The organism is Cytophagales bacterium (assembly GCA_033344775.1).
GTDB lineage: Bacteria > Bacteroidota > Bacteroidia > Cytophagales > Cyclobacteriaceae > JAWPMT01.
Map to the genome: position 1 here is coordinate 1 of JAWPMT010000003.1, position 57,671 is coordinate 57,671.

Annotated in this window: 48 protein-coding genes (1 of these 48 running past the window's edge); 23 read left to right on the forward strand and 25 right to left on the reverse strand. The window is 43.7% G+C overall.

The genetic code is table 11. The annotated features are described in order from the left end of the window. Nucleotides 1-241 (reverse strand): XdhC family protein (locus tag R8G66_08475; GenBank protein MDW3192386.1); only part of this gene is annotated, 241 nt, incomplete at its 3' end. A 171-nt stretch (nucleotides 242-412) separates the two neighbouring features. Here R8G66_08475 and R8G66_08480 point away from each other — a divergent pair. The 9 genes from R8G66_08480 (at nucleotide 413) to R8G66_08520 (ending at nucleotide 8,926) form a co-directional block, all read left to right on the forward strand. Beyond that, the gene (locus tag R8G66_08480) at nucleotides 413-775 is read left to right on the forward strand and encodes a hypothetical protein (GenBank protein ID MDW3192387.1); all 363 of its coding nucleotides are present in this window, start codon (nucleotides 413-415) and stop codon (nucleotides 773-775) included. Nucleotides 776-807: 32 nt separating this feature from the next. Beyond that, nucleotides 808-1,677, forward strand: coding sequence for a xanthine dehydrogenase family protein subunit M (locus R8G66_08485; GenBank protein ID MDW3192388.1), 870 nt, complete (start codon nucleotides 808-810; stop codon nucleotides 1,675-1,677). After that, nucleotides 1,674-2,180 carry a (2Fe-2S)-binding protein gene (locus tag R8G66_08490; protein MDW3192389.1) on the forward strand — a complete coding sequence of 169 codons (507 nt, stop codon included), beginning with the start codon at nucleotides 1,674-1,676 and terminating at the stop codon, nucleotides 2,178-2,180. Before R8G66_08485 ends, R8G66_08490 begins: the two co-directional genes overlap by 4 nt. A 23-nt stretch (nucleotides 2,181-2,203) precedes the next feature. Next, complete coding sequence (locus R8G66_08495; protein ID MDW3192390.1) at nucleotides 2,204-4,588, forward strand: aerobic carbon-monoxide dehydrogenase large subunit; 2,385 nt, start codon at nucleotides 2,204-2,206, stop codon at nucleotides 4,586-4,588. A gap of 80 nt (nucleotides 4,589-4,668) precedes the next feature. Beyond that, entirely contained in the window at nucleotides 4,669-5,235 is a 567-nt protein-coding gene (locus R8G66_08500; GenBank protein MDW3192391.1) for an SRPBCC family protein, read from the forward strand. Then, the gene (locus R8G66_08505) at nucleotides 5,232-6,101 is read left to right on the forward strand and encodes a MoxR family ATPase (protein ID MDW3192392.1); all 870 of its coding nucleotides are present in this window, start codon (nucleotides 5,232-5,234) and stop codon (nucleotides 6,099-6,101) included. Before R8G66_08500 ends, R8G66_08505 begins: the two co-directional genes overlap by 4 nt. 175 nt (nucleotides 6,102-6,276) lie before the next feature. Next, on the forward strand, nucleotides 6,277-7,425 hold the full coding sequence (locus R8G66_08510; GenBank protein MDW3192393.1) for a VWA domain-containing protein: 1,149 nt from the start codon (nucleotides 6,277-6,279) through the stop codon (nucleotides 7,423-7,425). After that, on the forward strand, nucleotides 7,418-8,386 hold the full coding sequence (locus tag R8G66_08515) for an XdhC family protein (GenBank protein MDW3192394.1): 969 nt from the start codon (nucleotides 7,418-7,420) through the stop codon (nucleotides 8,384-8,386). Before R8G66_08510 ends, R8G66_08515 begins: the two co-directional genes overlap by 8 nt. A 99-nt stretch (nucleotides 8,387-8,485) precedes the next feature. Further along, nucleotides 8,486-8,926, forward strand: coding sequence for a RidA family protein (locus tag R8G66_08520; protein MDW3192395.1), 441 nt, complete (start codon nucleotides 8,486-8,488; stop codon nucleotides 8,924-8,926). Between the two features lies 1 nt (nucleotide 8,927). Here the strand turns inward: R8G66_08520 and R8G66_08525 are convergent, their stop codons facing one another. From R8G66_08525 to R8G66_08570, 10 genes are all read right to left on the reverse strand, one after another. Continuing rightward, nucleotides 8,928-10,127 carry a HEAT repeat domain-containing protein gene (locus R8G66_08525; protein MDW3192396.1) on the reverse strand — a complete coding sequence of 400 codons (1,200 nt, stop codon included), beginning with the start codon at nucleotides 10,125-10,127 and terminating at the stop codon, nucleotides 8,928-8,930. A 23-nt stretch (nucleotides 10,128-10,150) separates the two neighbouring features. Continuing rightward, nucleotides 10,151-11,953: an adenylate/guanylate cyclase domain-containing protein gene (locus R8G66_08530; protein ID MDW3192397.1), complete on the reverse strand. Its 1,803-nt coding sequence runs from the start codon at nucleotides 11,951-11,953 to the stop codon at nucleotides 10,151-10,153. Between the two features lie 49 nt (nucleotides 11,954-12,002). Continuing rightward, nucleotides 12,003-12,725, reverse strand: coding sequence for a toll/interleukin-1 receptor domain-containing protein (locus R8G66_08535; protein ID MDW3192398.1), 723 nt, complete (start codon nucleotides 12,723-12,725; stop codon nucleotides 12,003-12,005). Between the two features lie 36 nt (nucleotides 12,726-12,761). Beyond that, nucleotides 12,762-13,403, reverse strand: coding sequence for a hypothetical protein (locus tag R8G66_08540; protein MDW3192399.1), 642 nt, complete (start codon nucleotides 13,401-13,403; stop codon nucleotides 12,762-12,764). A 237-nt stretch (nucleotides 13,404-13,640) separates the two neighbouring features. Beyond that, on the reverse strand, nucleotides 13,641-17,300 hold the full coding sequence (locus R8G66_08545) for a cadherin domain-containing protein (GenBank protein ID MDW3192400.1): 3,660 nt from the start codon (nucleotides 17,298-17,300) through the stop codon (nucleotides 13,641-13,643). Between the two features lie 6 nt (nucleotides 17,301-17,306). Next, on the reverse strand, nucleotides 17,307-18,356 hold the full coding sequence (locus R8G66_08550; GenBank protein MDW3192401.1) for a hypothetical protein: 1,050 nt from the start codon (nucleotides 18,354-18,356) through the stop codon (nucleotides 17,307-17,309). A gap of 168 nt (nucleotides 18,357-18,524) precedes the next feature. After that, nucleotides 18,525-19,262, reverse strand: coding sequence for a response regulator (locus tag R8G66_08555; protein MDW3192402.1), 738 nt, complete (start codon nucleotides 19,260-19,262; stop codon nucleotides 18,525-18,527). A 39-nt stretch (nucleotides 19,263-19,301) separates the two neighbouring features. Next, a complete protein-coding gene (locus tag R8G66_08560) occupies nucleotides 19,302-20,894 on the reverse strand; it encodes a sensor histidine kinase (GenBank protein ID MDW3192403.1) in 1,593 nt (530 codons plus the stop codon). Further along, nucleotides 20,891-22,660 (reverse strand): histidine kinase dimerization/phosphoacceptor domain -containing protein, encoded by a 1,770-nt coding sequence (locus R8G66_08565; GenBank protein MDW3192404.1) that lies wholly within the window; start codon nucleotides 22,658-22,660, stop codon nucleotides 20,891-20,893. The genes R8G66_08560 and R8G66_08565 overlap by 4 nt, the downstream gene beginning before the upstream one ends. Before the next feature lie 78 nt (nucleotides 22,661-22,738). Next, on the reverse strand, nucleotides 22,739-22,915 hold the full coding sequence (locus tag R8G66_08570) for a hypothetical protein (protein ID MDW3192405.1): 177 nt from the start codon (nucleotides 22,913-22,915) through the stop codon (nucleotides 22,739-22,741). A gap of 172 nt (nucleotides 22,916-23,087) precedes the next feature. Between R8G66_08570 and R8G66_08575 the strand changes: the two genes are divergently transcribed. Beyond that, nucleotides 23,088-24,950: a hypothetical protein gene (locus R8G66_08575; protein MDW3192406.1), complete on the forward strand. Its 1,863-nt coding sequence runs from the start codon at nucleotides 23,088-23,090 to the stop codon at nucleotides 24,948-24,950. Nucleotides 24,951-25,023: 73 nt separating this feature from the next. Here R8G66_08575 and R8G66_08580 read toward each other — a convergent pair whose 3' ends face one another. Next, nucleotides 25,024-25,803 (reverse strand): DUF1295 domain-containing protein, encoded by a 780-nt coding sequence (locus R8G66_08580; protein MDW3192407.1) that lies wholly within the window; start codon nucleotides 25,801-25,803, stop codon nucleotides 25,024-25,026. Between the two features lie 78 nt (nucleotides 25,804-25,881). After that, nucleotides 25,882-27,183: an amidohydrolase gene (locus R8G66_08585; protein MDW3192408.1), complete on the reverse strand. Its 1,302-nt coding sequence runs from the start codon at nucleotides 27,181-27,183 to the stop codon at nucleotides 25,882-25,884. A gap of 211 nt (nucleotides 27,184-27,394) precedes the next feature. Here R8G66_08585 and R8G66_08590 point away from each other — a divergent pair, with 211 nt between their 5' ends. Then, nucleotides 27,395-28,012 carry a LysE family transporter gene (locus R8G66_08590; GenBank protein ID MDW3192409.1) on the forward strand — a complete coding sequence of 206 codons (618 nt, stop codon included), beginning with the start codon at nucleotides 27,395-27,397 and terminating at the stop codon, nucleotides 28,010-28,012. Between the two features lies 1 nt (nucleotide 28,013). Here the strand turns inward: R8G66_08590 and R8G66_08595 are convergent, their stop codons facing one another. The 3 genes from R8G66_08595 to R8G66_08605 all read right to left on the reverse strand — a co-directional run bounded on the left by R8G66_08595 (nucleotide 28,014) and on the right by R8G66_08605 (nucleotide 29,316). Beyond that, nucleotides 28,014-28,436, reverse strand: coding sequence for a hypothetical protein (locus R8G66_08595; protein ID MDW3192410.1), 423 nt, complete (start codon nucleotides 28,434-28,436; stop codon nucleotides 28,014-28,016). Nucleotides 28,437-28,535: 99 nt separating this feature from the next. Continuing rightward, on the reverse strand, nucleotides 28,536-28,925 hold the full coding sequence (locus R8G66_08600; protein ID MDW3192411.1) for a hypothetical protein: 390 nt from the start codon (nucleotides 28,923-28,925) through the stop codon (nucleotides 28,536-28,538). Between the two features lies 1 nt (nucleotide 28,926). Continuing rightward, nucleotides 28,927-29,316 carry a hypothetical protein gene (locus R8G66_08605; protein ID MDW3192412.1) on the reverse strand — a complete coding sequence of 130 codons (390 nt, stop codon included), beginning with the start codon at nucleotides 29,314-29,316 and terminating at the stop codon, nucleotides 28,927-28,929. Between the two features lie 184 nt (nucleotides 29,317-29,500). On the opposite strand from R8G66_08605, the gene R8G66_08610 reads away from it, so the two are divergent. Beyond that, nucleotides 29,501-29,683: a hypothetical protein gene (locus R8G66_08610; GenBank protein MDW3192413.1), complete on the forward strand. Its 183-nt coding sequence runs from the start codon at nucleotides 29,501-29,503 to the stop codon at nucleotides 29,681-29,683. On the opposite strand, the gene hutG is transcribed toward R8G66_08610, so the two are convergent. Genes hutG through hutH form a run of 4 tightly spaced genes read right to left on the reverse strand, consistent with a single transcriptional unit; the run spans nucleotide 29,680 to nucleotide 35,044 of the window. Beyond that, nucleotides 29,680-30,618, reverse strand: coding sequence for a formimidoylglutamase (gene hutG / locus R8G66_08615; GenBank protein ID MDW3192414.1), 939 nt, complete (start codon nucleotides 30,616-30,618; stop codon nucleotides 29,680-29,682). The two genes, R8G66_08610 and hutG, sit on opposite strands and share 4 nt — an antisense overlap. Beyond that, nucleotides 30,611-31,837 (reverse strand): imidazolonepropionase, encoded by a 1,227-nt coding sequence (hutI, locus tag R8G66_08620; GenBank protein ID MDW3192415.1) that lies wholly within the window; start codon nucleotides 31,835-31,837, stop codon nucleotides 30,611-30,613. Before hutI ends, hutG begins: the two co-directional genes overlap by 8 nt. Continuing rightward, the gene (hutU, locus tag R8G66_08625; protein MDW3192416.1) at nucleotides 31,834-33,504 is read right to left on the reverse strand and encodes a urocanate hydratase; all 1,671 of its coding nucleotides are present in this window, start codon (nucleotides 33,502-33,504) and stop codon (nucleotides 31,834-31,836) included. Before hutU ends, hutI begins: the two co-directional genes overlap by 4 nt. Then, nucleotides 33,482-35,044: a histidine ammonia-lyase gene (gene hutH / locus R8G66_08630; GenBank protein MDW3192417.1), complete on the reverse strand. Its 1,563-nt coding sequence runs from the start codon at nucleotides 35,042-35,044 to the stop codon at nucleotides 33,482-33,484. The genes hutU and hutH overlap by 23 nt, the downstream gene beginning before the upstream one ends. An 82-nt stretch (nucleotides 35,045-35,126) precedes the next feature. On the opposite strand from hutH, the gene R8G66_08635 reads away from it, so the two are divergent. The 5 genes from R8G66_08635 to R8G66_08655 all read left to right on the forward strand — a co-directional run bounded on the left by R8G66_08635 (nucleotide 35,127) and on the right by R8G66_08655 (nucleotide 42,565). Continuing rightward, nucleotides 35,127-36,011, forward strand: a complete 885-nt coding sequence (locus R8G66_08635) for a LysR family transcriptional regulator (protein ID MDW3192418.1) — start codon at nucleotides 35,127-35,129, stop codon at nucleotides 36,009-36,011. 244 nt (nucleotides 36,012-36,255) lie between these two features. Beyond that, entirely contained in the window at nucleotides 36,256-39,378 is a 3,123-nt protein-coding gene (locus R8G66_08640) for a SusC/RagA family TonB-linked outer membrane protein (protein MDW3192419.1), read from the forward strand. 21 nt (nucleotides 39,379-39,399) lie between these two features. Continuing rightward, nucleotides 39,400-41,049, forward strand: coding sequence for a RagB/SusD family nutrient uptake outer membrane protein (locus R8G66_08645; protein MDW3192420.1), 1,650 nt, complete (start codon nucleotides 39,400-39,402; stop codon nucleotides 41,047-41,049). A gap of 174 nt (nucleotides 41,050-41,223) precedes the next feature. Next, a complete protein-coding gene (locus tag R8G66_08650; protein MDW3192421.1) occupies nucleotides 41,224-41,691 on the forward strand; it encodes a DUF302 domain-containing protein in 468 nt (155 codons plus the stop codon). A 46-nt stretch (nucleotides 41,692-41,737) separates the two neighbouring features. Beyond that, complete coding sequence (locus R8G66_08655; GenBank protein ID MDW3192422.1) at nucleotides 41,738-42,565, forward strand: DNA alkylation repair protein; 828 nt, start codon at nucleotides 41,738-41,740, stop codon at nucleotides 42,563-42,565. A gap of 280 nt (nucleotides 42,566-42,845) precedes the next feature. Here the strand turns inward: R8G66_08655 and R8G66_08660 are convergent, their stop codons facing one another. Next, nucleotides 42,846-43,442, reverse strand: a complete 597-nt coding sequence (locus R8G66_08660; protein ID MDW3192423.1) for a hypothetical protein — start codon at nucleotides 43,440-43,442, stop codon at nucleotides 42,846-42,848. Between the two features lie 189 nt (nucleotides 43,443-43,631). Between R8G66_08660 and R8G66_08665 the strand changes: the two genes are divergently transcribed. From R8G66_08665 to R8G66_08675, 3 genes are all read left to right on the forward strand, one after another. Further along, on the forward strand, nucleotides 43,632-47,702 hold the full coding sequence (locus R8G66_08665) for a CHAT domain-containing tetratricopeptide repeat protein (GenBank protein MDW3192424.1): 4,071 nt from the start codon (nucleotides 43,632-43,634) through the stop codon (nucleotides 47,700-47,702). 10 nt (nucleotides 47,703-47,712) lie between these two features. Then, nucleotides 47,713-50,136 carry a family 16 glycoside hydrolase gene (locus R8G66_08670; protein ID MDW3192425.1) on the forward strand — a complete coding sequence of 808 codons (2,424 nt, stop codon included), beginning with the start codon at nucleotides 47,713-47,715 and terminating at the stop codon, nucleotides 50,134-50,136. 222 nt (nucleotides 50,137-50,358) lie between these two features. Beyond that, nucleotides 50,359-50,976, forward strand: a complete 618-nt coding sequence (locus tag R8G66_08675; protein ID MDW3192426.1) for a hypothetical protein — start codon at nucleotides 50,359-50,361, stop codon at nucleotides 50,974-50,976. A gap of 90 nt (nucleotides 50,977-51,066) precedes the next feature. On the opposite strand, the gene R8G66_08680 is transcribed toward R8G66_08675, so the two are convergent. Beyond that, nucleotides 51,067-51,399 (reverse strand): hypothetical protein, encoded by a 333-nt coding sequence (locus R8G66_08680; GenBank protein MDW3192427.1) that lies wholly within the window; start codon nucleotides 51,397-51,399, stop codon nucleotides 51,067-51,069. 324 nt (nucleotides 51,400-51,723) lie between these two features. Between R8G66_08680 and R8G66_08685 the strand changes: the two genes are divergently transcribed. Next, nucleotides 51,724-52,875, forward strand: coding sequence for an adenylate/guanylate cyclase domain-containing protein (locus R8G66_08685; protein ID MDW3192428.1), 1,152 nt, complete (start codon nucleotides 51,724-51,726; stop codon nucleotides 52,873-52,875). Here the strand turns inward: R8G66_08685 and R8G66_08690 are convergent. The 3 genes from R8G66_08690 to R8G66_08700 form a co-directional block, all read right to left on the reverse strand. Beyond that, entirely contained in the window at nucleotides 52,859-53,269 is a 411-nt protein-coding gene (locus R8G66_08690; GenBank protein MDW3192429.1) for a hypothetical protein, read from the reverse strand. The genes R8G66_08685 and R8G66_08690 overlap by 17 nt on opposite strands. An 83-nt stretch (nucleotides 53,270-53,352) precedes the next feature. After that, nucleotides 53,353-55,002 (reverse strand): hypothetical protein, encoded by a 1,650-nt coding sequence (locus R8G66_08695; GenBank protein ID MDW3192430.1) that lies wholly within the window; start codon nucleotides 55,000-55,002, stop codon nucleotides 53,353-53,355. Between the two features lie 39 nt (nucleotides 55,003-55,041). After that, nucleotides 55,042-55,248: a helix-turn-helix transcriptional regulator gene (locus R8G66_08700; protein MDW3192431.1), complete on the reverse strand. Its 207-nt coding sequence runs from the start codon at nucleotides 55,246-55,248 to the stop codon at nucleotides 55,042-55,044. Nucleotides 55,249-55,431: 183 nt separating this feature from the next. Here R8G66_08700 and R8G66_08705 point away from each other — a divergent pair, with 183 nt between their 5' ends. Together R8G66_08705 and R8G66_08710 are read left to right on the forward strand one after the other, a co-directional pair. Next, nucleotides 55,432-57,306 (forward strand): 7TM diverse intracellular signaling domain-containing protein, encoded by a 1,875-nt coding sequence (locus R8G66_08705; GenBank protein ID MDW3192432.1) that lies wholly within the window; start codon nucleotides 55,432-55,434, stop codon nucleotides 57,304-57,306. Further along, nucleotides 57,303-57,671, forward strand: partial view of a response regulator transcription factor gene (locus R8G66_08710; protein ID MDW3192433.1) — the 5' portion only. It continues 279 nt past the right edge of the window; the window shows 369 of its 648 coding nt (coding positions 1-369); the start codon lies at nucleotides 57,303-57,305; its stop codon lies off the right edge, out of view. Before R8G66_08705 ends, R8G66_08710 begins: the two co-directional genes overlap by 4 nt.

Here is a 57,671-nt window from a genome sequence, read left to right on the forward strand (position 1 = left end):
CCGACACCCCAAAAGTTAGCCTGCTAGCCGTGCCAGCATCTATGATTTCTAGTGACTTTTTTACCACTGATCCTTCAACACAACCGCCACTCACAGATCCGGCCATTTTACCATCCTCATTGACCAGCATCACAGAGCCTACCGGACGGGGAGAAGAGCCCCAGGTTTTGATCACTCTGGCAATAGCAACTCGGTTATTGTTACTTTGCCATTTTTTGATTTCTTCAAAATAATTCTGCATCTTTTAAACAATATCAGATTTTATCTGTTATACGGACCATAAATTGAAAAATTTTCAATGCCTAGTACCTGTAAGAAATGTAATACTAACAGAAAAGTTTACACTTTTCGAAACTCTTCTTTCTTCAGTGCTATTTTAATCATTCTCATCCCGAAATGCCCATTTTGTATCATGGCTTATTCTTCCGCAATTACGATTTGCGGAGGACAAGATATTTACATGAATTCAAATAACTGGGTTTCTTTCATTCCTTTGGTTTTATCGGTAGTAGTCCTGGGAATGATCTTTCTCAATCAACGAGGGATCAAAACATGGATTGCTTTATTAATTGCCTTATTAAGCGCTACACTGATTGTATTAAGTCATCAATTGATCGTTCCCTCAACTTTTTATAATGTAGGAGGAATAGGCCTATTAATGGCAGCCTGGCTGAATGGAAACCTTTGGTCATTCATTCATCAGGTGGTTCAAAAAATTCGAAACAGCAGGATTTTATACAAGAGACAAATAACCTATCCAATAGATCAAAAATAATTTCAACTCTATCACTTAAAAGTTAAACATGCATGATACCCTCTTCATTTAGTTATACTGCCCCATCTACCCTCGATGAGGCGCTCAAGGTGCTAAACGAGCTTGGGGATGAAGCGAAGATCCTGGCCGGTGGCCATAGCTTGATCCCCATGATGAAGCTTCGATTTGCGGAGCCAGAGCATTTAGTAGACCTCAATAACATCCCAGGATTGTCTTATATCAACATCGAAGACGGCACGCTCAATATCGGAGCAATGACCCGTGAAAGTGAGATGGAAGAATCCGGAGATGTGCAACAACACTTTCCCATTTTTTTGGATGCGGCCAAGTTGATTGCCGATCCTCAGGTAAGAAACTTCGGAACAATAGGAGGCAACATTGCTCATGGCGATGCAGCCAATGATCACCCAGCGGTGATGATCGCACTAGGAGCTGAAGTAGAGATTACCGGAACCGGCGGTAAAAGAACTGTCGGAATTGATGATTTCTTTTATGGATTCTATGCGACCGCTGTAGAAGACGGAGAGATCCTTACAGAGATCAGAGTACCTGTTCCATCAGGAAAATTTGGAAATGCTTACCACAAAACCGAGAGAAAAGTAGGGGATTATGCGACAGGTGGCGTGGCGGTTCAGATCGAATTAGATGACAGTGGTACTTGTACCAGGGCCGGAATTGGATTGACCAACGTGAATCCTACACCACTTAGAGCTACTCGATCAGAGGAAGCGCTCGTTGGTACTAAAGTTACGGCGGCTGAGATTGAGGCTGCAGGCCAAATGGCGGCAGAAGATTGTAATCCATCAGATGATTTGAGGGGAGATGCAGATTACAAGCGACGCGTCATCAAAGCCCTGACCAAACGAATGATCACCAAAGCATTAGAAAGAGCTAACTCATGAAAACACCAATAACCCTAAAAATAAATGGCGAGGAGCACTCCTTTGAAGTAGAGCCTCGTACCCTGCTGGTACACCTGATCCGTGAGCAGGCTAACATGACTGGAACACACATCGGATGTGATACGTCGAGTTGTGGCGCCTGCACCTTGTTGATTGACGGTAAATCAGCAAAATCATGTACCATTTTGGCAGTACAAGCCAATGGTAAGGAGATCACCACAGTGGAAGGTTTGGCAACCGCAGAGGGCGTGCACCCGATCCAGGAAGGTTTCAAAGAAAATCATGGTCTGCATTGTGGATTCTGTACGCCTGGTATGATGCTGCGAGCGATCGAATTATTGGAGAAAAATCCTGATCCTACTGAGGAAGAGATCCGATGGGGGATTTCAGGAAACCTTTGCCGATGCACAGGATACAATAACATCGTAAAAGCCATCCAGTATGCTGGTGCGAAAATGCGTGGTGACGAATTGCCATCCACCGAACCTGTATTTGTTGAATAACCCCATAAACCCTGATAAAGAAAATGATACAATGTAAAACTTCGAAAGAGATCGGCGGCATGGGGCATTCCATGAAGCGAAAAGAGGATGATCGCTTCGTACATGGAAAAGGCAACTACGTCGATGATGTGAAATTACCCGGCATGCTGTACATGGATATCGTAAGAAGTCCGTATGCTTATGCCAAGATCAAAAACATAGATGCTTCCGCAGCATTGGAAATTCCTGGTGTTGTGGCAGTAGTTACCGGAAAGGACCTTGAGCAGTACAACCTGCACTGGATGCCTACTTTGATGAGTGATACACAAATGGTTCTTCCAACCGATACGGTTATGTACCAGTCGCAGGAAGTGGCAGCAGTGATTGCTACAGAAAAGTACATTGCCAGAGACGGCCGTGAGGCAGTAAAAGTGGAATACGAGCCGATGAAAGCGCTGGTAGATCCCTACAAAGCCTTAGATGAAGATGCGCCATTGTTGCGTCCTGATAAAGAGGATCAAAAGGATAATCACATCTGGCATTGGGAAGCAGGCCAGAAAGAAGAGACCGACAAAATCTTCGAGAATGCGGAAGTGACTGTAAAAGAGCAGATGCACATTCCTAGAATTCACGTTTCTTCGATTGAAACATGTGGTTGTGTGGCAGACTACAATAAAGTAGACAATCACCTGACCATGTACATGACAACCCAGGCACCACACGCCATCCGCACGGTCATTGCGCTGGTTGCAGGTCACGTGGGTTTAACAGAGGAGAAAATTCGGGTGATCGCTCCGGATATTGGAGGTGGTTTTGGAGGTAAAGTACCGGTATATCCAGGTTACGTAATTGCCATAGCTGTATCATTCCTGGTCGGAAAGCCAGTAAAATGGATCGAAGACCGAAGTGAGAACCTTCAGGCGGATTCATTTGCTCGTGACTATCATATCACAGCAGAAATGGCCGGAACCAAGGATGGTAAGATCCTGGCGACTCGTATGAAAGTATTGGCCGATCATGGCTACACGGATGCGTCTGCAAATCCTTCCAAGTTCCCGACTGGAATGTTTTCGATCGGAACAGGATCCTATGACTATCCTAATGCCTTTATGGAAGCGGATGCGGTTTACACCAACAAGCCTCCGGGGGGAGTTGCTTACCGTTGTTCCTTCCGTGTGACAGAGGCTGTACATGCCATTGAGCGAATTACAGACCGATATGCACTAGAGATTGACAAGGATCCCGCACAAGTGCGCATGGATAACTTCATCAAAAAAGAGCAATTCCCTTACCAGTCTCCAACCGGTTGGGAGTATGACTCTGGAGATTACCACGCGGGTCTTGAATTGGCCATGAGAACGGTAGATTATGATGGTTTACGAAAGGAGCAAGCCGAAAAGCGTAAGAAAGGTGAATTGATGGGGATAGGCCTGTCTACGTTTACTGAGATTGTAGGAGCAGGTCCTTCTAAGGATTTCGACATTCTCGGTATCAAAATGTTCGACAGTGCGGAGATTCGGGTACACCCTACGGGTAAAGCCATTGCCCGTTTCGGTACCAAGTCGCAAGGGCAAGGTCACGAAACTACTTATGCGCAGATCATTGCGGAAGAGTTAGGCATTCCTGCTAAAGACATCCAAGTCGAAGAGGGTGATACCGACACGGCACCTTATGGGTTGGGAACTTACGCGAGTAGAAGTACCCCTACAGCAGGTGCAGCAGCAGCGATGGCGGCTAGAAAATTGAGAGACAAAGCGAAGAAAATCGCAGCTTACTTATTGGAAGTAAGTGAAGATGATTTGGAATGGGAGCCTGGTAAGTTCTTTGTCAAAGGAGCACCGGAGAAATCCAAAACCATCCAGGAGATCGTATTTGCTTCTTATACCAATCACCCACAAGGGATGGAAGCTGGGTTTGAGGCAACTCACTACTACGATCCTCCGAACCTTACGTTCCCATCAGGGGCTTATATCTGTATTGTTGATATCGATACCGATACGTTTGAGATCAAGGTGCGAAGATTCGTAGCGATCGATGATGCCGGACATATCATCAACCCGATGGTTGCTCAGGGACAGGTACACGGTGGATTGACTCAGGGTATCGCACCTGCGATGTACGAGGAGTTGATTTACGATGAAGATGGAAACATCCTGAATGGTACGTTGATGGATTATCTGGTACCCACGGCGGTAGAGTCTCCAAGTTGGGAAACTGGCCATACGGTGACACCTTCACCACACCACCCAATTGGTGCAAAAGGTATTGGTGAGTCACCTACGGTTGGGGCGCCTCCGGCAATTGCCAATGCGATTGTTGATGCGTTGAAACCATACGGTATCACCCACCTGGACATTCCGATTACCCCTTACAAGATCTTCAAGGCCTTGAAGGAAAAAGGAGTGTTAGATAAACCAATCGCAGAGTAATAAGTTAACATCAAAAGAAGTCAGTTTCGTGCGCTGAGGCTCTCGAAGTGCACGTGTCTGACTTCTTTAATTGATATTTCATGGAAGCTACAATCACAAAGAATTTTACCATAGAAGAGCCTATTGAAAAAGTATGGGCAGGACTCAGTAATCCCATGGAGATCTCAGGTTGTGTACCTGGTGCCTCTATTACGGAGCAGATTGACGACAATAATTACAAAGGCGAGGTTTCATTGAAGTTTGGCCCGGTCAAGTCCAAGTATGACGGTCAGATCACCATCGATGAGATGGACAATGACAACCATCAAATGAAGTTGATCGGTAAAGGCCTGGATTCCAAAGGAAAAGGAAGTGCCGAGATGACCATGAATGGAACTGCCAAATCCATTGATAGCGGAACCGAAGTAGACTTTGAAATGGTAGTCTCTATTCAGGGTACCCTTGCGCAGTTTGGATCCCGATTGATCAATGACGTTTCGGCACAGTTGATGGATCAATTCGTCAATAATTTTAAAAACTTGCTTGCGGGTGCAGAGGTAGACAATACGTTGAAAGCCGGTTCCATGATGGGGTCAGTGCTGAAGAGTAAGGTCTCCGGCATCTTCAAGAAGAAAGAAGGTGAAGAAGAAAAACCTGCAGAAGCATGATACCGGAGGTCAGTCAACTGATCAGAGAGCTGGATAAGAAAAGTTACGTAGTGGAAGAAGAACTGGCGACGGTTCTTCTTCTTACTTTGAAACTGAAAAAGCCTATTCTGCTGGAAGGCCCTCCGGGCGTTGGAAAGACAGAAGCGGCACATATCCTGGCCAGTCATTTGGGGGCGGATCTGCTTCGGCTGCAGTGCTACGAAGGCCTGGATGTGAACAACGCCATTTACGAGTGGAATTATCAAAAGCAGTTGCTGAGCATCAAGATCAACGAGCAGTCTGCCTTGTCTGAAGCAGAAAAAGAAAAGCACATTTTCGGAGAAGACTTTTTGCTGAAACGTCCGTTATTGCAGGCGATAACCAGTGACAAACCTGCTGTATTACTAATTGACGAAATTGATCGTGCAGACGAGGAGTTTGAAGCCTTTCTATTGGAATTGTTGTCGGACTTCCAGATATCTATCCCCGAGATGGGAACCGTGAAGGCGAAACATCGTCCCATTGTGATCCTGACTTCTAATCGAACGCGAGAATTGAGCGATGCTCTAAGGAGAAGGTGTTTGTACCATTGGGTATCCTATCCAAGTTTTGAAAAAGAGCGAAACATCCTGAAAAAGCATTTACCAGATGTAGAGGAGAACATGTTGAATTCCCTGGTAACTTTTGTTCAGCAATTGCGAGAGATGAAATTGCAGAAATCTCCTGGAATTGCAGAGACCATTGATTGGGCCAATGCTATGATTACTTTGGGTGCGAAATCCTTTTCTCCCGAGTATGTGGAAAAAACCCTTGGCTGTGTCCTGAAATCCGATGCGGATATTAAGGTCGTGAAAGAGGAGGGGGTAGAATCGTTAATAACGAGTTAGGGTTAAGTTTTTAATGAGCTAAATACCGTCATCGCGATCTGTAGTTTAACGAAAGAGAAGCGATCGTTTGACTGGAAAATGAGCACAACCTAATGAGCAGAACCTAATTTAATACGATTGCTTTCGTCAGCCTTTAAAAGGCTAACTCGAAATGACGACTCAATAATATTTTTTAATGTCTCTTACCCACTGTACCCATCACGAATCTCTTAGCGATGCCATGGCAGGCTTTACCAAGCTGTGCCGTGACAGTAATTTGGATGTTGGGTTGAATCATACCCTGGAGGCATTACAAGCATCTGAGATGGGGTTTCTCCATGATGAGATCACTTTCAAATACACCTTGAAATCCTTGTTTTGCGTCAAAGAGGAGCAGTTTGAGGATTTTGACAAATGTTTTGATGTCTATTGGAAAAAACGCAAACACAACTACGCACACACGATCGATAAAAAAGGATCAACCAATATTGCGAAAAGGACCAATGCTTCCCTGGTGATGGCGGGCTTCAATCCTAATGGCCATCAGGAGGCCAAAGCCGAAGAGGAAGCAAAAAGCATTACCGGAGCCAGCAGAATTGAGTCATTAAAAGCGACAGATTTTTCAAAGGTGGCTTCCATGGACAGTACGTATCTGGATGACCTGGCAGAGCGACTGCTGCGTCAGCTCAACCACCGGATGAAACGCAAAATGACGGAGACAAAAAAAGGCGCCATTGATCTGAAAAGGACCATTCGCAAGAACATGTCAAATGGTGGAGCTTTGCTAGAGTTGAGTCGAAAAAACAGAAAAATACAAAAACGGAAGATCGTGCTTATTCTGGATGTCTCAGGGTCCATGGATAAGTACAGCTTCTATTTGCTTAAATTTATCTGGTCGCTGAAATCCAATCTGGGAAATATTGAGGCCTTTGTGTTCAGCACGAAGCTTGTAAGGATCACTGATCTTATTTCGACGGATCAGTTGGATCAAGCCTTGTGGGACCTTAGTGTACAGGCGGATCACTGGTCTGGAGGCACGAAAATTGGAGAATGCATCAAGGATTTCAATGACCAATATGGAAAACTTGTCCTCAATGGACGTAGTGTAACCATGATTTTGAGTGATGGCCTGGACGATGGGGAACCCAAACTATTGTCGGGAGAGTTAGAAAAGATAAAGATGCGAACCAGTAAGTTGTTGTGGTTGAACCCTTTGAAAGGGATGCAAGGGTATGCGCCGGAAGCCAAAGGCATGAAGGCAGCGTTACCTTATTTGGATGATTTTCGTTCGGCCCATAACCTGAACAGTTTGTTAGAACTTGAAAACCTATTAGCAGATGCTTGACGATCATATTTTTGAACAACTGGAAGAGCTGAAAAGCCAGGACCGAAACGCCGCAGTGGCGGTAGTGGTCAACCGCAAAGCACCTACTTCCGGGAAGCCAGGAGACAAAGCCCTCATTACCGAGGAAGGTGACGTGCATGGCTGGATCGGTGGTGGTTGTACCAAAGGCATTGTCATCAAGGAGGCCATCGCTTCGCTGAAAGATCAAAAGCCTCGCCTGGTCAAAATTGCTCCGGGTGCTGATACCCAGGACGATCAGCAAGGGGTGAAGACTTACAGCATGATGTGCCAGAGCGAAGGATCTGTTGATGTATACATTGAACCTATGATACCTGCCAGTAAAATATTCATCTTTGGAAGATCCCACATTGCTAAGTCATTGTGTGAAATTGGCGCTGCAGCAGGTTATGAAATGACGGTAATTTCCGATCTATTGGAACACGAGATGTTTCCCAAAGCGAAGAAATTTCATGCTTTGAAAGATTTCGATACCAATCAGTTGAAACCTGCCGATTTTGTGGTGGTATGTACCCAGGGGGAAGATGATGAAAAGAGCCTGGAAGCGGCAGTGGCCTCAAACGCCAATTACGTGTCTTTCGTTTCCAGTCGTAGAAAAGCCAATTCCATTTACCGAACACTCAAAAAGCAAGGTACACCCATTGAAGACCTTGCACAGGTAAAAACACCAGCAGGCCTGGATCTCAATGCAAAATCACCTCAGGATGTGGCTATTTCTATATTGGCGGAGATCGTACAGGAAAAAATGGCTCTTGGTGCGGATCAAGGAGATGAAGCGGCTTTCAAAGAGTTGAATGAAGACTTGTACATGAATCCCGTTTGTAAGATCCCCGTGCAAAAGAGCACAGCGAAACATGTTTTGGAATACAAGGGTGAGAAAGTTTACTTCTGCTGTGATGGCTGTAAAGTAAGCTTTGAGAAAGAGCCTGAGGCGTATTTGTAATTTTAGAAGCTCGGCCGTATTTGCAATGCCTGCCTCGGACCGGCAAGGCGGGCGGTCGAAATGTTTTGGGCATTTGCCATGCCTGACTAACTTATATCTATGAAATACTTCAGCTTTCTTATACCATTCCTTTTTATCTCTTGCAGTAGCCACGTACAACAAAACGAACCTTCGTTTTCCCGTCGCTACTTTCAACCCACCAATGGCTATTCTCAGATGGTTGTTATCGAGCAGAATGGCATCAAGACCTTACACATATCCGGACAAGTAGGAGAGGGTGAAAACCTGGATACTCAAATGAGAGATGTGCTCAAGAAACTTGGGGACTTGCTGGAAAGTGAAGGAGGGAGCTATGCGGATTTGGTCAAGATCAACACCTACATTGTTGATTACAAGCCCGAAGACCTGGATGTATTTCGTGGTGTGAGAAAAGAGATTTTTACGGATGCGATCACGCCGGCGAGTACATTAGTAGGTGTTACGGCATTGGCTTTGCCAGAGTGGTTGATCGAGATCGATGCAGTGGCGGTGATTGAGTAATTTAAGTATCGGTCTTATTTAAGAATTCTCCCAGCCCCGATTTTGAATCGGGTACTCCTCCAGATTTCAATAGATTGAAATAATTGACAAATCCTCCTCCACCTACAGTCCATCCTCCATGTTCGTAGATGGCATTTAAAGCCAAGAGCTCGAGTTGATTAAGGTCTTCCAATTTTTCATCTTTAATTAAGACTGTTTTCTTATCGTTTATAAATTCCAATAGCGCATGAGTGATATCTAGTGATTGATAAGTATCAGCAACTATTAATGACTCACATAGAACAGGTATAATTTTATCTTTTTCGGATTTTCCATATTTAGAAAGCGTTAAACTCGCATAACCCGAAATATTACCTTCATTGAACAGCATTCCTTCCACTTCGCTTAGACTTGTTTCGGATTTAATACCTTCAATTAATATGTTCAGGACATCCATTTGGATGGGGTTTCTGGCCAGTGCGATAGCTGCGGAAATTCTTAGTAGCGCCGAATCCGAATTCATGTGGTATTGTAAGACCGATAAGTCTATTGGACTTGCTGATTGTTTACTCAAAAGCCCTAAAGTCAGAATCCCAGTAGCTAACTCCATTTCTTCCTGAGAACTGCTAAGAATTTCCAGTATTGCGGGTGTGGTGTTTTCGGATTTTTCAGGAAACCATGCGATTGCGTAAAGTGCAGCAATTCTTATACTTTCATCCTCATGTTTTAAGCAATTCAATAAAATTGATATGCCTTCTTCGACGAAATTATAACAATCGATCAAAGCCAAAATACTATACCCATATTTTTCATTAACCTCCCGTTGTTCAGTCGTCAGACGCGCTTCACTATCTAATAAATTCTTTCTGAATTTTTTAGGATCAATGCCTTCAGGCAGGTAATTATCTTCATATCCTAATGCAAGATTGATCAGGAATTCTATTAATTCATGCCTGTTTTTTACATGTTCACTTTCAATCAGTTCATAGATAAATGGGATTGCATAGGGTGTTGCTTCGTATCTTGTTCCCTGATGAAAAATTGATCCGTATAAATTGTAAAGGGCACTTTCTCTAGTTTTCTCATTGGTGTTGGTTAGATTTCTTATGTCCTTAGCTACATCCGAAGCTACACCGTAAGCATGTTTTAAATGCTGCCAATTGATTTCGTCAATTCCATCTAGAATTGATTTTTGACTTGATTTTCGGTTGTTTCGAAACATATAGGATGTAATTCTTCACATTATTAACTGACGATCATTTCCCCATTAAAAACCAAAATCTCCACAGGCTCAGTCCGACCTTTGACATGGGTTTCATAATTCTGGGAGTTCATCCCTTTTGTGTCTGAATTATCCAAATATTCATTCACTTCCTGCGAGATGATCATGTTAGAGCCGTATTGCTTATTGAGTTGTTCAATTCTTGCAGCAATGATCACGGTGTTTCCCGTCACTGAGAATTGCTTTCTGGTTTCGGTGCCTACATTGCCAGTAACTACCTGTCCTGCATGGATGCCAATACCTACTTTGGTATGAGGCGCGATCCCTTTTGCATTGACTTCTTCTAGTTGTGCAATGATCTCTTTCCCCGCGAGGAACGCGTTTTTGACGTCTTCGCCATGGGATATGGGAGCACCGAAAGTGGCCATGAATCCATCGCCCATGAATTGATTGATGTTGCCGTGGTACTTCTGAATGATCTCGATCATGAAGCCGAAAATGTGATTTTGGTATTCAATCAGTTCCTTGGCCTCCATTTGCTCAGCAATAGGAGTAAAGCCACGAATATCCAGAAACATGATGGCCACAAATTGCTTTCTTTTTTCTGGTGCTTCCTCAATTAGTGCAGAAGCGATTTCAGGCGAAACCTGTTGCTCTAGTAATTTGGAAATATGGACCTTGGCTTCTTGCAAGTCTTCTTTGGCCTGATCCAGGTCTTCATAAGCCTGCGTAAGCTGCGCGTGTTTCTTTCGTTTACTGATGTAGAGGATCAGTACAATAATGGCCGTAATCGCAATGAGTGCAAGTCCGAAGAATAGTACGTTCTTTGCACGTTCTTCCGCTGCTTTTTCAGCTTGTATCGCAGCGATGTTCAGGTCAGCAATTTCATTTTCTTGTTTCAACCGGTCCATTTCAAGAAGTACTTCGGTTCGTGCCGCTTCTTGTGCCAGGCTGTCTTTCTCCAGTTTCCTTTGCAAGGCGGTATAGCGTTTATAGTAAGCCAATGCGGATTGATAATCATTGTTTCTCTCAAGCAGTGTTGCCTGATCTAATACTGATCGTGCTTCTTCGGGGTTTGCGTTGATACTGTCGACTTCTGGAAGTTCCAGGTCTGTCAATGAGAACGACGAGATTGGTTGTTGTAGCTGATTTTGCGGTTTTCGTGTTTGAAGCGATGCTATTTTCGTGTCAATTTCTTCCGCTTTATCAAATTCACCTTTGTCTCTCAAGAGCTTGGCGGCCTCCTGATAATGTTCAATGGCCTTGGTAGTATCGTTTTTGTTTTCTCGCGCTTGGGCCATCTTTAGTTCAAAAGCGATACCTACTTTACTGTTTGTATTGCTCACCACCCTGTCCAGGTTGAGATCGGTCAATGTTCGGTTGAAAATGTTGTCTTTCACTGCATCATCAGCTAAGGAATCAATTTTGGCCAGGTAGATTTTGGCATTGGTTGCAACTGCCTCATTTCCTATATCCTCCGAAAGGGTTTCGGCTTTTTGAAAGATATTTCGGGCATCCAGGTAGTGCTTTTTATCATATTGCGAAACAGCGAAATGATTGAAAGCTTCGGCAATCATATTTGATTGCTCTGAAGATAAGCTCATCTTAGATTCATCAAAATTCTCCGCCAGAACACATCCCTGCTTGGCGTACTTTCTGAATTTCCTGTCGTTGTTCCCGTTGAAGAAGGCGGAGAGTTGATTGAGTGTAGCCAGTTTTTCGAAACCCGATTTCCCTTTAACTTGTTTTTCCAGGGCATCAGCATCTGTCTGACCCCAACAGGAGAAGGTTAGAATAAATGCCGCCAGCAGGAACAGGAATTTCATTTGACCAAGATAGGGGAGGCATGGGCAAATGTGAAATGGAGGAAAAGAATTACGGGATTCCCAGAAAGGTTTTACCTTCTTTCGTAAAATGAAGTTTACCTGTATGGCTGATTTCAACGTAGCCGATTCCAACAGCCTCTTTAATGAGCTTTTTTAATTCAATATTTGATAAACCTGTGTATTCCTTTATTTCTTGTTCCTTAGTCCATGGATGACCAGTGTTATTTCTAACGCGGTTCATAATGGTCATGAAACCTGCCAAATCAAAGTCGCGATAATCTTCGGTTGTTGAGCTTGAAAATTGGTTGGTTTTAGTATTGATATCATCAGTGTGATCGGGGCCTTCTTTAATGCCATGGACCAATTCCTCCAGATTTGACTCGAAATGATGATCTTCGGAAAAATCCAGATAACGTTTTGATCTTAAGTAGGATGGTACTTTTGGATTCCCTTTATGTCTTACGATGGGAATCACTTTGATTTTATTTGTGTCCTCCATGACCTCATCAGCGATGATATTTTTTTCATAAGCGACTCCACCTTTTCCCGCTTTCATTTTGGCTACAGACCTTTCAGTACAGATGACCAATATGCGATCTGCGTCTTCCAGATGACTATCCATGAAGTGTTGTATGTTTCCTCCTGGCGGCAGATCTGAATCAATGATTACGTTAATATGGAATGCTTTTAGTCTTGAAGCCAACTTTTCAACCCATTCTTTATGTGCTTCGGAATCATGCGAGTAGGAAATGAAAACTTTAGGAATTTTCATGAAAGTTTAAGTTGAAGATTTAGTCAATAAATATCATCATGCTTGATTTTGGGAGTGACTTCCTGAATTGGCCAAATTTTGAAGGATGACCAGTTCTTTTTCGTCTTCTTCTATGTAGGCCTTTAGTTTGTGAATGACCAATTTCGTTAAATCCTGAGCCTGAGTAATACGACCGTTTCTAATCTTCATCTTTTGCGTTAGTCGACTGACATAAAGGATAATCAAACCGATGATGAAAAATGTATATCCAAAAGCATGAATAAGAAAATGGAGGTCTTCTTCTAGCTCATAATTGAGGATTGGATTCATTAACGCTCGAAATTCATATAAATGGAGTTGTCGGTCTTCGTAAACCTCTTCATGAGCATCTTGTATTAACTCATCGGCCATTTCCATCTGTTCTTTAGCTACATCATCCACCAATTCATTCACTATCGAATCAGTAATGATCAGGTCAGGTTGAATAAGTAATAGTAGTCCGAGAGCAGTAATGAGTACACCAATGATCAAAGTTATCAGGCGTTTCGTTACCAAATAAGACGTACCAAAAAAACGCCCGAATTTCTGAGCGGAAAGGTCTAGTTCTAATTTCTCAAGATCTTTGAATTGTTCGTTGAGTTGCTTTTGGCGCTGATATTTCTGTAAAAGCAATTTCTGAAGCGTTTCCTCTTGATTCATATCGAGGCTCCATTAAAAAGTTCGTAAAAAAGGTATCTGTAAGATAGGGATATTTCCTCAAAACCGTTAAATGGATTGGGACGGAATGCCCTGGAAATATTGTCAAGAGGATCCTTGAATCATTTAGAACAAAGGTTTATCAAGGAAAGGACTGGACTGGTTCCGTGTAACTTGAAAAAATAAACGGCAGGACGAGTTGTCCTGCCGTTTGGTTGTTGTGGTTTGAAATTTAGCTAGCTATCGTTTCAGGATCTTTTGTTGCAGTACTGTACCATTTCTGCCTTTCAAAAGGAGCAAATAGGTCCCGGCACTGAGACCCTCTAGCGACACTGAAGATTCGTAAGAATGAAGCAATTGCCTACCTACCAGATTGTAGACTACTAATTCCTGGAATTCGACCCATTCGATGGTCAGATATTCACTGACGGGATTAGGGTAAACTTTGATGTCTGAACCAAACAAGGTCGATAAAACAGGCTCATCCAGGTCGAGGACATTGATGGTGATAGAAGACGCAGCGATAACCGTTCCATCCGATACCTGTACTCTCAGTTCATACATGACTACTGTTTCAAAGTCAAGAAGATCCACATTGGCTACGGTTAGTTCTCCTGAAGTGCCATTGAGTGAGAAGGTACCTGCTTCATTCCCTGAAGTTATGGAATACGTCAACTCATCACCATCGGGATCTGTAGCGATTATAGTACCCACGAGCGTGCCATTTGCACTGTTTTCCTCGATATTAAAAGTTTGATTGGCTATTTGAGGTGGATTGTTCTCAGTCACATCGTTGAGGTTGATCGTGACTTGCCCTTCAGCGGTACCTCCATTGCCATCTGAAACCTGGACTTGTAACGTCAATGTTGGTTGTGCTTCGAAATCCAGTGCGGAAGCCGTTTGAACCGAGAGTTCCCCTGTGCTAGAAAGCAGAAACGCATCATCCGTATTTCCGGATTGGATTACAAAAGTCAACTCATCACCATCGGGATCTGTAGCAACTATAGTACCTACTAGCTTGCCATTTGGACTATTTTCGTCGATATCAAAAGTTTGATTGGTTATTTGAGGTGGATTGTTTTCTGCCACATCATTGAGGTTGATCGTGACTTCTCCTTCAGTGGTTCCTTCATTACCATCAGAAACCTGGACTTGTAGCGTGAATGTTGGTTGTGTTTCGAAATCCAGTGCGGAAGCCGTTTGAACGGAGAGTTCCCCTGTGGTAGAGAGTACAAACGCATCATCAGTATTTCCGGATTGGATCACATAAGTCAACTCATCACCATCGGTATCAGTGGCTTCTAATTGCCCGACAATCGTACCTGCAGCTGAATTTTCATCCACGCTGAAAGTGACATTTGAGAAGGAGGGAGGCATGTTTCCCGTTTCGGCTACGTCATTCAACGTGATAGTAATTTGCGCTTCAGAAGTTCCGTCGTTACCATCTGAAACCTGAATTTGCAATTCGAAAGAAGGTTGCGTTTCAAAATCCAGCGCAGAGGAGGTAAGTACTGTAAGTTCTCCTGCAGAGGAGAGAGCAAAAGCCTCATTGGAATTTCCTGATAACAATGCAAAGGTGAGTGCATCGCCTTCAACATCGCTTGCTGCTATTTGACCCACCACCGTATTCGTATCTGAGTTTTCATCAATGGAGAAGGTTTGGTTTTCGATCACAGGAGCCTCATTGACATTTTCCAGTGCCACGGTTACGATAGCTGATGCACTTTCCATACCATCCGTTACCTCAATTTCCAGGTCAAAGGAAAGCGTAGTTTCAAAGTCCAGTGGGGTTGAATCAAGTACTGTTAATGACCCGGAACCAGAAAGGGAGAAGATCTCATTTTCGTTACCGGAACTGATCGAAAATGTCAACTCATCTTCATCTTCGTCGGAGGCCGTTATTTGTCCGATAATTGTTCCATTCGTCGGGTTTTCTGCTAGTGAAAAGGTCTGATCGGCGATCACTGGAGCGTCATTAGTTTCCTCAAGATTGACTGTTATCGTGGCTGAAGCAGTTACTTCCCCATCACTGACTACCACTGTCAGGGAAAAGGAGGTCGTACTCTCAAAATTGAAGAAAGTTGAATCCTGAACACTCAGAATGCCGGAACTGGACAATGCAAAGGCGTCATTTTCATTTCCTGAGGAGAGCGTAAAAGAGAGCTCATCTTCATCCTCATCTGAAGCTACAATTTGTCCAATTTCTATACCATTTGAAGGATTCTCTATCAAATTGAAGGCCTGATCTGTAACTGTAGGTGTATCATTGATGTCACTGATATTGACAGTTACAACTGCCTCACTTCTTTCTTTGCTGTCATCGACTGCCACCGTCAGTGAGTAGGAAGTCACATTTTCAAAATTGAACAGGGTGGAATCGGCAATTGTCAACTCGCCTGATGAAGAAAGCGAAAAAGCGCCATCCTCATTTCCTGATACAATGCTATAAGTAAGTTCGTCATTGTCAGCATCCGAAGCTTCAACCTGGCCAATACTGGCGTCATTGAGCGGATTTTCATCTGTTGTAAAACTTTGATCCGCAATTTCTGGAGCGGTATTTTCCATGTAGGTGAAAGTATGGGTGCTACGGACACTTTTTGTACCACTCTCATTTACTGCCCGGACCACCAGGGTATAGTTCTCTCCATCTTCCAAAAAAGAAATGTCCAGAGGTGCGACTATGTCAATATCTGTACTGGCTTCAGGAATCTCATAGGTAAATACCTGAGAAAAGGTGGAGCTACTGATGAAAAAGTATTCCAATGCTACGATATCGGTGTTTCTCCCTGCACCTTGTTCTACGAGAAAACTCGAAGATTCCAGCAATCCCCAGGTCCCATTACTACTTCTTGCACGAACGTGTATCTGATGAAAGCCAGTATTCACGTTGCTCAGGTCGAGATTGAAATTGATTTCTTCTTGACCGGAAGTAAAGCTGATGGGGGTTCCGTTGCCAAGTCCAGGATCATCATCAACGAAATATTCGATGTATTCAATGCCTTCGGATGGCGCGACGAAGTTGAAGAAGGAGAGGACCTGTGTAGGGGACCAGGTACCGTTTCCACTTTTTGCCCGTGTGTAGAGCTGATGAAATCCTACGGCTACATCGGTAAGTGGAACAGTGAAATTCAGATCGACTTCTTGATCAGGAATAGTGGAAGCGATGAATGTACCATTTCCCAATCCCGGATCTGAATCAATGAAGTATTCTATACCTGTGACAGTCGTGTCTGGTGCCTGCAAATTGAAGAAATTCAACACTTGAGTAAATCCCCAGTCATTGCTGTTGCGTGACCTGAAGTAGGCCTGATGAAACCCAGTGGAAGTTGAGCCTAAGTCAATGTCCAATTCAGTTACGGCCTTGGAATCACTGGCACTCAGTGATACGGCGGTGCCATTGCCGTATCCCGGGTCATCATCGATGAAATATTCCAGGCTTTCCGGGTCTGTGGAAGCAACAGGGTTAAACGTATGTTCTTCTGATACAGAGACCGTTAACTCATAGCTGTTGTTTGTCTCATCTGTTTCTGCAAATTCATCATCAGGGTCCAAAATAATGGTAACGGTATGGGTGCCTTTTTCTAATACCAGAATAAGATCGAGACCCTGCCCGAAGGTTGGATCCGGATTCAGACTAGAAAATACCCGGCGTGTGTATTGAACTCCATCGATTTGTATATCTATATCTAATTCGTCCAGCGCACTGGAAAAGTCATGCCGGAGGGCATAGTCCAGGTACAACTGGAAACCTTCTTTCAAATCAGTATTGTTTGTATTGGTCCCGGTTACCGAACTGATCACAATGTTTCCATCCCACCCGGAAGGTGTATAAGGAAAGATATCCTGGGCACCCACCTGAAAAGTCAGGAAAAGGAGGCCCAGCCAAAGTAGCCTTCTCATAGGAGTTTAATTAGAAGACCTTACTTTGATCTCAACAGGAAGCCCATTTTCCTGATTGCCAAAACCTGAGGTATTGATTTCGTAGATCACTGGGAGAGGAGGTACGCCACTTAGAACATAGGGATTAGAACCTCCAAAGGGTCCGGGATCTGTACCATCAGTACCGGAGTTCTTAAAAGTAGAACCATCATCCAGGGCCCATTGCTCATCAAAACTTCTACCTGTTCGGTCTCCAAATACAGTCGTGTTATCTGTGAAACCCATGTTCCCATTTTCTGTTCCAAGCTGGCTGTTGAAGAAAAGATTATTTTCAATGATACCTGAGGTAATATTAATCGAGGCGCTGCCTCCAAGTGGGTCCCATATGTTATTGCGGAATGTGGCAGTGGTCACTACCACATCTTCTAAAAAAATGTTATTATCCACTGAGGCAAATGTTCGTGGAGCGGAGGCGTCAGTACTCCGGTTAAAGTCATTCCTTACAATGTTGTTGTCAAATATCACACCTTGAAAAAAGTCCTCTGAAAGATTATCTATTCTAATAGCATCATCTTCAAAATAATTTTGTACGATTATTATGTTTTGAACTGAAGAATTGATGTTGATAGCGAAAGTTTGATAGCAACGCATAATGGTGATATTGTTGACCCCATTGACATACGTAATATCATCTGTGGAATTGTCATCGTCGAAGACAAAACCGCTAAATACAGATCCTTCAGAACCTGACACAAATTCAGCTGTACCATCAATCACAGCAACAGAAGCCAATGTTCCTGTTTGAGGATTTTCGCTGAGTCGATAACCGGGGCCGATGATATAGAGCAATCGATTAAGTGTAAAGCCCGAATAGACAAAAGCTGATCCTTCTACAAATAAGGTGTCTCCGTCGGCTACATCGGTCATGTTGTTGATTGCGGCCTGTATAGAAACGAAATCTGCTGAATTGTCGGTGTTATTGACCCTCCAGGTGCCTGCGAATGCTCCTAAAAACAGGATGAGTGTTATAAAACTCAGGCCGGCTTTTAGCAATGTTGAGTAAAGTTTAGTCTTCATGGATTTGAATGTTTTAGTAGAAAGATCTTATTGGTCGTAACCAAAATTCTTTCTTTTAAAGGGGTACCCAAATCCGTGTTTGTGAGAGAGGCAATCGGTCTTGAAAAGGGTAATGATCGTCTTGTAAAGCAGAAGTTGGAAGCGCTGAATTTCCAGGTTTTACCTGCGCTATTTGGTCTTCAATACTTCAAACCGGTCTAGGATTTCTTGTCTTTTCTCTTTGCTAAATACGATCGGAATTTCTTTTTGACCACTTTGGAGGTAGATGATGTTGCCATTGATACGGCAGACGAAATTTCCATTGATCAGATAAGAGCGTGACACCCGAATGAAGTGAGGCACTTGAAATTGCTTGTGAAAGTTTTTGAGATTGGATGCTAGTTGATATGACTTATTCTCAGTAACCACGTCGACGTAAGAACCATCGGCTTTGACAAATAGAATGTCTTTTTTCAATACGCGCACATAGGTGTTCTGGTCAGGAAGGAAGATTGCATCGGTGATCTTGTGATTGACCACATCAAAATCAACTGACTGCTGAAAATTTTGAACGGCCAGGTCTATATTGATCGCAAATTCGCTGATTTTAAAAGGTTTGATCAAAAATGCAGCTGGATGCGTTTGTAAGGCTCTTTTTACAGTGATATTTTCTGAGTTCGCTGTTAAGTAGATGACTGGGCAACGATAACTTTCGTAGATTGAACTAATCGCAGCAATCCCATCTTTATCTCCTTCAATCATGATGTCCGCGATGATGATTTCTGGTTGGGTCTGATGGGTCAATTCCACGGCTTCATCGTGATTCCGCGCATTTCCCAGGACTTCATGACCTAAACCCGTTAACTTCATCCTCAAGTCCGCAGCAATCAAGAGATCATCTTCTATGGTCATTATGCGGTAACTCATTGCTTTAAGATAAGGTGAAGTAAGGATTTCGACATCATTTTATGAGGTTACTTGAAGTGAGTATTGGAAACCGGGTCTGGAAATGACCTCAAAACGACCTCTAAGTTGTTCAGATTGTAAATGGATGAGCTGATGACCAAAGGAATTAGATGTATGCCATGTCTCTGGATCAAAACCATTGCCATTGTCACGATAGTCAATAGAGATTTCTTCCTGCTCCCGAGTGATAGAGAGTCCAATTTTGAGGTCAATGTGTTCTTCGACATGTTTCAGGCTGTTTGTTACCAGCTCGTTAACAATCAGGCCTAGACTGGTAGCTTTTTCGATGCTGATTTCAACATGTTGGACTACATTTAGATTCATCGTCATCTTTCTTGGAGATGTGTAACTAATCTCTTTGATCAAAGTATCCAGATAGTTTTTAATATCCACTACACCTAATTCCTTTCCCTCATAGAGCATTCTGTGTAAAAGGGCCACGGAATTGATGCGCCCCTGACTTTCATATAGAGCGACTTTTGCGTCAGTAGATATCAGCTTTTGAGATTGAAGGCTCAATAGGCTGCTGATCATCTGAAGATTGTTTTTGACTCGGTGGTTTTGTTCTTTGAGTAGAATTTCGTTGCGTTGTGAGAGTTTTTTGTTCTTCTTGTTTAGTTGGAAGAAATACAACATCGCCATTAGGAAGATAAGTGTTCCAACACCCATGAGTAGCATGCGACTTTTAGATTGCGCCAGCTCTACTTCCGCATCTTCTAATATTCCTTTTGTCTTGGTCACTTCATATTTCTTGTCAGCGTTCAAGACCTCTTTGTTAAGTGCGGTTACGTCTTTTTTCAGTCGAGCGTGGTTTTGCAATTTGTATAAAGTAACGATCGTGTCAAGGTCGTTTTTAAGTGCAATGTTGGTAGCCAGATTAAAAAAATACGAACTCATCACTGCTGGCCTTTGCTTATGAGGATCATTTCCCATTGCCGTTAGTATTTCAGCCGCCCGGTCCAATTGATTGGTAAAATTCAAGAAGGTAGAATAACGATTCATCAAATAGAAAGGGAGTTCGGGATCGTCAATATTTTCTGAGAGTTTCATGCCCTGTTCATATAGTTCATCTACTTCATTGATCAAATGGGGATCTTTTGTTTGTAGGTAGATAGTAAATACTACTTGCATCATGGCCCTGTAAGCCCACCCCTTTGCTCCAGGTGTGGACTCTTTTGCCTGAACCACACGTTGATGCCATACGAGGGAAGAATCGCACCAATGTAAGTATTCATCAACGGAAATACTGTCTGATAGATCGTTTTGCTTAAAAGAATAAACCAGCATTCCAGCCCGATTACAAACTTCATAATACAAATTGCGTTGGGAAGATGCTGAGGCATATTGCAATGCGATGTTAAGGTATTTTACTGCTTCCTTCCTGATTCTTATTCGTTGAAATTCAGTAACGAGCACCGAGGCATATCTAATCAGATTGAAGGTATCCTGTTCTGATTCAGCAATTTGCAGACTGTCTATAAGCATAGTCATATATCTTTCCTGTGACATGTCTCTTTGCTCAGGCTCATGAATTTGAGCATTGAGGATCAAGCAAAAGGCAAGTGCTAAAACCAAGAACAGAAAGCCTTTCATACTGCTATCTTTATGTTGTATTGAAATCCATGATTGGACCACACTTTGAAAGTTCCACGTAGTTGCTCAGATTGCAATCTTATGAGTTGATTACCAAAGGAATTTGATTTTTCCCAAAGCTCCGGATCAAAGGAATCGCCATTATCCATAAAATTCAATTGAAGCACATTATCCTTCAAGAACAGATTGATTTCTATTTTCAATTCAATCGAATTGGACACATGCTTGATGCTATTGGTGATCAGCTCGTTGAGTATTAATCCAAGACTTGTGGCCTTTTCCACGGAAAGCGATTGGTCCTCCTCAATGTCTAGGTGGGTTATCAATTTCCTGGGACTTGCATAGGTGATTTCTTCTACCAGTGATTTACAATATTCTTTAAGCTTTACTAGCTCCAGGTTGTCACCTTCATAGAGCATACGGTGCAATAAAGAAACAGAATTGATGCGCGATTGACTTTCATTGAGTACTTGCTGGGCGTCATTTGAGTGGGTGCCGTGCGCTTGTAAAGTCAATAGGCTGCTGATCATTTGAAGGTTGTTCTTGACCCGGTGGTTTTGTTCTTTGAGGAGCAGTTCGTTGTACTTCCTCAGTTTGAAATTAGATCGGAAAAGCACCAGTAAAACCACCGCAACGATCAAAATAATCAGTCCAGCCACCATCAGGATCAGGTTAATTCTCTTCTGGTTTTCATTGATCACCACCTGCCGATCTAATTGACTATTGACCTGATTAAGGTCGATGGATGCCTGAAGCTTGCTGGCTTCCAATCGTTCATTGTTGAATTGCTCATTTTTCAAAGAGTCTAGCAGTTGCGTCGTTTCGAACGCCTGTTCGAAATCATCGATCATTTGATAGTATTCCACCAGGCCTTCATGAACTTGAAGTCGGACATCAAAATCCTGGGAGAGGAGCGCACTATCAAGGTACGATTTGGCTTTTTTCAATTCCCCGCTACTCAATAGTACTTTGGCGAGATAGACATATGAATTGGCGAGGAATTCAGGTAAGGTAGCCTTCTTTAGGGCAATGGCCTTAAGTAGGTTTTCCTTTGCCAGAAGGTCCTTCCTTTTTTTGTACGCCGTGATTCCAAGATTATTGTAAGCCATGGCCATGGCAGAGCTATCAGAGGATTGAAAAGCGTGTTCAAGCGCTAACTGGTAGGATAGGTAAGCACTATCTAAAAGGTTTCGAGCCAGGTACACATTACCAATATCCAAGGTGATAGAATTGTATTCCTGGATAAGATTATGTTCTTTACAAATTTTTCTTGCATCTAAGTACGACTGCATACTTTGATCATATTCTTTTAATTCCAGCCAGGACCTGCCCCGTGCATTGACTAGTTGATAGACTTTTTGTGGGTCAGAATTGACATCCAATAACTGTACGTATTGCTCTATTTCATTCAAAGCTGATCGATAGAGACCTTTACCATTGAGGCCTTGTACAATGTTTAATTGACTGTAGAAAAGCTGTTCTTCGTCCTGTATTTTCTCAAAAACCTGAGAAGCTCGGCGATTGAAATGTATGGCACTGTCCCAGTCTGATAATTTCATGCATACATTGCCCAGGTTGATTAATGCATAGCCAACGTATACCTGGTTATCGTTATCTGATGCTAATGGAATCGTTTTTTTGTAATAAAATATGGCAGAATCAAACTGAAATTCGGACTGATAATTCCAGCCCTTTCGAAGTGTTTCGCACTCCGGACATGGTTTCATTAGCACCAATAAGCTCAACAAGTACAAGAAGGCGGTCATAGAATGAATTGACGCTCAACTTATTCATTCTTTCTCAAAAAAAGAAAAGTGGCGAAAGCCACTTTCCAACAAGACAATTTAGCCTCCTCCAGGAGGGATGCCGCCGCCGTTTCCGCTGCCATTGTTATTTCCGTCACCATTTTTCAAAGTGGTGACTTCTGTTTTTTGTTCAATTTCATCAAAGTCAGTTTCACATGATGTTAAGCCAGACATGGTGCTAACCCCTAGGATCAACAGCCATAGAAAATTTTTCATTTTCATGGTTTGCTGTGATCTTTGGGAGGTCTCTGTTTTAGAATACCGACCTCCTACAGGGCATTCCAAAACAGACTGTTTTACCAGATCTTTTGTATAATTTTGATCAAAGCTGGTGTGAATTCTTCAGCACCAATCGAAATAGCTGGATATAGCTTAGATATTCGCGTAAATGACTGATAAAGAGAAGCTTGTAGCGAAGTATTTGTTGAATGATATCTCTGAATATATCGTCGGAATGCCCTATTCCAGGACCGATAAACCCGAGCATGAAGTCATCAATGAGGCCGTCAGTACGAAAGTGATCCCGCTATTATCCGAATCTGAGCGGATGAAGCTGGTGGGTAAAGGTGCGGAGGCAAAGACCAGACTCTGGGTCTATGAGACGATGAAAAGTTGGAAGTTGCCGAATAAGGCACCTGGGACTGCCGAGATGCGATTGATCCTGGCCAAATACTATGGCTACACCGACTGGAAGTCTTGTTTAAATCATTATCTACCCATTGCTCAAGAAGTGAAACCTGACGTCACAGCGGACAAGCGGTCCTTTAGGATACCCTTCATTTCCATCAATTTTCGGTCATTGATGTATGTGGTTGTAACGATATTCATTGGCATCATCGCATTCACGCTCTTCAAAATGGAGCAATTGTTCAGCCGAATGGCAGATGATCGACCAGCAATACCTAGGCAAATAGAGAAGACTGCTCCAGGGCCCATATTGATTTCGAATGATTCGATTGGCAGTATAGACTATGAAGGAGAGGGGATAGTATATACTGAAAAGGACCTCCGTGTTGATCAGGAGGAAGAACAGAAGGAAAGCAGGCAAGCAATGACCAAAGAGATAGTGCCTCGAAAAACTCCGGTCAAGAAGGTTTCTCCACGTAAAGCAGTGTTGGAATTGGGCTTATCCTGGGATGCGAAGAGCCTGGCCGAATCTATGTCCAGGGGAGATTTAGAGGCCATATCCTTGTTTGTTCAAGGAGAATTTCCGTTGCAATCTGATTATAAGGGTGCCTCGGTACTTTTATATGCGTACGAGGCTAATGCTATTGATCCGGTAGGAGTCACAGACAAATTGATCGAATTAGGATTTGATTTTAGGGAACTGCTTGTAGATCGTTCATTGATCCGACAAACATCACCCGACCTTCCTGTATCGTTTCAAGACGAAAGGTTACCTAAATATGATAGTTACCAGAAAACCTTTCAGGGATCTTTGGTGATGTGGTTAACGCAAATGGTGATATGGAGGGGTGAAAAAAACCATGAAGTGGAAGTCATAAAGAAGCTTGTCACCGAGTGGGATTTTGAGATCGCTCCGAAGTTCATTTATCAGGCACAAGTGAACTACGGTGTTCCTGTTCCTGAAATAGCCAACCTCTTTAAAGAAGAATTGATAGAGGCAAAACGGGCGGCATTTGATCTTAATAGATCATTGGACTTAATGCGGTACTGGCCTAATGAATATGAAATAGATGGGCAAATTTTTCATCCCATCGTGCCTAGGGATAAACAGCACATTTATGTGCAGAAGAAAGGCAATTTTGAAATCAGTGTCAGACCAATTGACGCTGGAGATTTTGTGGACAGGTTGCAAGACAATTTCATGAAAGGGGAAAATATCAATAGGTTCCAAAAAGAATTGGATACCTATGGTATTGGCAGAAATAGTTTTGATGGATTTGGAGACAAGTATGCTTTTGTTTTTTTGGAGGTCGAAAGCGAAGAATCCGTGAGCTTATATAAATTAATTCAGCCTAATTACGTCAATATTTCGACGAAGATGATCCTCGTATGCAAACCTAATGAAACAGGCTTCATCGATTTCCTGAAAAAACAGGAAGTGGGCGGCTATGATGCAGCCACTATTCTAACCACCGGTAATAAGGAAGCGTATTATTTGAATCTTTACGCAGATCAATGGACCGGTGGTCCCAGGGTGGTGGTGACCAAAAGGAATGGCCAAATACTGAAGCAATACGATTCCGTAGATGGATTTAAAAATTTCCTGATCGAGGATATGCGATAATATTGTCAATAAGTGAAGAATAGCTTATCGACGTATCTCTTTAAAGATGCCTGTCCTTATGAACGCTTTCAACTCAAAAAATGCCTGGAATCAGTTTCTTCGTTGTTTTTTGGTATTGATGAAAGGATTCTAGGTGTCCATACCTTTCCTTATTAGAGCGTTCCAGATAGGGGATACCACTCACTTTAATCAGTAAGAAGGTAATCCAGATGGGACCGACAATGGTCAACCAGCTCAAGCCTGAAAGAGCGGGAATGGTTGTGATGAATATACCTGACCAGACCAATATTTCTCCCAGGTAGTTTGGGAAACGAATGATGCTAAAAAGACCTTCTGACATGAATTTTCCGTCGTTGGAGGCTAGGCTTCGGAAATTGAATTTTTGATGATCAGCAACTATTTCCAGCAGCCAGCCAATCATGAATACGATGGAGCCGATGGAAAATTCAACCAGATGTGGCGAAAAATCAATATTACTAGATAGGGCGGCAATTGTAGGTAATATCACGATCCAGATGCTAATGGCTTGTAAGGTATAAAACCCACCGAATCCTCGGATGGAGTGCCGAAAGCTATCAAATCGACTGTCCTTACCTTTTTGGAGAATTCTCCTGAATAAATAGCCGCCCAAACGAATGGCCCATAGTAGTATCATAACTGTGATCGCCTGACGGTACCAACTGGAATGATTGCCATAATGCCAAAACAAGACCAGTGCTAAGATGCCAAAGGTGCTGGCATAGGTGATATCGGTGAGTTTATCGGTTTGAAACCTGAACGCAATCAGAAAAATGATCAAGTTGAAACCTATGGAAAGCAGCAAACTTAGAAGGTAAGGATTTAGGTCGATCATGAGGGGTGATGAAAACTTAAAAGTAAAATGGCCTGATCTAAAGAACAGGCCATCCCTCCATTCGGTTTATTAATTCTATCAATCCGGATTATACATATAACCCAGTGTAGCAGCGACCATTGCTTTTAAGCCTGGTAGCAACCCCGCATCATCCACGTAGAAATCGGGTGTGTGGTGCGGCGCAGCTTTGCTGGGGTCGGTGCCCTCAGGACAACCGCCTATGAAAAAGAATAAGCTGGGCACTTCTTGTGCATAAAAAGAAAAGTCTTCCGCTCCGGTGATGGCCTTGCGCAAAGTAACGTTTTCTGCACCAACCGCATTTTTAATGTAGGGGACCAGCTTCTCGGTAAGTGCAGGGTCATTGTAAGTAACCGGAACACCTTTGGTGATTTCCAGGTCTACTTTCGCACCCATACTTTCACCAATATTAGTGGCTACTCGTTGGAAGTCGGCGTGCAGTTTATTTTGCATGTCTACATCGAGCGTTCGAATGGTTCCGATCATTTCCACTTCTTCAGGGATGATGTTGTTTCTGACGCCACCACGGATCAGGCCGGCTGAAATGACCGCAGCTTCCTTGGTCAATTCCGTATTACGGCTGATGATGGTCTGAATGCCGTTGATGATCTGTGCGGCCGTTACAATTGGATCTACTCCCGCCCAGGGAGCTGAGCCATGTGTTTGCGCTCCTTTGATCTTCATGACCCACCGATCTGCAGCAGCTAACGTGCCTCCGGGCTTGTAGGTGATTTTTCCTACAGGGGTCTGTGAATTGATGTGCAGACCGATCATGACATCTACATCCGGATTTTTCATTACGCCTTCTTTGACCATCAGCCCTGCGCCGCCTTCTTCACCGGGAGGAGCTCCTTCTTCTGCAGGTTGGAAGACAAATTTTACGGTTCCGCGAAGGTCATTTTTCATGGAAGCAAGGACTTCCGCCGCACCCATCAGAATAGCCACATGGGTATCGTGACCACAAGCATGCATGACACCTACTTTCAGACGATTGTAAGTCGAAGTAGCTTTAGACGCCCAGGGGATGTCCACACGTTCTGTTACAGGAAGTGCGTCCATGTCTGCACGCAGCCCTACCACAGGTCCTGGTTTTCCGCCTTTTAATACACCTACCACGCCAGTTTTGGCCACGCCCTCCTGTACTTCTATTCCGAGGCTTCGGAGGTGTTCAGCTATTTTCTTTGCCGTATTGAATTCCCGGTTAGACAATTCCGGGTTTTGATGAATATCGTGACGCCATTCAATGACCTTACTTTCTGTTGAAGTCGACAGATCCATGGCTTTTTTTGATACTTTCGATGGCTGTGCATCAACCACCGTCCATACAATAACTAGGTAAAATATTGATATAAACTTTCTCATGATGATTGAAAGTTACTCGATTTTCAATTTTAACCTCATTCCAATTGAATAATCCATGTAGAACGACTTCAGCGCGTCACTTTTGATACTTAGCGGACTGAAATTCATTCGACTTCTCATTAAAAACCTTCCTGGTTATGCTGGCATATTTGTGTGCTGTGCACCTAAAATAAGAGTAGCATTATTACTTGAACTGTGTTATTATCGCAATGTGATTGTACAGGTTTTTCTGATTTCCGGACTGATCAGCTTTTTCGGAACGATCCCTCCGGCGACGATCAATGTTACCGTGCTTCAATTGGCACTCAAGAACCGTGCAAAACAAGCGGTGGCACTAGCAATAGGTGCGGCCATTATCGATAGCTTTTATGCCGGATTGAGTGTAAATATTGCCGCCTATCTGGAGCAACACCTGGCTTTTTCCAATTCGTTTTTCCTGATTGCAGCACTGGCATTGCTGGTGCTAGGCACCATTTCCTTGTCTGGTAAGTTCAAACCGGAAGTAAAAGCCCTTGAAAAACAATCTAAAATAGGGTTGGGGCAAGGCTTGCTATTGGGACTGTTCAATCCACTGGCCATGCCTTTTTGGCTTGGATGGATATCTGTCCTTCAGATGAATGGCTGGATCGATGTGGAAGGTTACAATTATTGGGGATTCATCTTAGGTGCGTTCGTAGGGGAAGTGAGTTTGCTTATGATCGTTGTTCGGGTAGGGGAACGCTTTACCAAAATTGCAGAGAACAGATTGTTGGTCAATATCATCCCCGGAGCCGTATTAGTCATACTTGGCATTGTCAACTTGATCAATTGGTTCTCCTTTTACTGGTAGCTTAAATGGTGAGAGTGAGGGTACTGGGGCCAGCCAATAAAACCACATGACAACAATCGTGACCTACGAGAAATGAATATTGTAGTGCCAACTGCCCATTGATATAACCCGTCAATTGTAGGCAATGCCCTTCTCTGGGTAAAAAGTCCGTCATGTAGTCCGCCGCGATCACATACCCAATTTCAGGTTCAACAGTTTGATCCACTGCAAGTACTTCTCCAGAGTCCAGGTCTCTCAGTTCAGTTTCATCCAGGATGACCGGTTCTCCATCCTCATCCACTACGCTAACTCTGATCACCGAATAAAAGAGTTGACAGACGATTTCATCGGGGCAGGGATCCGGAGCGCCAATTTCCTCGTTGCATGAGGATCCTATGAGTGGTACGATTTTAGGATCAGCTTCGTCCGTGTCCGAGCAACTCATGCCGATCACAAACAATAGGGCAAATATTGGCTCCAGTTAATTAAGGTTGATATTACTGGATAAAAACTTTTGAACTTCTATCCGGTAATTTAAGACAATTTATAACTGAATGGTGGTGTCTCCTTCCAACAGTAAAATGTGGCAACAGTCGGCTCCCACCAGGAATACCTGACGCAGTACCTCCTGGCCATTGATGAACCCGACAAGTTCTAATTGCTGGCCACCACTCGGAAGGTCATGGCGCATAGAGTCGTCCGCGATAGGGTAGAAATCTCCCGATTCCCATTCCAGATTAATGGTTTCATTGGTCTGGAGGTTGGTTACAGTAAACTCATCGAAAATGACGCGTGTTCCGTCGCTGTTCAGCACTTCAACCAGGATGGATCGGAATTCAGTGGTACAAACAAGGTTTCCTGAGCAGTCGTTATCATCATTCCCACAACTGATCAGGAACATTACAAAAAAAAATAGTAGGCTTAAGCGTTTCATATCAAAGCGATAGTTCAACAGTTGTATTTCCTTCTAATAAAATGACGTGGCAGCAATCATGTCCGACGACATAAATTTCCCTAATGACTTCTTCGCCATTTAATATGCCGACAAATTCTATGCGTTGACCACCCCTGGGGATTTCATTGAGCATGGAATCATCGGCGATAGGATAGCTATCCAGGCCTGGTACGCTTTCCAGGTCGATGGCAGTTTCAGTATCTAAATTCGTCGCTGTAAAAGAATCCAGGGTCACGGATTCCCCATCCGTGTCTACGACGGTGATCAGTACGGTTCGGAATTCCTCGGTACAAACCAGGTTGCCATTACAGTCGTCTTCGTTGCAGCTTACTGCTACTATTCCAAGCAACAGTAAAAAAAAGTATCTCATGTGTTAAAAAATTAATTGATTTAGGCAAGGCAAAAGCCTTGCCAAAGTCCAATAACATGTAAGGAAGATTACATTTTAACTTAAATTTTTCCCTTCTGCGAAACATTTTTCTTGCCTATACGCTTGGATAATTATAAAAAATTACCCTTTGGTATTTTCGTAACCATCTAATAGCTAGGAAAGTATGAAAATTCAAGATCTAGAAATTATCCAGAAAGTATTGGGATTATCTCCCGAGGACCAGTCTGAAGTATTGAATTACATTGAACATATCTCAAAAGTGAGAGAGCTAAATGCGCATGCACAACATCAGGAGCAAGGCCTCCGAGAGATCCAGCAAGCCTTCACCTCGCAACTTACTTTTTAAGACCATTTGTTCATGACCTCATCAGTGAGGTAAGCAGCCATTTTTGCGGTTTGCTGTTCGCGATCGTAGTGTGGATTCAATTCAGCGATATCCATACTGATCAGTTTTTTGCTTTCAGTGATCAAGTGCAAGAAGGGGATAATTTCCTGAAAGGTAAATCCATTTACAGTAGGTGCACTGACTCCAGGACACAGACTCATATCAAATCCATCCAGATCTACAGTGAGGTATAAATAGTCGATGGAAGCGATAAAATGTTGAACGAGCGATTGTGAGTCCTTGTCTGCCATGCTGTTCCGTTCAATCACCAATACGTCATTTTCCTTCGCTGTGTCGAATAGTTTTTTGGTGTTTCCGCTTCGCTGAATGCCAATGCAGCAATAATTAAAATCATCTTCTTCCTGAGCAATTTGCCAGAAAGGCGTACCTGAAGAAGGATGTTCCTTTACCTCTCGTAAATCAAAATGAGCATCAAAATTGATGATCCCAATCTTCGCTTCATTCCCTAGTGCTTTTCTAATGCCATTGAAATGGCCATAAGCAATATCATGTCCTCCGCCTATAACCACCAACTGCTGTTTTGCCAGCAAAGCCTTAGCTACAATTTCTGAAAACTGGGCTTGTGTCGATCCGAGATTAGCATCATGACAAGTGATATCTCCCAGGTCATGAATGGCGGCAATATCATGTGCAGCCAGATTGGCAAGTGCTTTTCTAAATGCTTGCGGCCCATCTACGGCACCTACTTTCCCTTTATTTCTGCGGACACCTTCGTCACAGGCATAACCTAAGAGGCTAAATCCCGGGCCGTAGTTAGGTAATTGATGAATGTGTATTGGCTTCACGATCTGGTGCACGCGATACTGACTGATATCAGTTTGACTGTCAATTCGGCCGGTCCATATACTGGAGTCTGTTAACTGGTACCTATCCATGGATTCGGGTTCCGTTTTTCCAGGTGCCAACGGGTTTCATTTGGCCCTGATAATATAAGATGTCACGATAGTCCGAAGTTGGAAAAGCAACCAGATCACCCATTTTGCCTGGTGTTAATTGGCCGCGATCCGTAAGGCCTAAAGCTGCAGCAGCTCTAAAGGTTAAACCTGCGAATGTTTCAGCTGTACTCAGCTTTTCCATGGTACTCAGAATAGCTGCCTGAGTAAGAAGGTCCCCCATTGGAGCCGATCCGGGATTCCAGTCACTGGCGATGGCCAGACAGCCTCCTTGGTCCAATAATTGTCTTGCGGGTGTAAAAGGGCACCCCAAACCCAGTGAAGCACCGGGTAAGGCAGTGCCAATTACATCACTTTTGGCTAATCTTAAAATATCTTTTTCAGTACTAGCTTCCAGATGGTCTACACTTCGAACGCCGACATTAACACCCAATTCGCTACCGCAGCTACTGAACTGGTCTCCATGAATAGTGAGGTCAAATCCCATTGACTTGGCAGTTTCCAGATAGGGCTGACTTTCTGCTACAGTAAATGCCCCTTCTTCTGTAAAAATGTCGATCCGCTGCGCTAATGATTCTGCTTTGACGGTGGGGAGCAAATCTGACAACATTAATGTCAGGTATTCTTGATTAGTGCCTGGGAAATCTCTGGGTTTGGTATGTGCCGCCAGACAAGTTGCGACCAGCTCAATTGGAGTAGATTGCTGCGCCTTCTGGATCGTACGAAGCATTTTCAATTCCTCTTCTACCGAAAGACCATAACCACTTTTCACTTCACAGGTGGTAATGCCGTACAGGATTTGACGAGATATACGCTGGAGCATTCCTTCCAGCAAGTCATTGGCGGAAGCCGCTCTGGTATGAGTTACGGTATCCCAAATGCCTCCGCCAGCTTTTGCGATCTCCAGGTAGCTTTTGCCGGCGATGCGCATAGCATAGTCTCGTTCCCTTGTGCCTCCAAAACAAATGTGTGTATGACTATCTATGAGGCCCGGAAGTGCAACCATAGGGCTGGTGATCTCTTCCAATTCATCAAAATCTCCCGATTTCAATTCGGCCCATGGACCCACCTGGACAATTACTTCATCATCGACGAGTATACCTCCGTATTCAATGACCTCCAGTTCATCGTCTTTTATCGCACCCTTTAGTACAAGACCTTTCAGAGTGACCAATTGCTGAAATGGACCAATCAGCTTCATAGGATCAAGTCATGTTTTTTACCAACAGTTACCGCTTCTTCATAGCCTGCATCCATGTGTCGGATCACACCCATGGCCGGATCATTGTGGAGCACACGTTCAATGCATCTTTCGGCACGATCTGTACCATCCGCAAGGATTACAACACCTGCGTGCTGGGAGTAACCAATCCCAACGCCACCACCGTGATGGAAAGAAACCCAGGTAGCGCCGCCGCCTGTATTGGCCATCAAATTCAATAGTGGCCAATCGGAAACTGCATCCGATCCATCTTTCATGCCTTCTGTTTCTCGGTTGGGAGAAGCCACAGAACCACAGTCGAGGTGATCTCTTCCGATTACAATCGGGGCTTTGACTTTTCCAGTCCTGACCAGGTCATTGAAGATTTTTCCGGCTTTCTCTCTTTCTCCGAGGCCTAACCAGCAAATACGGCAGGGCAGTCCTTGAAAAGCGATCTTTTCTTTCGCCTGGGTTAACCAATTGATCAGGTGCGTATTCTCGGGAAATGCTTCCATCAGTGCCTGATCAGTGACATAAATGTCCTCAGGGTCTCCTGACAAAGCCGCCCATCGGAACGGACCCTTACCTTCGCAGAACAATGGACGAACATAGGCAGGGACAAAACCTGGGAAGTCAAAGGCATTGGGTTCACCACCTTCTTGTGCAAAAGCCCGCAGGTTATTGCCATAGTCGAAGGTTATGCTGCCACGTTTTTGCATTTCCAGCATGAATCCTACATGTCGCGCCATGCTTTTGATGGATTTGGAGCGATAGGCCTGAGGATCGTTAGCTCGTAGTGTCTCCGCTTCTTTGAGAGAAATGCCATGCGGTACGTATCCATAGATCGGGTCATGAGCAGAAGTCTGATCTGTAAGTACATCCGGGATGATGTTATCCTGAAGCAATCTTTCTAATACATCACCAATGTCACCAACCAATCCAACGGAAAGTGCTTCTCCTTTTTCCTTAGCAACCATTACCCATTCGACGGCTTCTTCATAAGAATGGGTCATTTTATCGATATAGCGTGTGGCAATCCGCTTTTCTATCCGGGCAGGATCAATGTCTACGCCCAGAAATGCAGCTCCGGCCATGGTCCCTGCCAAAGGCTGAGCACCACCCATTCCTCCCAGGCCACCGGTTACCAATAGTTGGTGTTTTAGGGTACCGCCAAAATGTTGCCGGGCACAGGCAGCAAAGGTTTCATAGGTTCCCTGCAAGATGCCCTGGCTTCCAATATAGATCCAGCTTCCGGCCGTCATTTGACCATACATCATCAAGCCTCGATCTTTCAATTCATTGAAGTGGTCCCAATTGGCCCATTCAGGAACGAGGTTGCTGTTGGCGATCAGCACACGTGGAGCCTCGGCATGTGTTCTGAGGATTCCTACCGGTTTTCCGGATTGTACCAGCAAGCTTTGGTCATCTTCCAGGTTAAGCAGGCACTCGATGATCTTTTCCAGGGACTCGCGATTTCGGGCAGCTTGCCCCGTTCCGCCATATACTACCAGGTTTTCCGGATCTTCGGCCACATCAGCATCCAGGTTATTGAGCAGCATGCGCAAAGGCGCTTCGGTTTGCCATGACTTGGCATTCAGCGTTGTTCCAGTTGGAGCCTGATAACGGGGATGAGCAGCGTATTGCTCAATAAATTTCGTATAAGTCATAATACTCTGTTTTGAACTGAGGGAATTTTTCGATGCTCACCATATTCGTAAGCTCTCTCGAAGTAATGATGGCTAATGCCTGATTGATATCCGCTGAGAAAACCCGATCCTGATCAGCATGATCAATGTGTTTTCTGATAGTGGCGTGAATGGCTTCCAGTACCTCTCCAGACTTTAAAGGTCTTCTGAAATCGAACGCCTGCGCGGCACACAACAATTCAATGGCCAGGATCTTTTCCAGGTTATTGATGATTTTCAAGGCTTTTCGTCCGCTGATGGAGCCCATGCTTACATGATCCTCCTGGCCCAGCGAAGTAGGTATGCTATCTGCACTTGCCGGATAGACCAAACTCTTGTTTTCACTGGCCAAAGCCGCACTGGTGTATTGACAAAGCATAAATCCGGAGTTGATGCCCGTATCCTTCATTAGCAATTTTGGCAGTCCTTCCAGTCCTTCAAGTGCCAGATAAATACGACGATCGGAGATGTTGCCAAGTTCGGAAGCGGCCAGGGCAGCATAATCCAACGGCAAAGCCAGTGGCTGTCCGTGGAAATTGCCTCCGCTGATGGTCAGCTCTTCATCAATGATGACCGGATTATCGGTGACAGCATTTAATTCAGTTTCCACCAGTTCTTTCAAATGGAGCCAGGCAGTTCTTGAGGTGCCATGAACCTGTGGAATGCACCTTAAGGAATAAGGGTCCTGTACCCGGTCGCAGTTTTCGTGCGAATGCAAGATCTCCGAATCCTCCAGCATACTATGGATGCGCTGAGCAACATGCAGGTTCGCCGTGAAGGGCCGGACTTGATGCAACTGTTTCAAAAAAGGCTTGATCGAGCCCATCAGCGATTCGATCATCATGGCACCGATCAGATCCGCATGGTCCAGGCAATTGTACAGTCGCTCAACGACCAAAGTGGCATGGGCGGCGATGAACTGCGTTCCATTGATCAACGCTAGTCCTTCCTTAGGCCCTAATGATAAAGGTGCTAACTCATGGTTAGTGAGAACCGATGCCGGATCTGCTTCGATATCTGCGATCCAAACTTTTCCAAGACCTATCAACGGAAGGAACAAGTGTGCAAGTGGTGCGAGATCTCCGGAAGCGCCAACAGAACCTTGTTCAGGCACACAAGGAACCACATCATTTTCAATGTGCCAAATGATCCGTTCAAGCAAACCCAATGAGACACCAGAAAAACCCTGGGCCAGGGAATGTGCTTTGAGGATCAACATGATCTTAGACAATTCCTTAGAAATGTAATTACCGACTCCCACGGCATGACTCCTTAGGATGTTTTCCTGAAGGATCTGGGTATTTTCTTTTGAAATGATGGTATTGCACAAGGGGCCGAAACCCGTGTTGATTCCATAAACCACTTTTTCAGCTGCGACAATGTCCGAAACGATTTCAGTACTGTGCTGAACTTTTTGTACGGTTTCATGGTGCAATACGCCTCGTTTCGAACCTCGTGCCAGATCCAGCACTGTGGATACGGTCAGAAAGTCTTTTCCGTAATGAAATACACGTTGATTCATGGCAGTAACAATCAATTGAGGTACAAAATAATTAGGTAGTTTTGATAACTGGAAATACCAATTTGTATAGTGATTGATGCTTGTGAGTAATCAGATAGAACTTCGACACCTTACCTATTTTAAGGTAGTTGCGGAGGAATTACATTTTCGACGTGCTGCAGAGCGGCTGCACATTACCCAGCCTGGATTGAGTCGCCAAATCAAGCAACTGGAAGAAGTGATTGGCACGGCACTATTTGTTAGGGACAAACGAAGTGTTCAGCTAACAGCATCCGGGAAGTTCCTTTTAGGAGAAGTGGATGTGATCCAAAATCAATTGGAGCAGGTCATTCAGACGACTCGTTTAATTGGGAAAGGAGAGGAGGGTGAGCTTCGAATCGGTTTTGTCGGAAGTGCCATGCATGGCGTCATTCCTGATTTGTTGAAGCAACTTTCAACGCAGTTTCCCAAGATCCATACTCGTCTGGACCAGCTGGACAACCGGCGACAGATAGAAGCCATTACACATGATAGGTTGGACATTGGTTTCATAAGATCACAACAGGTACCGGAAGGTGTCAAAAGGTTAGAAGTTTTGAATGAACCTTTTTCATTGGTATTGCCAGCAGGCCATGTCTTAACGACTCAAAATTTTCAACAGATCAGTCAATTGCGTCATGAGCATTTTATCTTGTTTTCACAAGACTACAGCTACGACTATTACCAGTTGGTCATGAGTATTTTTGACGCGGAGGGATTTGCTCCCAAAGTGATTCATCGGTCGGTACATCCCAGTACCATATTCAGACTGGTAGAGCAAGGATTAGGTGTGGCCATTGTGCCGAGTTCATTACAGCACGGTTTCGATCTTAAGGTTCGGTTCATCAGTCTGGATCGGCTACCACAAAGAACGGTTCTGTCTGCTATTTGGAAGCAAAATAACCGAAATCCCGTGTTGGAAAAATTCGTTACGTTAGTCAGAAAATAGCGCTCAGAATAGTAAAAAAGCCCGATTTTTCTCAAGTTTCTCGTTTTTTCGTCCAAATTTTTACACAGGTTTTTAGCCGCGCATGGATCGATATGTCCGTTGGGGTACTTTTCTTTCAAACGCGTATTGAAATTCGGAATTAAAGTAGGGGTATTGGGATTGTAGGATTGTCTTGACGTGACTTCATGTGCATACATGAAGCTGTTATTACTAAACCAATTTTTATAAACCAAAACTAGAGAGAATGAAGAAAATTCTATTTTCATGTTTTGTGTTATTGACTCTTGTTTCGCACGGAGTGATGGCACAAGAAAGGACAGTATCGGGTACTGTCACCGGAGAAGACGGTGATGGATTGCCGGGTGCTAACGTGCTGGTGAAAGGCACAACTACGGGGACCCAGACGGATTTGGATGGGAACTACCGTTTAACCGTCGATGCGGGAGCTACATTGGTCTTTTCCTATGTAGGTTTCGAGACGCAAGAGGTCGTAGTAGGTGCAAGAACCGTGATTGATGTTTCTTTGGGAGGTGTTACTGAGCTACAAGAGGTAATCGTTGTTGCTTATGGAGAGTCTACCAAAGAAAGTTTTACGGGTTCTGCAGCACTCATTGGTGCCAGAGAGCTTAGAAACAGAGCAGTTACTTCACCTTTGGCAGCCATTGAAGGAAAAACCACTGGTGTTCAGTTTACTTCTCCAGCCGGTCCTGGTGCTTCACCTGGAATCGTGATCAGGGGAGTCGGAACACTGCAGGGACAAACTGCTCCTTTGATCATCGTAGATGGTATCCAATTCAATGCTCCTTTAAATACCATCAGTCAGGATGATATCGAATCATTCACGGTATTGAAGGATGCAGCATCTACTTCCCTTTATGGTTCTAGAGCGGCGAATGGTGTGATCATCATTACTACCAAAAAAGGAAAAAGAGGTGGTATCAGTGTCAATGCTTCCATGTCACAAGGATTGGTGTCTCGAAGTGTTCCTTTCTACGATCAGGTGACTCCTGGTCAATATTATGAGACTTATTGGGAAGCACTTAGAAATACTGGTGCTGCCGGTGGCGATCCTCAGTTTGCTACTGATAACATTTATAACCAGCTAGGTTACAACCCATTTAATGTGGCCAATGGCGAGATCGTTGGAACTGATGGCCGATTGAACCCTAACGCCCGTGTTATTTATCAAAGCCTTGATTGGTTTGATGAATTGGAAAGAACTGGCGTTAGAAGCAACTACAATGTGAACATTCAGGGAGGTGGCGAAGATCACTCTGTATTCTTCTCTGCTTCTTATTTGGAAGATGAAAGCTACGTCATCAGGTCGGGTTTCGAGCGTTTGACTTCACGATTGAATGCGGAATTCAATGTGAATGATCGCATCAAAGTAGGTGGTAGCGGTAACGTGTCTCTCACTGAGACCAGAGGGCCGAGTTCAGCAGGTGGCGGAAGTATCGTAAACCCTTTCAGCTTTTCTCAAAATATGGGATCAATCTATCCGGTTTTTGTGAACGACCTGAATGGAAACATCGTACGAGATGCAGCGGGTAATCCTGTTTGGGACAATGGTGAAGGATTTGCTGATTTCAATATCGGATCCAGACCAAGAAACCAGGGTCGTCATGCGATTCAGGAATTGACTTTGAACAACGAAGGAGATAAAGATAACACTTATGGTTTCAGAGCTTTTACTGATGTGAAAATCATTGATGGTTTGAACCTACGAGTGACTTACGGTGGTGATTTCAGTGATTTCGTAGAAAGTGAGTACGAAAACGCCGTGATTGGTGATGCACAACCTGATGGCCGATTGAGCCAGACTCGTTTGCGTCAAACGAACATTACGTTTAACCAGGTGCTGACCTATAACAAAGACTTTGGTAATCACACCATCGGACTTACTGCAGGTCATGAAAGCTTCGAAAGAGAACGTTCTTTTATTGACGGATTGAAAACGATCCAGGCCTCTAACGGGATTTTTGAGTTCGATAACTTTTCAAACATTGTTCGTCTTAATGGAGCAACTTTCAATAGATCATTGGAAGGATACTTCTTCAGAGCGAATTACGATTACCAGAACAAGTACTTCCTGAGTGCTTCTGTGAGAAGAGACGGCTCTTCTGTATTTGATAAGGATAACAGATGGGGAACTTTCTATTCCGTAGGTGCTTCATGGCTCCTGGATCAAGAGGTATTCATTCAGAATATCCCATTTTTAAGCGCTTTGAAACTACGTGCATCTTATGGTGAGGTAGGAAACGACAACCTTGGGTTAGATCGTTGGTATTTGTCTCAAGCCTTATTCGGAATCACGTCAAATGCCGCGACTCCTGCAATCTTGATTGATGCAATCGGTAACAGCGAACTGGTTTGGGAAACTTCAGCAAGCTGGGACGTAGCCGTTGAGTTTGGTTTATTCGATGATTTCATTGAAGGTTCTGTTGAGTATTTCAAAAGAAACTCAACTGATTTGCTTTCTCTGCAGCCAATTGCACCTAGTAACGGTATCAATGAAGTACCTGTAAATGCGGGAGATATGTTCAACGAAGGTCTTGAGCTTTCATTGACAGGTCACCTGATCAATAATAATGGCTTTACCTGGGATGTTACCTTACTTGGTACCACGTTGAAAAACGAAATCACCAGCTTGAATGCACCATTCCGTGATGGATCTAAAAGATGGACTGAAGGACGTTCTCGATTTGATTTCTTCCTTTACAGAACTGCAGGTGTAGATCCTGAAACGGGTGATCAGTTGTACTTCCAGTATGATTTTGATGAGAACAACAACAGTGTTCCTGTACTGGATGAAAATGGTAACCACGCCACTACTACTGATTGGTCTACTACGCAAAGAGGTTACACTGGCCACTCTTCGGTTCCTGATTTCTTAGGTTCTATCAACAATAGCTTTACTTATAAAGGCTTTGACCTGAACGTCTTGCTTACCTATGGAATTGGCGGTCATGTACTGGACAATGCTTATGCTGGTTTGAATATCGCTAGTGATTATGGACGTGCATTGCACCCAGATATCCTGAGAGCTTGGAGACAACCAGGTGATATCACTGACGTTCCAAGGTTGGAAATCGGTAACCCTGATTTGGTTCAGACACAATCTGATCGATTCATTACTTCTGCTACTTTCTTCGCGGTAAGAAACGCTAGCCTGGGATACAACTTTGGTCCTAATGTATTGAACAACATTGGTTTAGGAGATTTGAGACTTTCAATCACTGGTGAGAACCTGTTTTTGCAAAGTGAGAGAGATGGCCTGGATCCTCAATACAATATTGCTGGTACTGCTCCTGGAGATGATTTCGTTCCTCAGAGAATTTATTCTTTCCAACTGAACGTTTCTTTCTAAAGCATTAAATATTAATTGATTATGTCATTTAAAATAAAAACATTCCTATTGGCGTTTTGTGCTTTCGCATTGACAGCATGTCAGGAAGATTTCCTGGAGCAAACGCCTACAGATGCTATTTCTGCAACTGACGCCCTGGCGAGTGTAGAGAACATGCAATTGGTACTGAATGGTATCCATAGAGGCTTGTACTCACAGTCTCAGACAGTATTCCCAGGTGGTAATACAGCTAGAGCTAACAACCATTTCTGGGTACCAATGGGTGATAACCTTGTCGGAATCCTGATCCATACAGCGAATGCCAATAACCTGGGTTGGAGAAACACGATGCAGTGGAATGATCACACCATTCCTACTTCTTTGACTAATGAGTTGTTGTGGTATCACCGTTACAACATCATTGCACATGCAAACTTGTTGATCAATGGTATTGCTGATAGTGGTTTCCCGGATACTCCTGAATTGAATGAAATCTTAGGTCAGGCGTATACTTACCGTGCATATGCTTACTTGTCGTTAGTTCAGCATTACGGACGTGGATACATCATTGGTAATCCTTCTTCTGATCCTGGTGTGCCTTTGTTGTTCTCTACTGAATCTCCATTTACCAGTCAGCCAAGATCGACTGTTCAGCAGGTTTACGATCAAGTAGATGCTGACCTTACTGCTGCAATCGCTGCATTTGAAAATGGTGGTGGACGTGTAGGTAGTGGAGCTGTAGCCAAGTCACAATTGAACGTCAATGTGGCACATGGACTAAGATCACGTATGGCTTTGTCTATGGGTGACTGGGCGACTGCAGCTTCTGCAGCTATTGCTGCCAGAGATGGTTATCCATTGTTGAGTGAGGCAGCATGGATGTCAGGATTCAACACCAATACGCTTTCTGAAGTAATTTGGGGTAGCAATGTGATTGATGCGGAAACTACTTTCTTCCGTTCTTACTTCTATTTGGCAAGCAACACCTTCAACGGTAGCCAGATCAGAAATAACCCTAAAGCGGCGGACCGAAGAATGGTTGACAGGATCCCTGCTACCGATTTTAGAAGAAATGCATTCCTTCCGGATGCACCTAACTCTAATACTTCCGCTGCAAATCAGCAAGGTGGATGGGCTAATAATACCAATCCTTTGTACACTACTGAAGCTGAATTTGATGCTGCAATTGCAGATATCAAGTCTACTTACGGGCTGGTATCAGGTCACAACACGCACCCTTACATGCACTTCAAGTTGAGAAATGCGAACCCAGGATCTATTGATCCTGACGATGTGATCTACATGCGAAGTGCAGAGATGTATCTAAACGAAGCAGAAGCAGAAGCGATGCAGGGAAATATTGCCGCTGCTCAAACTGCGCTACAAGCACTGGTTGGCACTAGGGATACTGGTTTTGATGCCACTACATTCACGACTACTGATGCATTGATGGATGAAATCATGTTCCAGAGACACTTAGAGCTATGGGGTGAAGGTTTCGGCTATACCGATCATATCCGATGGGATATCGGTGTTGATCATGCTGCTGACGGTGGTTCAGGAGCTTCTGAAGTATTGTATCAGGATGCATACCAGATCGCTCAACCTTCTATGAATGATGAGTGGATTTTCAAAATTCCTCAAGCAGAAATCGATGCGAATCCTAATTTGACAGGATCAGATCAGAACTAATTTGACTTTGAATAAAGCCATATATAGGTAGATTTTTTAATATTCGAAAAAGGTCGTCCAACAGATTGTTGAGGCGGCCTTTTTTTATGGTTTTTGATCAAAATGACCTGGCTTTTTGAGTTCCACGAAGTAATTGATTAAGGTCCTTTTGCCGGGTAGGTTACAATCGGTCAATTGGAATTGGAAGGTGGGGCAGCTACGGGTAATTTCACACCAAAATATTCATTCTATAATTCAATAGATATGCCAGAAGCCGGGATCATTTCCAAAGTAAGCCAGTTAAATTTTCAGGAGACCTACGACAAGTTAAAGCATGTCATCAGTGACAATCCGAATCTCAAACTCATTCTGGAGTTGGACCATCAGGCCAACGCCGCCTCCGTGGATCTCACTTTACCACCCACGCGAGCAATATTTTTTGGGAATCCCAGATTAGGAACCCATTTGATGGCTTCCGGCGAATTTGCTGCCTTAGATCTTCCTCAGAAAATCGTAGTTACAGAAAGGGAGGGAACCATTACAGTTGCTTATAATGACCCGGCGTATTTGAAAGCTCGTCATGATATTGAAGGTCAGGATGAAGTCATTCAGAAAATAGCAGGAGCCCTGGACAAGATCACATCAGTGGCTACGCAAGCATAGCGTATCTTAGTCAAAAGTATTATACATGCTATTGTAAGGTTGGCTTATGGAAATCAACGAATCAATCAAAAATAGAAAGGGACCAAGAAAGGTAGAGGATGTCTCGGCTGAGGTACTCACCCTGTTGAACGGTGGAATGCTGGAAACCGTCAACCTGACGGAATGGCTGGCCATTGATCATATAGCACTGATCGAAGGTATTTCTAGTGAACTGGGCATAGGGAAAGCAGAACAGGGACAGATAACCTCAGAACTCAAACTGCAGAAAAAGCCTACCTCCATGAGCAGTACCAAGGTAGTCGGTGCAACGCTCTATCGGTTGTTTCATGCTGAGCCTACTTTCGAAGCATTGTTTCAAGGATTAAGTAACCACACGTCTGATACGGTAAGAGGCTATGCGGCTTATCTAATTGGTTTAGATGAGTCTTTATCCATAGAAGCTAAATTGCTCAAAGCAAAACCTTTGGTCGCGGATCACCATTTCGGAGTTAGAGAGGTCATTTGGTTCGCGATACGTCCAGCCATTGATGAATCACTGAATACTGCCATTGACTTTCTGTCGCTTTGGACGGAAGATAAAGACGAAAATGTAAGACGGTTCACCACGGAAGCTACCCGGCCGCGGGGAGTTTGGTGTAAACAGATTCAGGCATTGGTTCAAAATCCAGAGTTAGCGTTGCCGATCTTAGAGAAACTCAAATCAGATAAGACCAAGTATGTACAGGACAGTGTGGGCAATTGGTTGAATGATGCCAGCAAGTCTCAACCTGATTTTGTGATTGACCTTTGCGAGCGATGGCAACAAGAGTCCCCAACGGCAGAAACAAACAAGATCATCAAAAAAGCCCGAAGGACGATTGATAAGAAGAAATAAATGTCACACTGACTAGCCGTCTGCGAGCCCGTCGAAGTGGACATTATACTCGTTGTATTTACTGTTCCCAATAAATGCTTCGATAAGCTGTCTATGACGGATTGAAGATATTGTTGATGAATTAAGTATAAAGCGCGTGAAAGAGATACCGGACATTTTTCGGTTTCTTTCGGATCTTAATCCGAAAAATTCCGGCATGACGCGCTTATTTTAGTCCGCCATTTCTGCTTTATGTTTTTAGGGACCAAAATTAGACTTCAGCATGACAGGTTCGAAAAAATTATAATGACTCGATCAGCTGATTGGTAGCGGGAATAGCCCCTTCATGGATCTGGCGCTCCAATTCATTGATGAGGACAATGATGGCCTTAAGTTCCTTCAGGTACCACATAAATTCTGGTTTTAATTGCCCACTCGGATCATAATAGGAGTAGATCGATCTATTTTGATTGTACAGCAGGTCTTTTACCCTGCGATTGTATTCATCGACACGCTCTTTGAGCCAACCAAAATGGTTGTTGCCAAAACTGATGTTGACTAACAGGTAGCTGCCGATAGAGGTAAAATGTTCATCACTAAAAGCAGACTGCACAATTGGCGCATCACCAATCATATTGAAATCAGTCACATACCTTAAGGCTGGGCGTGCTCCTTTTTCAATGCCTGTCTCATAATAATTGATGATCTCTGCAATGGAATCCCGCACCCCAATGTTGTATTTAGAAATGAACAACAACTCTTCTTGAAAGCTTTTGTAATAATTGATCTTTACATCATCATTTCTTTGCCGGTCCCGATAATCATTCAACTGAAACGCGGAGAATACACCGATGAATACAACGATCAATTCTACGAAAAAGCCTCCTGCGGTCTTCATACTGCAATAAATGTCTTGTATTAAACTCGAATCAACTATAAATACTCATAAGAAACAACTCAAGAGGGTCAATCATCTAATTTGATCCCATTATTTCCCTACGTGGAAATACGTAATTTGTAGATCAGGGGATATGTGGCGCTTTGAAACCCGTAATGCTTCGCCTTAACTTGTAGAGAGACAAGTATCATGAGACGAATAATCGCCATTCTTACCACTACCTGGCTGTTTTCCTACTCAGCACAAGCACAGCCGCCAATTTCAGTCACCATAAAAATTGATGTCGCAGAAAATGTGACCGATGTTGCGATCTCTCCGGATGGTAATAGCTGGCTCATATCAACCAGATCCCAGGTGATTTTATGGGATGATCAGGAAAGAAAAGTGAAATGGCAGCTTCCGATTACAAATAGTGGCTTACCTCGTCAGGCGGCATTGAACAATGACCATGCTTATGTGATTGGGCCTGAGCAATCCAAAATCAAGAAAGTAGATATAAAAACAGGGGATCTACTGGATGAAATTGGGATTCATGACCGAACAGGCAATACCAGTGAAGTCAATGCCATCAATCTGATCCCGGGTTCCGAGCACGAATTCTTACTTTCAGGAATTAGTTTCAGTATGAAAAATGCCACTTTCACTGAGGGGAAGGATGTTTTTGTTACTAAGCCAGTGGGTGACCGAGGGGCAGGCATTTTGCGATTTACGGGTAATGGAAAGTTCCTGAAAGAAGAACATAAGGCTAACGTCCTCTATGGATTTTCCAAAGCCAGAGATTTTGATCAGATAACTACATCACTTCGTAAAAGATGGGAGCCAGAAAAAGGGACCACTTATGGCTATCAGGCTTCTGACGATGGGAAATTCGTTTATCAGGCGCACTTCTGGCGCTCACTTAATTATAAGAAAGAATATCTCATTGAGAAAAGTTATTTGTTGACCAGAAAGGTTGTCAATAGTGTGCAGATCGAGGATCAGCCGGTTCACTTTTCAATGGCCGCAAATGGCGATAAGATCTTACTGACCACTGCAAAGGAAAATGACCCAGGGAATCAACAATGGTTTTTGCTGGATGTTCCTACTTGGGAGTTGATAAACATTGATTTGCCTATCAATAATCCAACAGCTATTTATCATGATGCTTCTCGAAACCGAAATTTGGTCACAAATGGTGCTGGTGGACTGTGGTTGCTTGAAAGCGTCAAGAATACAGGACCGATCACAACCTATCAGCTTGATGGATCAAGTCAGCATGTGTCTGAGCAGGAAATGGTGACTGTAAATCAAGTTGCAGCGGATGAATCAGCCATCGCCCAGGTGAAAAATGATCCTAAAAGCGCAGTGGATGATCCCCAGTACTACATCGACATGGCTTTTGTATTGTCGAATGAATATAAGTTTCAGGCGGCATTTGAGGCCTTTAAGAAAGTATATCAGGCTTATCCGGAAGATCAGTTTACCAATGCATTCATGGGCTGGTTTACGCTATTGTCAGGGACATTGGATGGAGTAGAACCTTTGATGAAAAAAGCCACAGAACTTATTCCTTTCGACCCAATTGCCCATCAACTGTACGCCTACTATCATCTGTTGAGTGGGGATCGACCCAATGCAGAAGCGGAAATTCGGAAAGTCATCTCTTTCAAAGTAGACAATGAAGGGATGGGCGAGAAAAATACGGATTGGGTGCTGATCAATGCCGCTGGTTACGCAAAGGACTTCTCTGAGTTTGATCGATGGATGGAGAGCCTCATCAATCCAGACCTCCCAAAAAGAGCTGCCAACTTTCAACGTTTTCAAACTGCGCAAAAGCAATCTTCACCCCGGAACAAGTACAATCAAATGGCGGAGGTCATTCGACAAGAACGTACGTTGAAAGTCCCGAGAGCAGCTGTACTCGGCGCTGCTATGTCTGAAGCAGCCTCTTCCGGGCGAAAAATAGGGGAGGTGGAGCAGGCCATGAAATTCGGCAAGGAATCAGTGGAGTTGCTTTTGCCGTTTGGAGATATCGCGCTTTTGGTAGCTGCGAACGTAAATGCAGGCCACGCCCATAATCAGGGATTTCGATTTGATCTGGCTCGCCCATACTATGAGGAAGCGCTTCGACTAATGGACCTGTATGAAGGCCAATTTGAAGCTTATCGAGTAGGGGCCTTGAATGGCTTAGGAGGAGTTTTCGACAATCAGGGAGAACAACCTCGTGCACTGATTTACTATGAAAAAGCATTGGAGGTATCACGTGCTGCTGGTAATAAAAATGATGAGGCCATTGCACTTGGGAATATTGCTACGGTCTACATCTCACAAGGTGAGAACGTCAATCATGCGATACAAATGCTTAATCAGGGCACAGCTATTTATCAGCGCTCGGGCGATGAGGTGACGCTGGCCAATAACTACAACAACATTGCTTTCGGACTGATGCTTTTGAATAAGCCTTTTCAAGCCATTGATTATTTCAAAAAGGCTGAAGCGCTGTACTCAAAACTGAGTATGGTAAGCGGGCTTGCTATGGTCAATAATGCTATTGGTAAGCTCTTGATCAGTTACAATAAGAAGATCGATGCGATTGCTTACTATCGAAAAGCCTTGCAATACATTGATGAGTCAGTTGATCCGGAGATGGCCAAGACGGTTTATGCCAATCTGGCTGGAGGACTGTTAGGACAGGAGCAATATCAGGAAGCAGCTTCCTATGCCGAAAAGGCGATCAAACTCAACGAAAAATTGTTGCAAAATGCTGATGCCAAAGCAGAAAGAGGTATACGGTCTGCCACCAATAATTATTACAGGATCGTAAGCCTGGCGCGGCACCGTCAAAAGAATTATGCTGGAGCATTTGAAGCACATGAACGCAATCGATCTCGAGAACTGCTCCGAAAAATGGGATCAGGCTCCTATATTTCTGCCAATCAGATGCAGGGAATGCTAGCTTCGGATCAGGCTTTGATTGATTATAATGTGGTACATCTCTATTGGGAGGTTCATTCGCACTTGTTTCCAGTGGTTGTTGCCAGTGATGGGATCAGCGGCAAGGAATATTCGGACAGTACCTTGATCAGTTCTCTTAAACAGGAAGGAGAGGAGCGCTTTGTGAACTTCATGAACCAGCGCAGTATGTTGCAACAGATCCGGCAATACGTTTCGGAGAAAGGTGTTCCTGAAAATGTTGCCCAGAGTCTTGTTCGGGATTCGAATCTGGAAAAAACCATTGAATTCTATCGACACTTGATCAAGGAACCGAATGCCCGAAATGAATTGCTCAGAAAGAGCTACGCCCGGGTATTTTATGATTTGTTGATCCGACCGATTGCTGATCAAATTGAAGGAAAAGAAGAATTGATCATCATTCCTGATGGCCCGTTAGCCTTTCTGCCATTTGAAACACTGATGGACGACAATGGCCAATACCTGGCTGAGCAATATAAGATCAGATACGCGCAATCCGCGACAGTGTTGAAGGCACTGAGTACCAGAAATTATTCTTCGGCTCGTAAACCTCTTTTGGCCTTTGGAGGGCCGGTATTTGAAGAACTGGATGCAAGCGAAGGAATACCCAACACTGGAAGCAGAGCGCTGACTTTCAATCAACTACAACGAACTTACTATTCGGCGGAAGAACAAGGAGCTTCCATGCGGCCTACTTACATTCAAATGGGGTTTACGAAAATGACGCCTCTTCCTGGAACCATTAGAGAGACTAATCAGATCAGATCCATTGTGGGAGGTGCGGAGCTGTATCAAGCGGATGATGCCAATGAAAATCAACTGAAAGCGATGGCTAAAGCCAACCAATTGTCGAATTACAAGGTGTTGCATTTTGCCACACATGGATGGGCTTACGCTGAGATTCCGGAACTTTCAACGATTGTACTGGGACAATACAAACAAGCGCGAGGAGGCGAAGATGGATTTCTGCGTGTACCGGAAATCGAACAATTGAACTTGAAGGCTGATTTTGTTAACCTGTCAGCTTGTGAAACCGCCCTTGGTAAATTGTATTCCAGCGAAGGGGTGGTCGGATTGACTCAAGCGTTTTTAGTTGCGGGGGCCAAAAGTATTTCCGTGACGCAATGGACCGTTTCTGATGAAGGCACCGCCATTTTTATGACAGAAATGTATCGGAAAGTTTTCCAGCAACAGCAGTCCTATCTGGATGCCTTTGCAGCGACAAAAATTGAATTTATTCAGGGGAAATATGGTGACAAATTCAAACACCCGGACTATTGGGGGCCATTCGTCTATTATGGTATTTAATCTATTAAATATGCGTCATCTCTTATCTACGTTGATTGTCCTGGTTGCTTTCGGAGCATTTGCACAACAGCATATCTATACCCTAACAGTCGGACCAAAAGGCAACCATATCGCCATATCAAAGGACAAGTTGGTCTATGTGTATGGGATCACTTCAGATGAGTCTACATTCAATGTAGGCATGGGGGAGGATATCGCTGGAACAGGATTCTCCAATGACGAAAACCTGTTCATTGTCATGGATTACAATTATGTATTTCGTGCGTTTGATCTATCCAATGAAGGAGAAGAAGTATGGAGCAGTGATATCCTGGAGTTCATCGATCGGCCCAGTGAACGATTTAAGGTTCGGATCATGGAATCTCAAAGTGGAGATTACATCCTGGCGCAGCACATGGGACAATCTATCGTGCTGGATGGGTACACTGGAGAATTGGTTGGGTATGCCGATCTGGACATAGAATTGTACAGTCAGCGTGATGATGATCCTATCAGTGTTTGGCCTAGTGGCCCCAATTCTTTTGAAATCATGAATGTTGGTTCCCGTGATTACCATCGTGCCGAATTGACCATTGAAGGCTATGGTGCCATTGAATCGGATACCGAATACGGGAATACCGAGGCACCTTTTCCAGTTCTGGCACATTATCCGGGTAGGTCCCTGATCTACACGCGGGATGATAACAAGTACAAGACAGAAGTATTGTTGCATGGAAAGCCATTTCGCAGTGGGAAAAAAGACCGGGTAGATTTTCCGGATGGTGTGTTCTCTCCTGATGGTAATTATTTCGCGACAGGAAAATTCACGGAGAAGGCAGCGGTTTATGAATATGCTTCGGGTAGAAAAATCACGCAGCTAGAGGTGAAACAGGTACCGTATTTTGTTAATACAAACTATGTCCTTTTTGGAGGTTACAAGGCCGCTTATTTCGTTTATGATGCTAAAAGTGGGAAGCTTCTCTTCAAAATAGATCGGGAAGAGGATCTGAAGTACAAAGGCACGAGCATTTCCAAAAGTGCATCTACTCGTGCTGCAGGTGTGATCTTCTTTGATGATTTCGAAGACAACTTCAATGAGTGGAATACCAAGGTCAATGATGAGAATGCCAAACGGATTGTAGATGGTAAGTACGTTATGACTTCTACTGAAAGCCGATACGGAATCTGGAACAGTAAGATCGTGATTGATCAGTTTCGGGATTTTGAACTGGAAGTCAAGCTAAAATGTGATCCCAAAGAAGAAGACAAAGAATACGGCATTTTTTGGGGAAGGAATTACGAATTCCAATATCGAAATGTCTTTCGATTGAAGAATACAGGCAAATTCTACATTGGGAAATACCAACGTGGAAAATGGTATGCTTCGCAATCCTGGAAGGAATCTGAATTAGTGAATCCTGGGGCATATAATGTGATCAAAGTGCGCAAGGAAGGAAATACAACTTCCTATTTTCTGAATGATGAAAAAGTCCTGGAAGAACCTTTCAAGGGGTTTTTGGGCAATAAGGTTGGGTTTGATTATGTGCCAGGGAACATGGAAGTAGATTTCATCAAAGTGACTTACCTCAATGAATCCAATCAATCCGAAATTCCTATTTATGCGGATGAATTTGAAGACAATTCTGACAAATGGGCGTCAAAACGAAAGGAAGGCTCCTACGATCAGCAGATCCTTGATGGATATTTTCGCTATGAGGTGATGGCCGAGAAAACGTCTTACACCAAGTGGAACAACAAGCTGTTTTTGGATCAGGACAAAGATTACATTTTTGAGACAGCTGTCAAATTTGATGCATCCAGTAGTTCTGCCTTATTGGGCATGGCCTGGGGTCGGGCAGAAAAGGGAGGTAAACAGTATCGTTTTGGATTTAGCCCCAAAGGTAACTTTCGGGTGGACTACTACAATGGCAGCAGCTACGTAGCGGTAACGGATTGGAAGGGAGCAGGGATTAACCTCAATGCCTTCACCAGGCTCAAAATCAAGAAGGTAGGTGAGGAGTATAAATTCTATATCAACGACAAGGTGGTAGCCATAGAGAAAAACCTGCAAGGATTTGGTCCGATCGCTGGTTTTGTTGTTCCTGAGCGCACCATTGCACATGTGGATTACATCCGTATCAAATACATCAATCCGAGATCCAGCACGTATCGAAGTTTTGCCTCACGAACTGGGAAGCGAATCTACATCCCCTATATGCGACCCAACAATCCAGCTAATAGAGGAGGGAAGGTTTTGATTGGTGATGCCATCATTTGTGATCGACCACCCAAAAGGGAAGCGGGTGGAATGGGTTTGGCAACGACTACTCAGAAAGTACACTGGGACTACTGGATACTGGATGAGGAGGATGAAATTGACTTTGGGAAAAAGGAATTACGAGACATCTATCCAAGCGGATGGATGGTTTGGGAACACAATATTAAATGCAAATAAAGTTAGGTGATTGTGAATTACTCGTATCCAGGCAGATTTTTCGAAAGATTAGAAATCTTGAAAAAATCACCATTCAATTCCCTAAAGCCTTACCCGGCCGGGGGACGAATTCTTTTACTCCCTTTAGGGTAGGGGTAGATTTAGATACTAGAAAAATCTACCCTGATATGCTAGAAGCGTACTTTTTTGATGAATTTCAGAATTAACCGGATATCACTAATCATGAATAAGAAACTGCTACTTTTCTCGTCGATGATGATCATGGTAATCAGCCTTATGGCCCAACAGGTCAATATTGATGTTACTTACAAGAAGAAAAAGCATCCGGCTTTCAAATTCAAAGTAGCCCGTCCCATTGCGATGACCCTAACCATCGACGATCAGGTTTATGAGATTACCCCAGTGAATAAGGACCTGAAAAAGTGGGAAATTGAGAACAATGGTAGTTTTTCTGAGGCGACTTTCTTCTCCGATGAAGCAAAAGGAATTTGGTGGGAGATCGCAAATCCGGATGTGACTACTACCATTCTGTTGTCAACAGACCCTACGGATACGAATGATCCTAGAGAATTTGTGATCACGTCAACCGTAGATCGAGGAAAATTCATGGCCTTCAATGATGAGCCAGATTGCAATAGCCAGTTTACCCTGGTAGAGCCTGCAGACAGTCCGACGCTGTTGACGGGTGTCATGCGGACTTACGGAACCTTGATTAGCAATGATCCCTGCGACAAAGGAAAATGGGAGATTGAGCTGGAAAACCGCCCTTCTGATCACGTGTTGATGGGTTGGATTTTTGCCACGATCCAATCCATGAATGTGAGGTTTATGAAAGAGTAGATCAGAGTTATTTCAAGAACAACTCTGATCTATTGGTCTTTCTTTCACTTTAGCTTATCATTTTAAGACGCTGAACAGCGAATTAATTCGTTATACCGCTTCTGACTGCAAGAATTTGCCAGTGAAACTAACGATGCCATTCAATGTAGAAAGCGCACCACTCAATTCGATCCCGCTTGATCCGTCAGTAGTTTCTGAAAAGCCAGCTGCTCCTGAGTAAGAATATCCGTAGATATCGCTACCCCAGAATTGCATCACTGTTTTTGGACCTGAATTGTTCTCGAAGTGGTAGTGCAAGTTCATGCCTACAGTCGCATCTTCAAGTTTCAAAGTAGCAGAGCCGGTTCCGTTTGAAGTGTTGGCTGCAGTAATTTCAAGTGTTGCGCCTAATTCTGCGCATGAATAAGTTGAGACTAATCCCATGATAATAAAAGTTTATATGCTAGTGACCTACTCTGTTTAGGCTTTATGCCGTGGGCTTTTCGGGTTCCGCCCTGTCTCAGTGATGTTGATCACTTTCGACATGGCTAAGTTGGGGAGTTTCAAAAGTGCGCAAGTGCTCAAAAAGGAGTAAGCTTCACAATACCGCAATTGCGGCACTAGGCATAAACAATGAAGTAGCTGTGTTTGTAAGGTATTGTAAATGAGTCAAATAGGGGCTGTCAAAGGTAAGTTCGTTGTTTTAGGAATCTGATATAGATCCTGTACCATAAGGGTTTTTCTTTTAGTGGAACAAAGAGATATCGCGTGAAGAGGAAAATAAGAACCCATCAAGCTGTTTACTTTGCAGTCATGAGTCCGCATTTCAAACGAAATCTAGCAAGGGTGCTTCCCTTTGGAGCGATCTGGTTGGTGATTTCTTTGTTTACAACCCTTAGTGATCTGACACAAAGTTGGGATCAAAATCTCAACCTGTCCGCAGATGTCGAGATGACATTGCCGGTAATCATTTTTGCCAGTTTCGCGTCATTTTTAGTGGGCATGTTGGTAGGCTATTTGGAAATGGTCAAGTGGCAGGGACGTTTCAGACATCTATCTTTTTTAAGAGGGTTGTTCATCAAATTGATGCTTTATTTGTTGATCATGGTTGTCATTGTCGCCATGTTCTATCCGGTCGCGGTTAGCCTGGGATCAGAATTTTCCGTATTTGATCAGGAGACCATGGAGATAACAGGAAGGTTTTTCTTAAGTATGACCTTTTTGAATACGCTGATTGAGTTGGGCTTTTCGCTTATGATAAGCTTGATCTATGCAGGCTTCAGCGAGCATGTGGGCCATCAATTTCTTCAGAAATTGGTTACCGGAAAGTACCATAACGCTCAGGAAGAACACCGTATTTTCATGTTTCTCGACATGAATGAATCAACCACTTTTGCGGAAAAACTTGGGCATATCAAATATTTCGATCTGCTGCAGGATTACTACGAGACCATGACAGATCCCATCATTCGATATGAAGGAGAAGTCTATCAATATGTGGGAGATGAAGTAGTGGTTACGTGGAAGGCAAGTGAAGACACTGCCAGAAATAATTGTATCGCGTGTTTTTTTGGTATTAAGGATAATCTGAATAAGCAAGCTTCTAAATTCCAGGAGAAATATGGGGTTGTTCCTCATTTCAAAGCTGGAATTCATATCGGTAAAGTCACTACTGGAAAGATCGGTTCATTGAAGAAGGAAATTGTTTTCACCGGTGATGTTCTCAATGCCGCAGCTCGCATTCAGGGAATGTGTAAAACCTATCAACGACCTTTGATAGTTTCCAGAGAAATCATCGATGCGATGGAAGATGCTTCTTCGCTTCAGCTTGAATCTCTTGGAACCACACAACTCAGAGGCAGAGAAGAACCCGCTGAACTTTTCGCTATCAGTCGAACTGCGGTCAGTCCTTCTGCTTAATCCACAATTCAAAAGCCTTGCGGAAACCCTGTGGATCCTTCATGTAGTCAGACATGATGTTGAGTTTTTTCCCATTTCTGAATTCCAGTGTCCAGGTATAATAATGGATTCCTCTTCGGGTCAATGTTCTTCGGTTGTGTGTTTGAATATCAGCAAGGGAAATGCTTTTGGTAGATAGAGGTCCCGTGATGTTCATCGTGGATGCATCAAATCGATAGATCCTGTATTGTGCCATAAAAGCCAATAACGCTAACACACCAGACCCGAGGCAAAAACCCCATCCCCATACAAATTCATTTGCCGCAAAAAACAGGATCAGGAAGGCACCCCAAAACAATGCTGGAATGATCACCAGTGTCTTTTGTGGTCCGAAAGAAAGGGAAGGTTCATTCATTGTATGAAAGATAATGTATAAAAGAAAAAAGCCAGACCATTACTGGCCTGGCTCTGGCGATGAATCAATAGTTGTTTTGGGCTTTATAAAGTAGTAGGGTCAAATTTTCCTAACCACAGTTGGCGGCCTTTATCTCCTCCAAATCCGAGGAAAATCATTTTCGAACCTCCATCTACCTGAATGTATGGGGTGTTAGGGAAGATGTTGAACTCACCGTTACCGAATACGCTGAAATCATCCAGCGTTCCACTTTCAATGTCCATTTGTCCTCCTTTGTACTGGATCAGTGGGATCGTAATGGTCGTCGTGGTTTCTTTTACCACATCACCGGGCAAGTAACTCCAGGATGACCAGGATCGTGAGTACACATCATTCAGAGCCGATAGGAACCAGTAGAATTTACCATTCGACCCTTCGAATATCGTTCCTTCCGTGGGCACGTTAGTAGCGGCGTTTTTCTGATCATTTTTAATACCGTAGAGCCTTTTGAAAGTGCCATCCGGGCCAAAGTGAAAGAGAAACAGATCTTTGTAAATAGGACCACCTTTGGTTCCAAGGTTCAGGTAATCCTGCGCAGTGATGAATACATCTCCACTGGACGTCACGCGCATATCCGTGAATACCACACTCTTACCGGAGTATTCGGAAGGCTTCTTTTGGCTGGCAGGCTTTTCATTCTTGGAGTTGATCTCTTCCAAACCCGGGGCGCTGACGAAATCCACTTTTCCACCTGTAACTTTCAAAATTTGAAAATTGTCTTGTTTGCCAGTCCCAATGGCAGAAAGTAGTTTTTGATGATCTTCGCCGACCCCTTTAGATTCACCTACACCATAAACATAGGTAGCTCCGTCTTTCTCAGTGGCGCCTAATATTTGCCAATTCAATGTCTTGGTATCAAAGTTCAGCTGTTCTTTTATCTGACCATCGGGTGAAATCCTCACGTACGTCCATTTCGTTGGACTGGGGTCCTGATATATTTTTGGTTTGTAAAGCCCTTTTCCGCCTGCGGCGGCAAATACCATAACAAAGTCGGAGGCCACAGCAGGATCAGCCGATGGTAAGGGGGCTGCGAACATGACACGATAAACAAACCCCAGATCAATACTGGCTTCACTGACTTTTTCGAGGTTGGCATTGACTCGGAGCACTTTATAGCTGGTCACCTGGAAGAATTTGTCCGGCTGCCCTGCAATCGCTAGTACTTCTCCATTCTCAGGGTTGTCATAATGCGACACGTAAGTGAGTTTACGTTTGCCTTCGTCCGTGAATTTGACTTTATCGAGTTTCTTCACATTTTTCTTGTACCTACCCGAAAACCAGTTGTATTTGTAGCTTGTTTCCAGTTTCTGGAACTCAAGCCGACCCGCTTTGTTGGGGCCTGCAGTGACTCCTTGTATGGTGTATTCATCGCCGCGATAGTTGGGCGTATACTCCGATTTTTCACCTTTTTCAGCAGGCACTAACTCAATTTCTTCCTTTTCTTCACTGACAAAGTTCAGGTCGTAATCAAATGTCAACTTGTCTACCTCAATCGATTTGTTCTTCGTGTTGGTGGTGTAGATGACCTGGAATTGTTGTGCGGCATCATCATAAATCACCTGAGAAGGCTGTCCGTGATTTCGAGCATTTACCGTTCGCTTATCAAGATCATGGACATTTTCTTTGGCGATCAACTGGGCATATATTCCGGTGTTAATTACACTCATCAATAGCAAAAAGAGGAGTGATTTCATTTTGTGTTGATTATTCATGTATGTAGTGGTTAGCGGTTATTATTCGTGATTATTTGTAGACCTGGCCAGAGCGAACTTGACCAATCCTACGACGGTCTTTACTCCGGTTTTGGCGTAAATGCTTTTGCGATGAGTTTCTACGGTCCGTTGGCTGATTCCTAACTCACTGGCGATAATGGAACTGGACTTTTCATCGAGGATCATATCCAGAATTTGGGACTCGCGTGGCGTAAAGGGTATGTTCATCGTTATTCATTTTACCGTTGGCGATTCGGTTAAAATCTCTGGGAATTCGGTAGTGGAATCCCCGGAGGTGAGGTAAAGGAGCAGGTTACTCGGCTGTTTGTCAAGCCTTTAAGGGAGTCTGGGAATGAAATTACGGGAAACTACGTAGGGAAATTTGTCCGGGATATCCGATATATTAGAAAGGTGAAAACCTGCACGCTGCTTTCACTGATGGTAATATGGGGCCTTTGTGCCACGGCCCGTGACCTTCCTGAGGAGGAATATGTCCATGTTCTGGGTCTGGGATTTGAGCATAGCGAACTCAATACGCGCTACCTCTGGAGCAGTAAATTGGATACCGTGGATTTGAAGCAAGCCATCGACCACCCTGAATACTTCGAAGAAGTGAACCAGGAACGATTGCATTTGGGGAATTTCAATGATGTGGGTTGGATCAAATTACACATCAGCAATCAATCAAAGTGGGATCAATTTTTACTGGAATTCGATGAGACCTATCTGGATGCCTTGCATTTGTATGTGGTCCAAGATGGCCAGGTGATCAATCAATACAATCCTAAGGGCTTCGAGTTTCCAGAAAACCGTAGGCGAGAATATTTGTCCATCAACCCATCTTACTTATTTACATTGCAAATTCAGCCAGGGGATACGATCAGTGTTTTCATGCATTGTACAATCAAAGAAGGTACCCTGCTCGTAGGAAATGACTTATGGACCATCAATTCGAATGAGGTCAGGAAGAGAGAAATTCGTTTTCAGACCACCTACTTGTTGTTACTGATCGGGTTCTCGTCGTTGGTGATCCTGGTGGCGTTGGTGTTTTTCGTATTCACACGCGACAAGATCCAGTTGTATTATGTCGGATTTGTATTGGCCAATGTGGGAAACATTGTCCTGATGGCGGATGTGATGGATGCTCGTTTATTCGAGAAATACGTCTTTTTTGGCGTTAATTATACGGATGCTTTTGGTCTGGCACAAATCTTCTTTGGACTGCTGTATGTCATTCATTTTCTCCAGTTAAAGGAGAAGACACCATTGATGTATCGTGTCATGCGTGCTATGGTTTGGGCCACCGTGATCAATGCAGTGCTCACAATTTTTCTGCGACATATCAACTGGGTGGAGGTGATGGTGTTCAATCTGCTTACGTTGAAATTGGTGCTGTCCATGCTCTGTTGTATCGTAGCGGCCGTGACGTTATCTATACGTGGGGATATGATGGCTCGATATTTTGTGATCGCCTATTCTCCATTGTTGTATTTCGTAGGTCACTATTTTGCTTTGACCTGGGAGTTGACCAGTAAGCAGCGAACCATGTCATGGGAATCCTTCATCTTTTTTGAGATTTTCGTGCTCACGCTGGCCATGGCACATCGATATTACCTGATTGGCAAGAAGAACATCGAATATCAAAAAACGATCAATAGCCAGCAGAAAGACCAGATCAAGCACATCATTACTGCGCAGGAAAAGGAGCGTGGGAGAATTGCGAAAGAACTGCATGATGGGGTTGTTCAGGAAATTGGAAGTGTTATTCTGGGAATTAGACATGGACAGAACAAAGAAGATTTGCTCAATACGTTAGAGAATTCCAGTCGTGACCTCAGGACCCTTTCTCATAGCATGATGCCAAAGACCCTGCACGAGTTAGGATTGATTGCTGCCTCCCGACAAATGCTCATGGCAGCACTCCAGTATTCGAAAATCGAGTACACTTTTGAATCTTTTAACTTTGATCAGAGGCCAGGAGAGATCATAGAAATCACTCTTTACAGGATTCTGCAAGAGTTGGTCAATAACTTACTGAAGCACAGCCAGGCAAATACGGTATCAGTACAATTTTTTGTGATTGATGAGTCGATCATGCTGGTATTTGCTGATGATGGGGTTGGAATCGATACCAACAAGTTGAATGAAGGAATGGGATTACGAAACATACATAGCCGCCTGGAAATGGTGGCTGGGAATGTGTCGATAGAGCCAAATGAACCTAGGGGAACCACATTCACTATCCGGGTTCCTTTTGTTGCAAATGAAAAGACTGTTGAAGCATGAAAATCATTATTGCAGATGATCATCCATTGATTGCCGCGGGTATCTCTGCCAATTTGGAAACCATGGAACACACAGAGGTGGTATGCATGGCGACGAATGGACAGGAAGTACTGGATTACCTTGAAAGCAATGATGCGGACCTGGTACTGATGGACCTGGAAATGCCTGAGATGAATGGGCTGGATTGTGCCCGAAAGATGCGTGTACAATTTCCTGGTGTTTTGATCATTATACTCAGCATGTACGAAGAACCGGAGCTTGTATCTCAGTTTCGGGAACTGGGGATCAAAGGGTACTTACTGAAGACTTCACCCATGGAAGAGATCCAACAGGCCATTCATGATGTCATGAGCGGTGGTTCGCAC

Bases quoted from the DNA above. Each gene is read 5' to 3' on its own strand.
- R8G66_08480 (MDW3192387.1), top strand. From the start codon at position 413: ATGGCTTATTCTTCCGCAATTACGATTTGCGGAGGACAAGATATTTAC.
- R8G66_08485 (MDW3192388.1), top strand. From the start codon at position 808: ATGATACCCTCTTCATTTAGTTATACTGCCCCATCTACCCTCGATGAG.
- R8G66_08490 (MDW3192389.1), top strand. From the start codon at position 1,674: ATGAAAACACCAATAACCCTAAAAATAAATGGCGAGGAGCACTCCTTT.
- R8G66_08495 (MDW3192390.1), top strand. From the start codon at position 2,204: ATGATACAATGTAAAACTTCGAAAGAGATCGGCGGCATGGGGCATTCC.
- R8G66_08500 (MDW3192391.1), top strand. From the start codon at position 4,669: ATGGAAGCTACAATCACAAAGAATTTTACCATAGAAGAGCCTATTGAA.
- R8G66_08505 (MDW3192392.1), top strand. From the start codon at position 5,232: ATGATACCGGAGGTCAGTCAACTGATCAGAGAGCTGGATAAGAAAAGT.
- R8G66_08510 (MDW3192393.1), top strand. From the start codon at position 6,277: ATGTCTCTTACCCACTGTACCCATCACGAATCTCTTAGCGATGCCATG.
- R8G66_08515 (MDW3192394.1), top strand. From the start codon at position 7,418: ATGCTTGACGATCATATTTTTGAACAACTGGAAGAGCTGAAAAGCCAG.
- R8G66_08520 (MDW3192395.1), top strand. From the start codon at position 8,486: ATGAAATACTTCAGCTTTCTTATACCATTCCTTTTTATCTCTTGCAGT.
- R8G66_08525 (MDW3192396.1), bottom strand. From the start codon at position 10,127: ATGTTTCGAAACAACCGAAAATCAAGTCAAAAATCAATTCTAGATGGA.
- R8G66_08530 (MDW3192397.1), bottom strand. From the start codon at position 11,953: ATGAAATTCCTGTTCCTGCTGGCGGCATTTATTCTAACCTTCTCCTGT.
- R8G66_08535 (MDW3192398.1), bottom strand. From the start codon at position 12,725: ATGAAAATTCCTAAAGTTTTCATTTCCTACTCGCATGATTCCGAAGCA.
- R8G66_08540 (MDW3192399.1), bottom strand. From the start codon at position 13,403: ATGAATCAAGAGGAAACGCTTCAGAAATTGCTTTTACAGAAATATCAG.
- R8G66_08545 (MDW3192400.1), bottom strand. From the start codon at position 17,300: ATGAGAAGGCTACTTTGGCTGGGCCTCCTTTTCCTGACTTTTCAGGTG.
- R8G66_08550 (MDW3192401.1), bottom strand. From the start codon at position 18,356: ATGAAGACTAAACTTTACTCAACATTGCTAAAAGCCGGCCTGAGTTTT.
- R8G66_08555 (MDW3192402.1), bottom strand. From the start codon at position 19,262: ATGAGTTACCGCATAATGACCATAGAAGATGATCTCTTGATTGCTGCG.
- R8G66_08560 (MDW3192403.1), bottom strand. From the start codon at position 20,894: ATGAAAGGCTTTCTGTTCTTGGTTTTAGCACTTGCCTTTTGCTTGATC.
- R8G66_08565 (MDW3192404.1), bottom strand. From the start codon at position 22,660: ATGACCGCCTTCTTGTACTTGTTGAGCTTATTGGTGCTAATGAAACCA.
- R8G66_08570 (MDW3192405.1), bottom strand. From the start codon at position 22,915: ATGAAAAATTTTCTATGGCTGTTGATCCTAGGGGTTAGCACCATGTCT.
- R8G66_08575 (MDW3192406.1), top strand. From the start codon at position 23,088: ATGACTGATAAAGAGAAGCTTGTAGCGAAGTATTTGTTGAATGATATC.
- R8G66_08580 (MDW3192407.1), bottom strand. From the start codon at position 25,803: ATGATCGACCTAAATCCTTACCTTCTAAGTTTGCTGCTTTCCATAGGT.
- R8G66_08585 (MDW3192408.1), bottom strand. From the start codon at position 27,183: ATGAGAAAGTTTATATCAATATTTTACCTAGTTATTGTATGGACGGTG.
- R8G66_08595 (MDW3192410.1), bottom strand. From the start codon at position 28,436: ATGAGTTGCTCGGACACGGACGAAGCTGATCCTAAAATCGTACCACTC.
- R8G66_08600 (MDW3192411.1), bottom strand. From the start codon at position 28,925: ATGAAACGCTTAAGCCTACTATTTTTTTTTGTAATGTTCCTGATCAGT.
- R8G66_08605 (MDW3192412.1), bottom strand. From the start codon at position 29,316: ATGAGATACTTTTTTTTACTGTTGCTTGGAATAGTAGCAGTAAGCTGC.
- R8G66_08610 (MDW3192413.1), top strand. From the start codon at position 29,501: ATGAAAATTCAAGATCTAGAAATTATCCAGAAAGTATTGGGATTATCT.
- hutG (MDW3192414.1), bottom strand. From the start codon at position 30,618: ATGGATAGGTACCAGTTAACAGACTCCAGTATATGGACCGGCCGAATT.
- hutI (MDW3192415.1), bottom strand. From the start codon at position 31,837: ATGAAGCTGATTGGTCCATTTCAGCAATTGGTCACTCTGAAAGGTCTT.
- hutU (MDW3192416.1), bottom strand. From the start codon at position 33,504: ATGACTTATACGAAATTTATTGAGCAATACGCTGCTCATCCCCGTTAT.
- hutH (MDW3192417.1), bottom strand. From the start codon at position 35,044: ATGAATCAACGTGTATTTCATTACGGAAAAGACTTTCTGACCGTATCC.
- R8G66_08640 (MDW3192419.1), top strand. From the start codon at position 36,256: ATGAAGAAAATTCTATTTTCATGTTTTGTGTTATTGACTCTTGTTTCG.
- R8G66_08645 (MDW3192420.1), top strand. From the start codon at position 39,400: ATGTCATTTAAAATAAAAACATTCCTATTGGCGTTTTGTGCTTTCGCA.
- R8G66_08655 (MDW3192422.1), top strand. From the start codon at position 41,738: ATGGAAATCAACGAATCAATCAAAAATAGAAAGGGACCAAGAAAGGTA.
- R8G66_08660 (MDW3192423.1), bottom strand. From the start codon at position 43,442: ATGAAGACCGCAGGAGGCTTTTTCGTAGAATTGATCGTTGTATTCATC.
- R8G66_08665 (MDW3192424.1), top strand. From the start codon at position 43,632: ATGAGACGAATAATCGCCATTCTTACCACTACCTGGCTGTTTTCCTAC.
- R8G66_08670 (MDW3192425.1), top strand. From the start codon at position 47,713: ATGCGTCATCTCTTATCTACGTTGATTGTCCTGGTTGCTTTCGGAGCA.
- R8G66_08675 (MDW3192426.1), top strand. From the start codon at position 50,359: ATGAATAAGAAACTGCTACTTTTCTCGTCGATGATGATCATGGTAATC.
- R8G66_08680 (MDW3192427.1), bottom strand. From the start codon at position 51,399: ATGGGATTAGTCTCAACTTATTCATGCGCAGAATTAGGCGCAACACTT.
- R8G66_08690 (MDW3192429.1), bottom strand. From the start codon at position 53,269: ATGAATGAACCTTCCCTTTCTTTCGGACCACAAAAGACACTGGTGATC.
- R8G66_08695 (MDW3192430.1), bottom strand. From the start codon at position 55,002: ATGAAATCACTCCTCTTTTTGCTATTGATGAGTGTAATTAACACCGGA.
- R8G66_08700 (MDW3192431.1), bottom strand. From the start codon at position 55,248: ATGAACATACCCTTTACGCCACGCGAGTCCCAAATTCTGGATATGATC.